This is a genomic window from Francisella sp. 19S2-4 (genome assembly GCF_036281795.1).
In the GTDB taxonomy this organism is placed as follows: Bacteria; Pseudomonadota; Gammaproteobacteria; order Francisellales; family Francisellaceae; genus Francisella.
On sequence record NZ_JAWUZH010000006.1, the window covers coordinates 1 to 57,671 of the forward strand.

Here is a 57,671-nt window from a genome sequence, read left to right on the forward strand (position 1 = left end):
TTTAAGGCTAAGTTTTTACTAAAAATAGCAAAAATATTCCTATTCATAGAAATTGAAAGATTTATTCAACAGTCTTTATAACATTAAAAAGTAGATTAAACTTATCATCCATAGTTTGTTTTATTTGATAGAAATCAAGAGGAAACTTATAGTTAATACCACCAAATTGATATAAAAAACGAATATCTTTACTTTCTAATTGAGATATAAGTTTAGGAATATCATTATCTGTAAACTTTTTTAACTTAATCATAGGGAAATTATTTATTATTAATAGTAGTTTTATTGATATTTCTTAATATCTATTACTTTTAATAATACTATCAACAATGGTGGTATTGCCATCAATATTCCAAAGATAATCTGATTATCTAAATTTACATATGAAACTGCAGATGATACTACTGTTGCAGTAGCGATCTGTAGAAAACCAAACATTGCAGAAGCAACACCAATATCTGTATGAACATTTTTATATGCGCATATATAAGTTGCCGTAAATTGAAAAGTGTTTCCACAAAAAGCTAATGCACATAATGCAGTAATTACAATAGTATTTATTCCAACAAAAAAATATGAAATGGCTAATATTACACCACAAAATACAGAAAATAACGCACTACATAAGCTAACTACATTCATATCCAATTTACCTACTTTATTCTTAAAAAGAATTAAAAACATTGCAGCAGGAACAATAGCTGCCGTAGATAAAAGTGAATACTCAAATGCAGTAAAATTTAAACGGACTTGAAAAAGAAATGGAGAAAGTGTTGCAAATACAAATATTGTTGATAAAGCTAGGCCACTACAGATAGCATTTAAAACGAAACCACAATTTGAAAGTATTTTTTTATATGACTCTAAAAGCTTACTAGTACTTTTTGGTATGCTCTCCAAATGTAAGTATCTTAAAATTAAAATCATTACAATAATAGCCATTAATGAATGTAATGCAAAATTACCACGCCATCCTATACACTCCTGTATAATTCCACCTGTTATCGGTGCTAAAGGAGGTGTCAAAGATACAATACTAGAAATCACGAGACTAGCCTTAGCCAAAGAATGATTATCTTTAAATACATCTTTCATAATAGCCCTAAATGAAATAAAAGAGCTCCCCATACCTATACCTTGTAGGAAACGAAAGAATAATAGCTGATCTTCACTTTGTGCTAACATACTTAGAATACTAGCCAAACAAAAAACAATATAGCCCAACAAAAGAGCTTGTTTACGACCATACTTATCAGAAAGATAACCAAAACCAAATACTGAGCAAGTCATACCTAAGAAATATATTCCAACGGTAAGCTTAACATCCTTAGCTGCTGCACCAAAATAACTCATAATATGAGGTAAAGATGGTGTAAAACTATCTGTAGCAAACTGTGACATAACCCCTAAAAGACAGATAATTAAAATCACTGTCCTTTCTGAAGATATTTTCTTTACTTGACCTTTGGCCATGTTATAAAACCTATAGAGTTATTATCAGATTACAAAGCTTTTATTAACTGATCTTGACTACTGAAATATTGTTTAAATAAATCTTTATACTTAACCAACTCTTCATAAGTTAGTAAGAATACTCCATCTCCACCTTCACTAAAGCTTAACCATGTAAAAGGTATATCTGGACACATTTCCATCAAAGCATATTGACTATTACCGACCTCTACGATTAATACCCCTTTTTCTGTCATATATTGATCTGCTTCTAGAATGATTCTTTTGGCAAGGTCTAAGCCATCATCTCCAGCTTCAAGAGCTAGTTTTGGCTCATAATGATACTCTTTAGGCATACTATCTAAATCTTCTTTATCTACATAAGGAGGATTTGAAACTATAACATCAAATTTTTGCCCTTTTAAATTATCAAATAGATCTGATTTTACAGCTGTTACTCTATCTGTAAGCTGGTGCTTTTTTATATTATGATTTGCTATTGCTAAGGCATCATCAGAAATATCTACTAAAGTTATATCAGCATCTTCAAAAACAGTTGCTGATGCGATACCTATACAACCACTACCCGTACATAGATCTAAAACATTTTTTACATCATAAACATCATTAACCCATGGAGAGAAATCATTACGTATAAGCTCAGCAATTGGAGATCTAGGTATAATTACTCTTTCATCAATATCAAACTCCATACCAGCAAACCATGCTTTTCTTAGGATATATGGTAATGGTTTACGCTCGTATGCTCTTTGATAAACATATTCTATTATTATTTTCTTTTCCTCTAAAAGGAGTCTTGATGCAACCATATTACCATCTATATCATGAGACATATTGATTGCAGAAAGCACTAAATGTACTGCCTCATCCCAGATAGAATCAGAACCATGGCCAAAATATGCTTGATTAACAGACATCTCTGAAATAGACCAACGGATATAGTCTCTTATAGTATGTAAATTATTTATAATATCTTGTTGTTTTTCTTGACTATACATTTATTAACCTTTTTTCCATGTAGTACCAGTTGCACTATCTTCTAGTATTATTCCTTGCGCTTGAAGCTGATTCCTAATATCATCAGCTCTAGCATAATTTTTATCTTTCTTAGCTTGAGCTCTCTCTGCAATTAGTTCTTCAATTTCAGCAGCATCAACACCATCATCTTGCTTAAAGTACTCTTCGACATCTGTAAATAAAACACCTAACACATCACATAATTTACGTAAAAGATATGCGTAACCACTAGCCTTGTACTTATTAGTAGTTTTTAGAGTATTTATTTCTTTTGCTAGACTAAACAATACAGCTAAAGCCTCTGGAGTATTAAAGTCATTATCCATAGCCTTAATAAATTTCTCTTCATACTTGCTAGCATCATCAGGAAGGTTTATCTCTAGAGGTTCAATATCTCTTAGAGCATTGAACAATCTTTCAACTGATGCTCTTGCATTATCAAGATTTTCTTTCGAGTAATTAATCTCACTTCTATAAGAAGTCGAAGCTAAGAAATATCTAACAACTTCAGGATGATATTCTTTTAGTACATCAACTATTGTAAAGAAATTATTCAAAGATTTAGACATTTTCTCAGCATTAACTTTTACCATTCCCGAATGAAGCCAATAATTAGCAAATGTACAACCATTACAAGCTTCTGATTGTGCTATTTCATTCTCATGATGCGGAAATCTCAGATCAGAACCACCAGCATGGATATCAAAGGTATCACCTAACAATTTCTTGGACATCGCAGAACATTCAATATGCCAACCAGGACGACCTGCACCCCATGGTGAGTCCCACGCAGGCTCACCTTCTTTTGCCATTTTCCAAAGTACAAAATCCATAGGATTTTCTTTTTCATCAACCACATCAACTCTTGAGCCTTGCTGTAATGCTTCAAGATTTTGTTTACTTAGCTTACCATAATCGGCGAACTTAGTTACACGATAAAACACATCTCCATTAGCTCCCTGATATGCATACCCTTTTTGCACTAACTCCGCAATCATAGCTATCATCTCAGGAATAGTTTCTGTAGCCCTAGGCTCTTTGCTTGGTCTTAAGATATTTAGTTGATCAAATGCATCATGCATAGATTTAATAGTTCTTTCCACTAATTGACTAATAAATTCTCCATTTTCATTTGCTCTTTTGATGATCTTATCATCAATATCTGTGATGTTTCGAACGAAAGTAACATCAAATCCACGATACTTAAAATATCTATTAATGACATCAAATGCTATATTAGTGCGAGCATGTCCAATATGACAATCATCATACACTGTGATGCCACAAACATACATTCTAATTTTATTTGCCTCAATAGGCTTAAACTCTTCTTTTTTTCCAGATAGAGAATTATAAAAAATCATAAGATAAACAGCCTAATTTTACATATTTGTATATTATAGATTATCAGTATAACTAATATTGGTTTTTTTTTGAACTTTTAATGCTCAAAGCTTTTGTATACTACATTAAGGTGAGGTACAACACTATTCAATTTAGCCATAGCTTCACAACCATTAGGATATGCGGAGCAACCTGTGTCTAAATATATTCTTGAAGCATTATTACAATTATTATCAATATTACACTGTAGACCATTACTCATAGCATAAATTTTTCCATCTCCATCACGACTTATCTGAAATTTTGATCCAGAATAGATAGATACTGAACTTATCAATGACCTTGATGAAATATCTTCAACGTATATTTTCTTATCTGTAACAATAAATAGTGCACCGAATTTCACAATAAGTTTTTGTATAACTTCTCCTGAAAAACTATCTTTTGAAATTAGTGTTGGTGCAGATACTCCTCGACTATAAAGATATATGTAAACTGTATCCGCATTAAAATATATTATATAAAACTGTGTTGTATTCTTCTTCACAAGAATAGGATCATCCGAGACCTCTGCAGTTAGGGTAGCTTTTGTTGAATCAGTACCATCACCCAAAAGATAGTTCCCTTCTAAATTGAAATCTAGAACATTCTTTTGCTCAAAAATCAGAGGGGTTCCTGGACTTAGCGTAAATAAAGCATCAGGTATAGATATATGGATTTTAGATTTATCAACAATTTGATTACCAATAGTATATGTATCTGCTTCACTTGCTGTATAAACATTATTAGAACTAATAGTTTTATAAAGGCTTATCTTATAGTCACCACTATAACTATTGTTAACAACACTAGGAAACTCTTCTAAGATTAAAGGTTTAGGTACATCTTTCGCATTATCATAATACCATCTCACAGATAATATATCTCCATCTCCTACACTCAACCCTCCGACCTCTTGCCAATTAGAAAGTCCTAGTTCAGCTGCTGAAGCATTTTCCCTAAGATTCGATAATGTTGTTGTAGAAGTATACACCCTATCATAATCATATATAGCCAAGTAGAAATTCCACTCCCCTCCTATAAGACCCCAACCAACACTAATTCTATAATCATCTAAAGAAATATTCTTAGGAAAACCAATATTTAAGCTATTTCCATAAGCATTAATAACTAACTTCTCGCTTGGATTATCATGACAAGTCCCTCTATAGTCTCCATCATGTCCAGCATGCCCCGCCCAACCATTTTTTGAAATATCTATAACTTTACTTCCTCCATTGCCATTTCCTTCATTTACATGGCATATCAGAGTTTTATGTTCATGCTTAGATGTTTCACAACTACCATTTATTGAGGTTCCAGCCGCATCACACTCATCTCCCTCACTTGAACCAGAACCACTATTAAATAGAGGTTTTTTTATATAACCAATATAGCCCCCATATATAGCTATTTTATTATCTTGCAAGCCAAGTTTATAATCCTTCAAAGAATCACTCATAGCATCGATATTAATATACGGCAGATTTAGTGGAATTATAGTTTCTTCATATTGGCTCATCGTAATATTTGGTAAAATATTAAAAATAAAGTCGCGAGAATATCTATTTATATTATTATCTAAAAACTGATGTCTTAACCTATAACTAATTAAATATGGCGTTGAATTATATAGTGTTACATTAGCATTCATAAAATCAAAGCCAGGGGTAATACTATCAAGAGTGGTAATAAACTTAAACTGTCCAATCGTTTCTTCTGAATCTTTTGATAGGTCTGCTGAACCTATAACATTACTAAAATACCCTTCATGAACATTTATGTTTTCTGTTTGATCTATTTGAGTTCTTACTGAAAGAGAGTTTATATTAAAATTATATGCTAAAGCAGATATCACTACCATTACGACAAAAGCAAATATTAGTACAGCTAATAACGAAGATCCTTTTATATTTTTAACTCTCATATAAAACCTTACAAGTTAATTATCTTACTAAAACTCTTACCATCAACATTAAATGAAACTCTTAGCGTTGGATATGCTGAAGTATCTATAGCTGTATCTGAGGTAATACTATTCCATGTAGTATTACCTCCATTTACTGTAGCATATTCAACTTGTAAATCACTAACTCCTCTTACTAACTCATATGACATGCCTGTTGAAGCGCTATCTTTTATATATACATATAATGAGTAAATACTCTGACCATTATCATCTTTTTGACCAGTATCTCTTATATATAATATTTCTAAAGAATATTTGCCAATATAATCTCCAGGATAATATTCTGCACTTTGAGGAGCTCTAGATAAACCTACTGTATTTGTACCTTCATTTATACTAGAGACTCTTACTAAATTTATAGCATTTCTATTACATAAAAATAGATAGTCCCCTGTACTGATATTATTTATTGACTTAACACCTAGAGTAGTATCTAAAGCATTTATAGTATTAAACTCTGTATGACTATCTTCTTTTTTTACCATAATATAATCAGTACCCTTCTGATAGCACTCTCCAGAACAGTCTGATTCTAATGCCCCAGGAATATGATTAGATACAGTTAATGGTAAAGATCCCACCCTTAGCATAGAGCTTGTATAAAAAAAGTTATCTAACGAATCTGACGTACTATCATAATAATCTTGGTTAAAATAACCAAACTTGCATGCAAAGCCAACATCTTTGACAAAATCATAGACAATATTTTTAACTAATAATTCTTTTGTCTCAATCTCTGTTTTACTTTTATATAAGTTGTATTTATTTTTTACTGTAATATAAGAAGTTATTAATGCGGCAACAACAATCATTGAAATAGCTGTAGAAATTAAAAGACTAATTAAAGTAAATCCTGAAATTTTATCTTTTCTAAACCGCAACTTCACATCTCTTTGAACCATTATACAACACACCATGAAGGCAAAAGCTCTTTAGTAAAACCATAAGGCGTACAATGCCATATTATTCCAGAGGGTGTAATATCTGCATTAGTCATAGGACTAATAAGTACATACGCCCCATAAAAATCAAAAGGAGGATTATCCAAAGGTTGTGTTGTATTAAGCTGAGTATTACCCAAATTTAACGATACCCCCGTACTACTTGAATGCTTCTCCGTACTTGATGACAAATATGTTTGTCTCGCTATATTTATATCTGCAATTACTGAAGGATCATCAATCACACTAACTCCTGCATTTATATATATTTCATTAGCCCTCTGCATGTAAGCACCTAATTGTTGGTTTATTATATCTGCAACCGAACTCTTAGCATATGCTCTCTTTATTATTTGTAGGTCAAAATTCTCATTTACTGCAGTAAATATTTGAATATTATCCGCACCTATAGCTTTAGAAAAGCTCATATTTGTAGTTGAACTATCATCAAATTTCCCTGTCAACATAAAATCACTAATTCTACTATCTAGCTCATCTGCCAACTCAACTCTCTTCTCTATTAAAATAGCTTTAGAAATTATATTACCTATAGCATAGAAAATAGTGAAAAACAAAAACATAGCTAAAGCAGAAGATATCAATACTTCTAATATTGTAAATCCTTTGTTTTTGCTATTTTTCATATAAATCTATAATTAACCTTACACGTAACTATTTTAACTATTTGCACTTATTAATTCTAACATAAAAATACATATGGGCTTTTCAAATTAAGTTATTTTGGTTTCAAAATTAATAGTCGCTATAAACTACTCCGAATAAGATATATTCTAAATATTAAATTTTGATAAAACTTATTAAATCTTAATAAGCCCTCCTACAAAAAAGATATACATAAAAATGATGAAAATAAATTAAGATTTTTTGTTACATTTAGCATATGTACATCTATCTTTATTATTTAAATCTTTAATAGCTTTAATATCGCTTAACTTATGTTTAACTAGCATATCCTGAACAGACTTAGATTGAGTAAATCCATGCTCTATATATACACTCCCACCCTTATTTAAATATAAGCACGTTTGAGAAATAATAATTTTAATATCTGCCAAGCCATTATCTTCAGCAAATAACGCACTCTGCGGCTCATGTTTTTTTACCTCTTGAGCTATATCCTCATCACAGAAATCTATATATGGCGGATTAGAAACAATAATATCAAATCTCATATTATCTAGATTTTGATACCAATTGCTTTGTATAAACTCAACATTTGATATTTTATTTTCTTTAGCATTTTTCTTAGCTATATCTAATGCTTTATTTGAAAAATCTACCGCTATAACATGACTGTTTGGTAATTCAGATGCTAAAGCTAAAGCTATTGCTCCAGTACCAGTTCCAAGATCGAGTATCTTTAACCTAGTATTCCTATTTGATATATCATTTAATACTGCTTCAACTAAAACTTCAGTATCTGCACGGGGAATAAGTGTATCTTGAGTTACAAAGAGTTTTTGATCCCAAAAATATTTATATCCCAAAATGTAAGCCAGAGGCTCTCCTTCTAAAAGACGATTTACTTTAGTATTTATCTCTTGGATAAAACTATCTTCTATAATTTTGTCAGAATTTAGGTACAGATAAGTTTTATCAACATTTAAAACATCACAAAGAATTGTTTGGATATCATTTTTAAATATAAATAAATCACCAATTTCTAAAGCAGATTTAGAATAGCTTTCTATAGATTGCTGATTTACTTGCTTATGCTTATAATTCTCAACTACTGAAAAAATAAAAGATGAAACTGTATACTTACTCATCAGACATTGTTGCTAAAAGATCGGCTTGATACTCTAATACTAAAGGTTGAATAATACTATCTAAACTTCCCTCCATAACTTCATCAAGTTTATAAAGAGTTAAGTTAATACGATGATCTGTAACTCTTCCCTGAGGATAATTATAAGTTCTAATCCTTTCAGATCTATCTCCACTTCCAACTAAGCTTCTTCGTGTATCTGACTGCTCTTTCTGTTGCTTATCGATTTCCGCTTGAAGCAATTTTGATTTTAGCATTGACATCGCTGCTGCACGGTTCTTATGTTGAGACCTTTGATCTTGGCACTCTACAACAACACCTGTAGGAATATGAGTTATCCTAATTGCTGAATCTGTTTTGTTAACGTGCTGACCACCAGCTCCAGATGCTCTGAAAGTATCAACTTTTAGATCTGCTGGATTTATATCAATTCCTTCTACCTCATCCACTTCAGGCATAACAGCTACTGTACATGCTGATGTATGTACTCTACCTTGAGATTCTGTTGCTGGCACACGTTGTACCCTATGCGCGCCTGATTCAAATTTTAACTGTGAATATGCTCCATCTCCGTTAATCTTTGAAATAATTTCTTTATATCCGCCATGCTCACCTTCACTAGCTGAAATCACCTCTACTTTCCAGCCTCTTTGCTCTGCGTATTTAGAATACATTTTAAATAAGTTACCTGAGAATATAGATGCTTCATCTCCTCCTGTACCAGCTCTTATTTCTAAGAACACATTAGCATCATCATTAGGATCTCTAGGTAAAAGAAGTACTTGTAATTCAGCCTCTAGATTTTCTATAGCCTCATTTGCTGACTTAAGCTCTTCTTTAGCCATTTCAACAAGTTCAGCATCTTTTTCATTAAGCATTTCTTGAGCAGTCTTTTTGTCCTCTAGAGCTTGAGAATAATCTTTAAATGCTTTTACTATAGGCTCAAGATGAGAGTACTCTCTTGATAAGTCTCTAAACTTATTTTGATCTGAAATAACTCCAGCATCACTTAGTAAAGCACCGACCTCTTCATGTCTCTCAATTAGACTTTGTAATTTTGCTTTAATAGAATCTTTCATTTATTTTTCCACATTTAAACCAAACATTCGTTTCATACATACAAGGCAATCATTTCTACCTTGTTTAGAAGCTTCTTTCATACCTATCACAGGATAGTGTAAAACTTTTTTCTTAATTTCATAGGCAAATCTTTTCATAATTTCTTCAGCATCTTTGCCATTTCTAATTTTAGATAAACTTTTCTCTAATGATAAATCAACAAGCCCATCAGCTTTATCAAAAAGCTCTTTAATTGCACTATTTGAGATAATAGCCTTTTCTTTCTCTAAATACTCTTCTAATGACTTAACAATAATTTTCTGAGCTCTAGAGCTTTCATGCTTTCTTTTATCTTTATTATCAGAAATTACTGCATTAATATCATCAACACAATAATAAACATTTTGTCCTATTTCACCTAGCTTTGGATCTAATGCTTGAGGTATTGAGATATCAATAAAAACTCTTGGTTTGGTATCAACATCACCTACAGCTACTATATAATCTTTTGCATTTATAGCTGTAATTATAATATCTGCTTTTTTCACAAGAGCATCTAATTCTGTTAGTCGATGTGAGCTTGCATTTCTAAAACTAGAAGTAATCTTTTCTGCTTTTTCAATAGTCCTATTTGCTAACATAATCTGTTTAGGTGCAAGAGCTGTAACATGTCTAAACAGAAGTTCTCCTGTTTGTCCTGCACCGATTATAAGCACATTTTTTGTTGAAATATTATCTAACTGTTTTTTAGCAAGAGTAATTGCAGAAAAAGCAACTGAAACAGGACAATGCCCTATCCTTGTTTCACTACGAACTTTCTTTGCTGTAGCAAAAACTCTCTGAAAAACTCTATCAAGTTCCTTACCTAAAGCATGACTTTTTTTACTTAGCGTATATGAATCTTTAACCTGACCTAGTATTTGTGGTTCACCTAAAACCATTGACTCTAAACCACAAGCAAGTTTCATTAGATGCATTATCACCTCAGTGCCTTGTCGTAGTTTAAAATAATCTTTTATCTTATACTCAGGATTTCTAACATATCCTTGCCACCATACTAGAACATCATCAACAACCCTTAAATCAGATATTTCTAGATATATTTCTGTACGATTACAGGTTGATAGAATAACTGCATGAACGACATTATCTATAGCAAGTATTGATCTATATAACATAGACACATCTAAACCAGATAGTGCAAATTCGCTACGAACTTCTATTGGAGACTTTTTATAATCAATTGCTAGAGATATTAATGCCATATTAAAATAAAAATGTATTACAATAATTAACTTAGAAAAACAAAAGTGTATTTTAACATAAAAGTATTAGACATTACATTCTAATATGATTAATAAACTTAGAACGTTTATTACTTTTATGTTAAGATGTTGTAAAATTTATTGAAAAAATAAATCACAAATATGACTATTAAAGGCTTAACAAAAAAACAAAACCAAGCGTTATATACGATAGTTGGCATAATTATTGTAGCAATTATATGTACTATAATATTCCAATTCTATAATTCAAATAATCATAAAAAAATTTTAGAAGCATCTGATGCTTATCAAAAAGCTTTAATTGCTAGTGAGAACTCAGATACATCACTAAATACAAAGATATCTAAATTCACCACAGTTGTAGACCAATATCCAAAAACTAGTTTTGGTATATTTGCTAGTTGGCAATTAGCTGATTTATATATAACTCCGACAAAGTTAGATACTAATAATTTCAACATGAATATTACAAATCTACCAAAAGCTATAAAAGTACTACAACAAAGTATCAAAGATAATTCTGATGATAGCTTAACTAACGTTACTAAAACTAGACTTGCTAGACTTTATATTGCATCTAAACAACCTGATCAAGCAATAAAAACACTACAAAGCTTAGGATCATTAGGTAATAAAGCTTACCCTCTAATGCTTTTAGGTCAAGCATATCATCAAAAAAATGATAAAGCTAAAGCCCTAGATGCTTGGCATAAGGCCTTACAAGATCCAGATAGCTCTGCTGAATTTAAAGAAGTAATTACACAACTTATAAATAACTACTAAATTAGAAACAATGAAAAAATCTTATTTTCTTACAATACCTCTATTATTATCATCTCTAATAACTAGTTGTTCTAAAAGTAACGTACCCCCTCCTACGCCCCTTAATGAGAAACCTCCTACAGATGTTCATATAAAGGTAAAATGGAAAAGAAGCACTGGGAATGGTGATAATGGACTAGGTAATTATAATTTAGCTCCTACATATTCAAATGACATGGTATTTGTTCCTAATGAGAATGGTATGGTATATGCCTTATCAATGAAAAATGGTAAAGTAATATGGAAAAAAAATACCCATACGAGCTTATCTGCTCAGCCTAATACTATTGCAAATGCTATAATCTTTGGTTCAATCAAAGGGAAGTTAACTGCATTAGATGATAAAACTGGAAAAACCTTATGGCTTAGCGAAGCTCCTAGTAGCTTATTTGCTCAACCAACCATTTATAGCAATTATATTTATACCCATACTCACGATGGTTCAGTTTCAGCTTTTGATGCTAGAGATGGCTCAAAAGAATGGAGTGCCTCAAACAATATCCCAGAATTGATTCTACCTGGTAACTCTTCCCCTATTGTACTAAATGATACAGTGATGATTGGCTCTTCTTTTGGTACAGTTCTTGGTTTTACTGTTAAAAGTGGAGATAAAACCATTAACATCCCAATTGCCATTGCTCACGGATCATCTCCTGCAGATAAAATGGTTGATATAACTGCAAATCCAATGTTGTACCATCGTTACTTAATATTTGCAGCATTCCAAAGTGCTATAGTTGCTCTAGATAAAGACTCAGGAAAAATGTTATGGGCTAAGAAAGCTTCTATAATTACCAATATGGCTATAGACAACAATGTCATATTCACAACTCAAGCAGATAGTGAACTAAAAGCATATAATATAGAAAACGGTGAAACAGTTTGGACTCAAGATACATTAAAGTGGCGTAAAATAACTGGCCCAGTATATTATAAAGGCTTAATTGTTGTTGCTGACTACCAAGGATATCTACACTTCTTTAGTTCCTTAAATGGAGAATATCTTGGTAGATACAAGCTTACGCCAACACCAACACTATTTCCAAGCACAGGGATCTCAGCCCAACTAGTGCCAACTAAAGATGGTATTCTTGTTGAAGATGAAGATGGCACAACTTACTTAGTTGATGCATATAGTGATAAAGTTATATATGAAAGTATTTTAGGAGACTACGAAGTCGATAAAGGTGCCAATGTGGATCATATTAAAGCATCGATCAAACCAGCAGCCATAGCAGAAGCTATTAAAAAAGCTAAAGAAGAAGACTCAAAAGGCTTAAAAGTCAATGTAATAATAGGAGACTTTAGTAAAGGTAAACCTACTGATGTATAAAGGCATAAGACCATCAATATTTATTTTAATCCTAATGGTCTCGTTAGGACCATTTGGTGATACTATCTACGCACCAGCACTACCTGAGCTAAAGAAAATTCTCAGTACAGACTATCCTCATGTTCAACTTACAATAACTTCATACTTACTAGGATATTCTATCAGTCAAATATTGTATGGTCCTTTTTCTGATAGATTTGGTCGTAAACCAATAATGTTACTTGGATCAAGTTTCTTTATAATTAGTTCGATTATTTGTATTTTTAGTAGTCATATTGATACTCTAATATACGCTCGTCTGTTACAAGGTTTTGGTGCTGCTGCAGGAGGAGTTATTGCAACAGTTGCTGTTAAAGATGCTTTCAAAATTAGTGAACAAGGTGCAGTTTTTGCCATTATGAATATAGCTTTTGCATTAGCACCTGCTTTTGGCGCTATACTTGGAGTATTTTTAAGTCCATCACTAATATTCTGGGTATTATTAATTGCAGCAAGTTTATTATTTATAAAGGTAGCTCTCTTTTTCCCTGAAACTATTAGAGAAAAGAACTTTGAGGCACTAACAATAAAGTCTCTATTTAGAAACTATTTTTCACTATTTAAAGATCATCAGTTCTTCTTTGCTACTTTTGTATTAGGCCTAAATATTAGTATAATATATGCTTGTCTTGTTACGGCACCTGATATATTTGTAAATATCTTAAAGCTTGAGAAATCCAACTTTTTATATTTACTTACTCTAATGGTTATTGCTGTTGTTTCAGGCTCTATAGTATGCTCAAAACTTAGTCGCATAATAGCCTATAAACATCTTATTAACTTTGGTATGACTTGTACTTTAATATCAGGGATATTACTAATTTATGCATTCAAAAAATTTACAGGCTTAGAGTTATCTTTAGCGTTAACAGCTATACTATCTTTAACCTTTGTAGGAGTATCTTTTAGTGTTCCTTTACTAACTCCAATAGCATTAGAAAATTTCTCTACAACAGCAGGCGCAGCTTCCTCAATAATGGGGTTTATGCAAATGGGAATCGCATCAATTACAACAGCCATTATGAGTCAAATTAGCCTAGGAAGTGAATTTACATTATCTCTTGCCTTTATATTATTACCATTAATAGGATTGATAGTATTTTTACCTTATAGTTGTTACTTCTTAAAGAAATAGCTATTAACCTTTGCTAAGCTTACGAATTAAGTAAATTATGTGATAAAATTTCTCTTAATAAATATAAATTTATCGATCTAATCAATATATAAATGCAAAATTATAATGCTAAATCAATTGAAGTGCTAACTGGTCTAGATCCTGTCAAAAAAAGACCTGGGATGTACACTAATACAGAAAATCCAAACCATCTTATACAAGAAATTGTAGATAATAGTGTTGACGAAGTCCTTGCAGGATTTGCTAATAAAATAGATATCACACTTTATCAAGACAATAGTATAGAGATCTCAGATAATGGCCGTGGTATGCCTGTAGATATACACCCAGAACATAAAATGTCAGGAATTGAACTTATCATGACTAAGCTTCACTCTGGTGGCAAATTTAGTAACAAAAACTACACTCATTCCGGTGGTCTTCATGGTGTTGGTGTTTCTGTTGTTAATGCACTATCAAGTAGGCTTGAAGCCGAAATTAAAAGAGATGGACAAATTTATAATATAGTCTTTGAAGATGGTTTTAAAACTAAAGATTTAGAAATTATAGATACAGTTGGTAAAAAAAATACTGGTACGAAAATTAGATTCTGGCCGAATAAAAAGTATTTTGATGATATAAAAGTAAATCTTAAAACTCTAAAGAACTTACTAGAGGCAAAGGCCATACTTTGTAAAGCTCTCACAATCAAATACTCAAACGAAGTTAAAAAAGAAAAGTTAGTATGGCATTTTGAAGATGGGCTTAAAGGTTACTTAGAACATAAGTTAGAATCTGAAATTCTTCCTAATAAGCCATTTATGATAGATAACTTCTCAAATGGAGAATCTTTCTTAGATGCTGTGTTTTGTTGGTGTGAAACACCTGCTGAAGCAATAAAAAACAGTTATGTTAATTTAATTCCAACACCTCAAGATGGTACTCATGTAACGGGTCTTAAAAATGGAATTTACGATGCTATTAAAACATATATAGAAAAAAACTCTCTAAGTGTTAAAAATGTAAAGATTACAGCAAATGACTCTTTTGCTCAGTTAAACTATGTTATCTCAATAAAAATAACAAACCCTCAATTTGCTGGACAAACTAAAGAAAAACTCTCAAACAAAGATGTCACAGCTTTTGTTGCTACAACAATAAAAGACCTATTAACTATATGGCTTAACCAAAATGCTGAAGAAGCTCGACAAATAATAGAAAATATTAATAGAATTGCTCAAAAACGTATCAATGCAGATAAAAAAACTGCTCGTAAACGTATAATGAACACATCTATTCGCTTACCTGGTAAACTCACAGATTGTATTAGCTCAGATATAAATTCAACAGAGCTATTTATTGTAGAGGGAGATTCTGCAGGAGGCTCAGCAAAACAAGCTCGTGACAAAAATTTCCAAGCTGTAATGCCTCTTAAAGGTAAGATCTTAAATAGCTGGGAGCTTGATGCTGATACAATCATGAACTCCCAAGAAGTCCACAACATAGCAACAGCAATAGGCGTTGATCCTGACAGTGATGATATATCCGGACTTAGATATAACAAAATTTGTATTCTTGCTGATGCTGATTCTGATGGTTTACATATTGCTACTTTATTATGTGCAATGTTTCTAAAGCATTTCAGAAAACTTATTGAGAATGGCCATATCTATATAGCTCAACCACCTTTATTTAGGATTGATATTGGCAAAAATACCTTTTATGCATTAGATGAAGCTGAAAAAGAAACCATTCTAGCAGAAAACTCTAAGTTAACTGGTAAAGTTAACATTATGCGCTTTAAAGGTCTTGGCGAGATGAATCCTATACAGCTACGTGAATCAGCAATGGATGTTTCATCTAGAAGACTATTACAATTAACTATATCTGATGTTTATGACGATACTGAAATATTAGATAAACTTCTAGCCAAAAAAAGATCTAAAGACCGCCGTGATTGGTTAGAAAATTATGGTGACAGAGCAGAGATAGATTAAGATATTTTATTTTTCTCTCGTCATTATTTTTAATATATCAATATCTGTCTTTTGCATACCCTCATCTGTTGCTATATAAACTATATTCTCAATAGTTTCCTCAACATCTTTACCAACTATTCCATCATATGCTGTTACACTATTTCCCAACACTGCTGCATTAACAGCATCATAAGCTGTGTATATTGAATTTGCAATCTTCATAGAACAAGATGAATTTGCTCCATCACACATAATTCCAATAATACTTGCTAAAGCATTAATTATAGCATTATTTACTTTTTCTAAAGGTTGATCTAACATCAATGCTATCCCTGCAGCAACTCCTGCTGAAGCACAAGTTGGACCACATAATGCTGATAATCTACCTATACGTGACTTTATATAAACAGTTACTAAAACAGCTAGAAACATTGCTTTATATAGTTGCTCTTGGCTTTTATTATTAAACTCAGCAAACTTTATTAATGCCATAGATATAGTTATACCAATATTCCCACTACCAGCAACAGTCATCACAGGCAATGCTGAGCCTCCCATACGCGCATCACTACCAGCAGATGCTGCAGCTGCAGCATTATTACGCACATCATCACCATAAAGACCCATAGCGATAGCAGACTTAATATTCTTACCTGTTTCAGCCCCATAACTATGATTTAAACCTTCTTGAGAAATTTTTGTATTATCCTTAACAACAAGATCAAATAAGGATTTGATTTTACTAACATCTAGCTTAGAGGATATTTCGTATAACTCTTTAATTGAAAATGTCTTGATAAGCTCATCTACTAGATTTTTTTTATTAGAAGTATCATCAACTTTATATAAGATTTTTTCATTCTTTTGGATTAACGTTATATTATTATGTGCATATTTAATTTCAACAATAGCCTTATTTTTTCCAAGATACCCTTCTATACAAATATAAAGTTTAATATTTTTATCTGATAGATGTATATTTATAGATTTCTTAGATAAGTATTTTTTTACATTTTCTAGATCTGAATTTGTTACATCTGCGATTACCATAAGCTCTTTATCAGCATCCCCAGCAACAAGACCCATTGCTACAGAAGCCTCTATACCAACCATACCTCCACTACCTGGGACTGTAACACTTTTTACATTTTTAATAATATTCCCAGAAGCATATACTTCTACTCTATCAGGTATATCCCCTAAGATTTGAGCTATTTTTGCAGCTGCATAAGCTAGAGCTATTGGTTCAGTACATCCTTGAGCAGGAACAATCTCTCTTTGTAATAAATCTAATAACTGTTCTTCTCTGTTCATAATACTCTCCACACAAATTTATATACTACTCAAAACCAATATGATATTGATTTACATAATAGCAAAAAACATTAATCGATTCAGTATCTGATAACTAACAGCTGATGCTAAAATAAACCCAAGAATAGATGTGGAAAATGCAACTGAAACGTTAAACCCTGTAAATCTAAGCTGACTATCTTCTGAGGCTATAGTCATTAAATTACCAAACTGTCCTCCTGCTGAAACACCTTGAAATATTCTTATTATAACTAAAATTAAAGGTGCAAAGACACCTACTGTTTGATAAGTTGGTATAAAAGCCATGATTATAGTTGGAATAGCCATAAATAATATAGCAATATTCATGGCAAAATGACGTCCTTTTCTATCACCAAGATAACCAAAAAAAATAGATCCTAATGGCCTAGCAATATATCCTGCAGCAAAAGTTCCAAAAGTTAGCAATAAAGATAGCCAACTACTTTGTGACGGGAAAAACTGTTGCGAAATGATTATTGCGAAATAACCATATAATGAATAATCATACCACTCAATCATATTACCAAATGATATTTTAACTGTTCTCATAAAACTTTTTTTAAATGACAATATTTGTCCTCCATATAAAAATATCCCTAAATATCTATTATTAGCAACTCATCTAATATTCTTAGATGAGACAAACAAATATTATCATTAAATTTGAAAAGTCGTTAAATATATGACAGCACTTTTTTACTAGTCTCTTTTAAAGTATTTATTAAGTCCAGCTGGGCTATTTACCTTACTCCAATCAAAACATTTACCCGGATCTGTTTTTCTTCCTGGAGCGATATCTTGATGTCCGGTAATACTATTTAAAGTCATATATGCATCTTTTAGATCTACCAATAAAATATTAAGACTTTCATATTGTTTAGGTACATAAGGAGTTTTATCAGTCCCTTGTAGCTCTATACCAATAGAAAAATCATTACAATTTTCTCTTCCTTGGAAGTTACTTACACCAGCATGCCAAGCTCTTTCATTAACAGATACAAACTGAATAATTTCACCTGTACGTTTTATATAAAAATGAGCAGAAACTTTAACTCCTTTTAGATCACTAAAACTTATATGAGAGTTACAATCTAATTTATTAGTAAATAAATCTTCAACATTATTATTAAGATACTGTCCCTCTGGCAAACTTATACAATGAACTACTACTAAATTTATATCTAAATCATTAGGTCTTTGATTAAAGTTTTCACTTACTATATGCTTAGCTTTTTTGTACCAACCTTGTTTGAACATCTTAGGTTTTCAAAATTAGTTATGATAATATTATACTGTATCAACTAACCTAGCGGTTTTAAATAATTTAATTATGAAGTGTTTAGATTGTAAATTAGCAAAAAATACTATTATATATGGGATTATTACATTAGTTATTGTAGTAATTAGCTACAATTTTTGGGATGTTAAAATAACTGATGCTATCCGCTCAGGTGATTTTTTTGGCACTAAGATAAGTACCTTAGCATCATTAATATCTCAAATAGCTTCACCAAAAGTCTGGGCTGTAATTACTTTAATAGTTACAGTGATTTGCATTATCAGATACTTACGTAACAAAACTCATACTAAATTATATGTAATGTCTCTATCTTTAATATTGACTATTATCGTTGCAAGTATTTTAAAAGTTTTACTTGCTAGATATAGACCTGAGATGCTTTTATTCAAAAATGAATATGGATTCCACTTCCTATCATTTAAAGATGCTTATAATTCTATGCCATCTGGTCACACTACTTTATCATTCGCTGGCTTATTAGCTATAGCAAACTTTTTTGAAAAAAAATATATTACAATAATCGCTATAATATTAGCAATTGTAGTTGCAATAAGCAGAGTTATTGTTTTGGATCATTATGTTTCTGATGTTATATTATCTGCATATATTGGATCATTTTGCTATTTATGGGCAAAAGCTTTTGTAGAAAATAGACAGACAGCTAAATAAAATCTTTAAAATAAGTCAAAGCCTTTCTATATACATCTTGTTTAAAATAAACGACATGATTGATTGGGTACCAATAGCTAACCCAACGCCAATTATCAAATTCTGGTGACTCATTAGCTTCTAAATCAATATTATTTTCTGAACTTTTTAGCCTTAGGAGAAACCACTTTTGTTTTTGCCCAACACAAACAGGTTCTCTATTTCTAAGTAATGAATCTGGGATATCATACTTATACCATTCTCTAGTTGAAGCTATAACTTCAACATCTTGAGGTCTCAAACCAACTTCTTCATGAAGCTCACGATACATAGCTTGTAAAGGAGTCTCTCCTGCCGATATACCTCCTTGGGGAAACTGCCAAGATGCTCTATTTCTTCTTTGCCCCCAAAAAACTCTATTTTGTCTATTAAGTAAAACTATAGCAACATTTGCTCTATACCCACTTTTATCTATCATTATTTAAAGAAATATTTCTTCTACCTAATATTTATTCTAAACTAATTTTTAATAGTTTGTTACTTTTCTAGTTCGAATAATTATAGGTTATTACATAAACATAAATATAACTTTAATAAAACACGTCTTTAAGATGATTTTATACACAGAGATATACATCACCCAACAAATAATCTATCATTATTCAAATCACTAATAATGATTTAGAAGAAATTTTTGTGAACTCTACTTTAAGTGACTTTTTTTTTAATCAAGCAGAAAAAACACCTAATAATATTGCTATTACAGACTCTAATATAGAGTTAACATACCAACAAGCTGCTAACTATGTTATGTTTTTGGCTCAACATCTACAAAATAACGGATATGGACCTCAAAGCATAATTTCTATATATAGTTCAAAACGCTATGAAATAATAATAGCTTTTCTGGCTATATCTAGTATTGGTGCTAGCTGTGTGCAACTAGATAAGTCTTTTCCGTTACCATTACTAAAAGATATTATTGATGATACTGAATCAGATTTAATATTATGTGATGAGATACCTGATATAAAGACTATCGAATGTTTTGACTATATCAATATAATTAATCAGTATAATCCAGAAGATATACAAAATTTCAAGCAGACTTCTGTTGATCCTGAAAAAGGATTCTGGTTAGTATATTCATCCGGAACTACTGGGAAAAACAAAGGTATAGCAATATCTCATAGAGCAATACTATCTTCTTATAAGATAAGAGAAACAGTCAAAACATATGATGAAAATAGCTCTATTGGATGTAATATTTACTACTTATGGGAAGCGTTTAGGCCTCTAATAAAAGGGGGAAGAACAAATATAATTCCTGATGATATTCTCTATGATTTCAAAACACTATCTCAATATATTAAAGATAAAAAAATCAATGAGATATTATTTACGCCATCATATCTAGAAACATTACTTTCAACTTCAAAAGATATTGCTAAAAAAATATTTAAAAATATAGATACCTGCTGGCTTAATGGTGAAGTTGTCTCTAGCTGGTTACAGAACAATCTAGAAGAGTTTATGTCTGAAACAAATATCTATAATTTATATTCGATATCAGAATGTCATGATGTAGCTACTTACAAGCTCCATAAAAATGACAAAAACTTAGAAGCTGATGGAATTGTTCCTGTCGGTCATGTACTACCTAAAGTCGAAGCTATTGTTTTAGATGATAACAAACAAATAGTTAAAAATGGTGATAAAGGTGAAGTTTATATACATGCTATAGGTTTAGCTAATGAATATATAAATAGACCAGATTTAAATAAAGAGCGATTTATAGAAGCTAAAGACAGCCCTATTGGTAAGCGTCTATATAAAACCGGAGACTATGGCAAACTATCTGAAGATGGTCAGCTAATAACAATATACGGGCGCTGTGACTATATTATAAAACTTCGAGGTTACACACTTTCTTTACCTTTTATCGAGTCAGTTATAAAAGATAAACTTGATATTATGCACTGTGTTGTCAACAAAACTGGTAATACCAGAATGTCAGAGTATCTAGTTGCATATTTAGAAATCCCAAGTGATAAACAACTAGCTTTCTGTCAAAAATGGCAACTTAAAGATAATAAACCTTCAAAAGCACTTCTTGACAAAATATCACCTTTCTTAGCACATTATATGCTTCCAAAACATATAATTCTCCTTGATGAAATCCCTCTAAATAGGTACTCAAACAAATTAGATAGAAATAGCCTAAATCTAGAAGATAAAATTATTGATGTCGAACAGGAAATAAAAAATATCAAATCATTAGATGATTATAAATCACTCTGGGCAAATATACTTAATATCTCAAAGGATGATATTAATTCAGATAGCGACTTTTTTGAGCTTGGTGGTTCTTCATTATCAACGATGTTACTAATAAGTAAACTTAAAGAACTTAATTTTGAAGTTAGAATAACTGATTTTATTGCAGCAAGTCAACTTAGTAGTAGCTATAATTTATTATCAAAATCTTCTAAAGATTCTGAGCAAAATCTTTCAAAATTAATTCTAGATGATGTTGATAACTTATTTACAGATTTAAAGCCTAAAATAGCAAATCTTAAACAAGACCGGAGTGGATCACGTAAAAATATACTTTTAACGGGAGTAACAGGATTTCTTGGATCTCATACACTTAAAACATTAGTTACTAATGAAAATATAGAAACTATTTATTGTTTAGTTCGCGCTAAGAACCAACAGCAAGCAGAAACTAGACTAGAAAATATCCTTAAAAAACTCAATATTGAAAAATCTCATAAAATTGTTTGCCTAGTAGGAGATATTTCAGCAAAAGAATTTGGTTGGCAATCAGGAAAATATCTAGAGTATGCTAGCAAAATTGATACTGTAATTCATACAGCTGCATCTGTTAATTTATTACTTCCATATAATGCTTTAAAAGATAGTAATCTTATTGGAACAGCAAATATTATTGATTTTTGCTCTACAGTCAAAGCAAAACATTTAATCCATATATCTACAAATGGTATTTTCCCATTACATCTAAACAAAAAATTTAGTGAAACAAAAGATATCGAATGGCTAGACTCATTACAATCCGGATACTCACAAACTAAGTGGGCTGCTGAGAAACTAATTCACAATTCAGTCAAAGAAGGCTTAAATGCTACAGTACTAAGACTAGGTAATATTTCACCTGTATATAATAATTACATTAATGATTCAGATACAAATTGGATACTAATCAAAGAAGTAAATTTACAACGAAAAATACCAACTGATATAAATCTAGAAATGACTCCAGTTGATCACATTTCTAAGATTATAGAGTATCTTATCTTAGAAAAGCATACTGGTAGATATATCTATAATATAACTAACAAGAACTTCCTTAATGCACAAACGTTAGCAAAAGTTTCTAATTATGAGATTATCCCTTCAGAGACTTGGAGCAAATCAATTACAGATAATTCTGCTAAATACTTAGCTTCTGATCATGCAAATATTGATGCCTCAATAAATCTATATGACAGATCAAATTATGAATCACTAATGTCAGAGATAAATATTGATTATCCAGAAATAACGGAAAACTACATAAATAAAATCCTCTTAAGGAAAGATAATGAATCTACTCAAGGATAAACATATACTAATAGTTGGAGCATCTAGTGGCATGGGTAAAGCTATAGCTGAACTATGCCTAACTAAGCAAATGAAAATATCATTATGCTCTCGTCGCAAGGCAAATATTACAGGCGATAATGTTTTTTATCAATATGTAGATATTCAACAATTAGATTCTGTAGAAAGTTTTGTTACTAAAGCTATAGCAACTTTTGGTGAATTTGATTATATAGTTAACTGTGCTGGTGTGATGTATTATCAGTGTATAGAAAATAGAAATTACGAAGAGTGGATGAAAACCATAAACACAAACGTGATTGGTTTTACAAATCTACTCTACTCGGTTCTACCATCGCTAATCAAAAATAAAGGAATGCTTATTAATATAACTTCTGATGCTGCTAGACAAGCCTTTCCAGGACTCGCAATATACTCAGGTTCAAAAGCATTTATGGAATATACTCTAAGAGCAGTACGTCAAGAGTTAATGGGCAAGGATGTTAGAGTTATAAATATCCAACCTGGCAATGTTGCAACACCTTTACAAAATATGTCCTCTGATAAAGATGCTGTCAGAAAATATGCCAGCAATGACACTCAGTTTTTTATAACACCTCAACAAATAGCTGAAACAATTGTATTTGCTATGAATCAACCTAAAAATGTTGCTTTAAATGAAATCCTTATAGAACCTCAAAAAGAACCTATTAGTGGCTAAGCTATTATTCATAAAACAATTATTAACTTGTAATAATTCTTCGAATTCGCTAAAGTATTGTAAATTTTTACAAATATCGGTTTACAGCTTTTGGATTTTAAAAAACGAGCATTTCTTTTTGGAGCTCTATCAGGTATTTTCTGGGGGCTTGACTATACTTTAGCAGGCCAAGTTCATACTCTACTAACAATGACTTTTCTAGTTTCAATGTGGCTAACTTCAATTCATGATTTAGGTGTTGCCGGAACTATAGGAATCATATCAATATCTTCTGTAAAAAAAGTTAAAGACTTAAAACTATGGCAAATAATAAGTATCTGCTGTATTCCTCTACTAGGAGGTTTAGCAATGACTATGTATATGCTTTCAACCAAAGATATTGCCACAGGAACAGCTATCGTAATATCATCATGCTATCCTGCAGTAGGCATGATTGGAGCTAGGATATTTCTTAGAGAATCTTTAACAAAACTCAAAATAATAGGTTTTATAATAGTTGCGATAGGTATAACTCTAACGGCCACAAATGAGCTGGGAGACAAGACAAATAGCCTAACTGGTCTAATTTTTGCAATTTTAGCTGCAATATTCTGGGGGTTAGAAGGTGTTATTTATAAACTTGTCCTTAATGCGAATGTTGAGGTTAACACTCTGCTTTTCTTACGTAAAATCTCAACTATTTTTATTTTTTTACCATTTACATTTCTGATTATAAATACTGTTAGTATCTATATCTTACTTCTAATACTAGCTATTGGAATTATTGGTTATATTGCTGATTTATCTTATATGCAAGCTTTTAAACACTCAAATGTGACTCTTGCAATGTCTCTAAATATTACTTACATTATTTGGGGACCTCTATTTGCATTCCTGCTATTTAATCAAGATATTAATATAATTATTATGATAGTTTGTGCTATTTTAATTTTCTTAGGCAACTTCTTAATTTTCAAATCTAAATCAGTATATTAAAATACAGAATTTTCACCATACATATAGTTTGGTAGCTGAAAAGTATTCAGTGTATAACCACCCGTCAAATCAGAAGATTGATCACCTATTGATATAAGTACTTTATAGCCTAAAGATTCAATATAAGATCTTCTTTCAGCCTTAAAATTTTTAAAACTCTCAGAAGAGTATAGTGAGATATCTTCAGGAAGGACAAAAACACCCTCAAAACCAATATATCCTGCATTCTGTAATGCTTGTTTTGTAGTATCTAAATAAGTCGCAAATCTAGCACTAATAAAAAATACTTTAATCCCTTTATTAATGCAATATAGATAAAAATCTAAAGTTGGCTTTATTGGTTCAACATCTATCTTTGAAATTAACTCATCCCAAATACTATGATTTTCCTCTTGAGGAAAGCCTACATCCTTAAGTGCTTTATAATGATTTAACGATGTTTCATCAATATCTAAAACTACAGCACAATTTTGCAAAGATGCTTGTAGATCAATTATTCTTTTTGCTTGTTTAAGAATCTCTCTGACTTGATTAGTATGAGCATCACTCTCATAGAAAGAAATAATATTCTGTTTCGTCATTTTAAAATTTATTTTAGACCTAACTCTTTTAATCTTTCATCTAAAAACATTCCAGCTTGTGGGTATTTATCAGATAAATAGACTTCAGATTTTGGATGAATAAAACAAGGAGTTGAAATTCTATCTAAATTTTCAACTTCACCTTCTGGCTTAACAACTCTATGTTTAGTTGCAATATATTCACCATGTGTCATTTCTTGAAGCATATCTCCAATATTTATAACTAGTGATTCACTATCACATGGCACATCAAACCATTTATTACTTACAGGTGATAAAACTTGTAATCCTGGCGAAGAAGCTATAGGTAATAGAGTAATTAGATTAATATCTTCATGTGCTGCAGCTCTAACAGCTCCTGGCTCTTCATCACCCTGCATCGCTGGATAATGTAAAATTCTAAGTAGCGTATTTTCATAAGAAACAGTATCTCTTAATCTTTGAGGAAGCCTATTTGCAACAGCTGGATCCATATGATCATCTATCCACTGTAAAAGTGTTTCGCCTAACTTCATCATTTTTTCAAACATTTCACGAGCAGCATCACTAACTTCTGTTGGATATCTACCATTAGGAAAATATAGATGGTAAAAATGCTTAATATCTTTTACAGTTTCACCTTTTGCAACCTCAGAAACATCTTTTGGGAAATAGCCATCTTGTTTCTCAACATCAAACATATATTTATCAGCATCACCTGATTTTAGAAAGTCTTGCCATTCTTTATAAACAGTCTGAATAAGATTCCAATCAATTGGGTGAGTCTTAAGTACTGCAAAACCTGTTTCTTTTAAAGATTTTGTAAATTCCTCAGCTGCATTATCTGCATAATAGTCAACACTACGAATATTCATTACCACTCCATTTATTTTAAAGAGAAAACACTAAAAATTTCAGTACGTATTATAACAACAATCATATACTGTTGCACCTTTTACATCACCTCTAATTACTACTTTAGAAAAACTATTTTATTTTGTTTTAGAAAACTTATCCTTAATTTTTTTTAGCTTTTTCCAGAAGTAAATTTCTAACCTATCTAAAAATTGAGAAAACTTTTTACTTATTGCAACAAATGGTAATAAAGCCAATATTATAAATAATAATCCTGGCCCAGGAGTAAATAACATAATCAGCCCAGGAATAAAAATCACACACGAAGCTAATAAAAAGAATATTAAAACGAATCTATTAGATAGTTTTTTTCGCAAATATTTATGCAATAAATAAAATCTTTTACCTGATTTCAACTTAACTATTTTCTTAAGCTTTAAATATATCATTTCTATACAAAGATTTTTTCATTTGCTTTTAAATTAGTATAACAGATGCTATTAAGTTAATATTCTAGAAGTTATAAAATCTCTAACCTCGCGGATGATGTTTTTGGTATATTTCTTGTAAACGATTTTGCGATATATGTGTGTATATTGTTGTTGTAGAAACACTACTATGACCAAGAAGTAGCTGTACAGATCTTAAATCAGCCCCATGATTAAGTAAATGTGTTGCAAAAGCATGCCGTAATGTATGGGGAGATATTTCTGTATTTATTCCTGCAGAAAGAGCATAATTTTTTATACGATGCCAAAATGATTGACGAGTTATTCTTTTAGAATGCTGACTAATAAAGATAGCTTTTTCTTTAAAATTTTTAGTTAAGTTAGAGCGAGATTCAGTGAGATATTTTTGCAAGAATTCTAAAGCATACTCGCCTATAGGAACTATTCTTTCTTTTGCTCCTTTACCAAGCACTTGAATAACTCCAATATTAACGTCTATATTATCAATATCTAAACCAACTAACTCACTAACCCGTAAACCTGTCGCATACATTAACTCAAGCATTGCTCTATCTCGAATCCCAATATCTTGGGTTAAATCAGGTGCTTGTAATAATGCTTCAACATCTGCCTCTGTCATATCTTTAGGCAAACTTTTAGCTAACTTTGGCATAGTTAGTTTAGCAGTAGGATCACTTTGAACTTGACCTGTTGTAACTAACCAAGCATAAAATTTACGCAAAGTAGATATCATTCTAGCATTAGAACGACTACTATAACCATTTTTAGAGCGGTAAGAAATAAAAGCATATAACTGCTCAAAATCTAAACGAATCAAATTAGTTTTTGAAAAATAGTTTTGAAGAAATTTAAGATCTGTACGATAAGATGAAATAGTATTTTGACTTAAACCATATTCAAACCAAAGATTATCAAGAAAAGCATCAACAACTGTAGACACTTTTTAACTATCCTAGAATTATACTTTTTCTTTAATTCTAGCAGCTTTACCAGTAAGACCTCTCATGTAGTATAGCTTAGCTCTACGTACATCTGCTCTTTTCTCTACAGTGATGCTATCGATCAATGGAGAATGAGTCTGGAATGTTCTCTCAACACCCATACCTGAAGACATTTTTCTTACTGTGAAAGCAGAGTGAAGACCTCTGTTTCTTTTTCTAAGAACGAAACCTTTAAAAGCCTGGATTCTTTGCTTATCACCTTCTCTAATCCATAGATTAACAGTGATTGAATCACCTGGATTAAACTCTGGAAGATCTGTTCTGATTTGTGACTTTTCTACTAGTTCAACAAATTTATTTTTCATTATTATTCTCCTTTTGTGCTTACCTTATCTATTTTATAATCATTTATAATTTGCTTATCTTCTTCAGATAGGCATAGGCACTCTATTAAATCTTTACGACGCTCATAAGTTCTTATTAACTTTTGTTTACGCCTCCATTTTGCTATTTCCTTATGGTTCCCAGACAACAAAACACTAGGCACCGCATTACCATCTGGTAAAACAGCTGGCTTTGTATAATGTGGGTAGTCCAACAGACCATCATAGAAAGAGTCTTCAATAGCAGAATCTTTATTACCCAACACTTCTGGTAATAGTCTAATCAGACTATCCATAACAAGCATAGCAGGGAGCTCACCACCGCTTAAAACAAAATCACCTACAGAGATTTCCTCATCAACATGGTCCTGTATTAGGCGCTCATCAACTCCCTCATATCTACCACAAAGCAGTATCAGAGAATCATTTTGCAAAAGCTCAAGAGCTTTTTCATGATTAAATAAACCACCTTGAGGTGACAAGTATACTACTTTTGTATCGCAACCTAAAGTACTTTTTGCATCTTTGATAGCTTCTGACAATGGTTCATATTTCATAACCATACCGGCACCACCACCAAAGCTAGTATCATCTACAGTGGCATGCCTATCTGTTGTATAGTCACGAGGATTAAAGCAATTTATAGATACCTTCGTATCATTAACTGCTCTAGCTGTAATTCCAAAATCACTTATCGCTTTAAACATTTCTGGAAATATTGATATTATTCCAAACTTCATAGCTTATTAGTAATCATATTCCCAATCAACAACTATTTTCTTTGAATCAAGATCTTCACTAATAATATACTGCTTAACATACGGAATTAGATACTCATCAGACTCCTTCTTGCAAACTAGAACTTCATTAGAGCCTGTTTCAATAATATCGACAATCTCTCCAAATGAATCATCATTAGAATTTACAACAATACAGCCTATCAAATCTTTAAAATATGTTTCATCATTATCTAATTTAGGAAGAGCCTCTTTAGGCACTCCAATTAGCCCATTAACATATTTCTTAGCGACATTTGCATCATCAACATTTGCTAGTTTAATATATACTTTGTCAGCTCTTCTTAAAACGCTTTCATCTTTAAGTAGCTGCCAAACATTATTACCTGATAATTGGATATACCAATCACCATAACTTAGAAGAGTCTCTATTGAACTTGCCAAAGGATATAAATTAAGCTCGCCACTAAGCTTATAAGTAGAGCCAATTTTAGCTATTTCTATAAAATCTTGTGACATAATTGATTTATGAAAATTTTGATTAAGCAGCTTTTTTAGCTTCTTTAATTAAGCTAGCTACTCTATCTGAAGGTTGTGCACCTTTTGCAAGCCAAGCTTCTGCTTTTGCAACATCAAGCTTTAATCTTTCTTCACCACCTTTTGCTAAAGGATTAAAGAAACCTAATTTCTCAATAAATCTACCATCTCTTGGGCTTCTTTTATCAGCAACTACGATTCTATAGAAAGGACGCTTTTTAGCTCCACCACGAGCCATACGAATTACTACCATTTAATTATTCTCCGGTTTTATATTTTTAATTTTTTTAAATATTTAATTTCATTAGCTAAGCTTAGCAGCCATAAACTTAGCAAAAATTTATGCAAAAATTTAATAGCAATACTTTAAAGTCTCTTAACTAAAAAGTCAATAGTTGACTTAATATAAACATAAATATATAATACCCCAAGTCGCTGTATTTAACAAACAAATTGCTTGCGACATTAAATAATAAGCTAAAGCGTTTCTATTAAATTTTTCAGAAAATTCTCTAGAAACCTTTTAGCTAAACAAACTAAAAGGGAAAGATGTAAAATGTCAAAAAATTATTTATTTACTTCTGAATCAGTATCAGAAGGACATCCAGATAAACTAGCTGATCAAATATCAGATGCAATACTAGATGAAATCTTAAAACAAGATAAGAATGCTCGTGTAGCATGTGAAACTCTCGTAAAAACAGGGATGGCACTAGTTGCTGGTGAAATCTCTACTTCTGCATGGGTAGATATTGAAGAGCTTGTTAGAAATGTTATTACAGAAACAGGTTATGATAATGCTAACAAAGGTATTGATGGTAGAACATGCTCTGTTATTAATGCTATTGGCAAACAATCTGGTGATATTGCTCAAGGCGTAGATCGTGGCTCATTAGAAGATCTTGGAGCTGGTGACCAAGGACTAATGTTTGGTTTTGCAACCAATGAAACTCCTACACTTATGCCATCTGCTATTTATTACTCCCATCTACTAATGAGAAAACAAGCAGAACTTAGAAAATCAGGGAAACTTGCTTGGCTAAGACCTGATGCAAAAGCTCAAGTTACACTTGCTTATGAAAATGATAAACCTAAATTTATTGATACAATTGTTTTATCAACTCAACATGATGAATCAATTTCTCAAAAAGAACTTCATGATGCTGTGATTGAGGAAATTGTCAAAGAAGTTATTCCAGCTAACCTAATTACAAAAAACACTAAATATCATATTAATCCAACAGGAGTATTTCTAATTGGAGGCCCTCAAGGTGACTGTGGTCTAACAGGTAGAAAAATTATTGTAGATACTTATGGTGGTGCTGCTCATCATGGTGGTGGTGCATTTTCTGGTAAAGATCCATCTAAAGTTGATCGCTCTGGTGCATATATGGGTAGATATATAGCTAAAAACATAGTTGCTGCTGGTTTAGCTGACAAATGCGAAGTTCAGGTTGCTTATGCAATTGGCGTAGCAAAACCTGTATCACTTATGGTTGATACTTTTGGAACTGGTAAAATAGATGATAACGCTATTGAAAAACTTATTAGTGAAGTTTTTGATCTTAGAGTTGGTAAGATTATTGAAAATTTAGATCTACTAAACCCAATTTATAGAAAAACTTCTAACTATGGTCACTTTGGACGTGAGCTTCCCGAATTTAGCTGGGAAAAGATTGATAAAGCAGATAAGCTTAGATCTTTAGCTAAAATTTAAACCTATCTTTTCCATTATTTTTCATAAAATTACCATTATCAAATCGATTTCATATAATTATTATCTAACATTTTGCATCACACACCCAAAGCATAAAATAATCATGTAGGAACAAATCTAAAAAAAGTGTACTCTATAGCTAACTATGAATAAAATTAGTATGCATTGCTCTATAGAACAGTTATGTTTTTAAATATATTCCTTTTTCTCAGACCATTTATTCTCTATTGGGTTAAGATCAGGAGAGTATGGAGGTAAAAACTCAATAATATGTCCTGCATTAGTAATCATCTTTAACATATCAGTATTCTTGTGGAAAGTAGCATTATCCATAACTATAACTATTACAGTTTTTAAGTTAGGTAGTAGAAAATATTTTACCCAAATAGTAAATATTACAGTATCAATATTGCAGCTAAACAATCCAACAGCAAACAAAACTCTTCCAATTAAAGCACCTATGACATTAGTCCGATCTTTAGCTCCCCAGTCACAGACACCATAACATCTTTGACCTTGGTTAGAATAATCATGTGTTCTAGGCATATCTAATGCGTGACCAGATTCATCAAGATAACATACAGGGAACCCTTGATCTTTATAAGTTTGAATTCTATTATTGAATAATTCTCGCTTCTCTTCGTCGGCTTTGGGATGAGGCAGTGTTTTTTTATATGTGATGTTTAACTTCTTAAGATTATAGCTTATACAAAACTCACTTACTCCTAATCGAATAGCTCGTTCTTGTAAGTAACCATCAGGATAATCTATAACATCTTGTTTTAACTTATTGATATCAAGCTTTGTATTGGGTTTATTTCTTTTACCTTTAGGAAGATTTCCTTTTAACCATTCTTGGATACTTCTAACACTTATATCGAATTTCTTTGAGAGCTTTATAAAGCTCATACCTTCTGATTTTAACTTCAATACCCTCTTTATAAAATGATGTGAAAAGACATTGCTTAAATAAAAAACAGTATACTACTTTTATATATTGTTAGCTATATTATCAATATAAAACAAGGAGCCGCTCGAGATAACAAAGTTATTTTAGAATATTTAGATTTGAAAGAGTAGACCAAGAGAATATCATCGCTATTACCAATAAAGATAGACAATCTAGAGCTTTGAAATCCAAAAAGAAACATCCAAGAAATACCATTATATACAAATATTAAAATAATAATTGATGTTTCATTTAGAATAGCTTTTGAAATTAAATGAAATAAATTAGAAGGAAAATTATACTTGATTGATTAATTATAATTATGCTAGCGTACTAGCTTTATAGTTTTTCTTAGCTTCAATGAACTCGATTTTTAAATCTTTATATTTTGATTTAATAGCTTTAATATCAGCTTTAGATAATACATTTTCTTTCTTAGCCTTTAGATACTCTTGTTTAGCATTATACATATTTTTAACATTAGCAACTAATCTAGAGTATTTCTCTTCTATACCAAGATGGAAAGTTTTATTCTTTTTAGTTAAAGCTTCATCTAGCTTAACTTTAGCTTTTGCAATTTCTATTAGATGCTTAGGTGTAGTCTTAAGGTCATAACACCAACCAAGCTTAGCAAGACCTGCAATAGCCCATTTAGAAGGATCTAAATCGAACCATCTAATACCATTTCTATAGTCACCAGCAAAAGCATGATGATAGTTATGATAACCTTCACCACCTGTTACGATTGCAGTAATCCAGCTATCTCTAGCTGTATTTTTTCTAGAATAAGGTCTTTTACCAATAGTATGAGCTAAAGAATTAATACAGAAAGTTGCATGATGCACAAGTACCACTCTTAGGAATCCTCCTAATAGTAAGAAACTTAAAGCACTATGCCATGCAGCTGTCAAAGTATGACCACTCAATAACCCGAATATAAATCCAACTAATGCAGGTAAACCAAAACATGCTAGTATTGCTAAAATAGTATAGTGCTTATGTTGAAACACTAAAGCTCTATCTTTCAAAAGATCATTTACACCACGGATTTCTTGCACATCTGGACTACTATGTTTAAGTAACCAACCAAAGTGAGAAAACCAAAAACCTCTTGTGGCTGCATACGGATCTTTAACAGGATCATCAACATCTTTATGATGTTTTCTATGATCTGATGACCACTGAATTACGCTATTCTGTAATGCTGCTGTACCAAAAACTAACAAGAAATAACTTACAAACTTATTAGCTTTATATGTTTTATGTGACCAAAGTCTATGATAGCCCATTGTGATACTAATACCTGTAAGAGCATAAAATATAGCTAGACAAACATAATCAGACGTTACAAAACCATATGTCATACCATACCACGGTATAACTATTATGGCAAATAGTGGTATAACCAATAATCCAAAAACACTTTTCCAGACTATACTACCTTCTTTTTCTATAGTTTGGTCTATTTGATAGACCTCTTTTTTATTACTCATTTAGAACCTTTTTATCCCTTTTTAAATTAAACCCACGTTATGTGGATGTTGAAAACTTTTTAACTACGAGTGAATAATATCATACATCACTTTTTTTTGATAGTCCTTTGTAAATATATTAAATAGACGATCTAGCTTTAACATCTATTTCCAAGCTAGAATCCTTGAAATCATTACAATACCTATAAGCTCCAGCAAGAGCTATCATTGCACCATTATCTGTACAATATCTCATTGGAGGGAAAAATATATGATACTCATTTTTTTTTGATAAATCATATAGCCTCTGGCGCAACAGCTTATTTGCACTCACGCCTCCAGAGACCACTAATCTCTTATTTTTTGTTTGTTTCAAAGCTTTATTACATTTTGAAACTAAAACATCAATAGCAGCATCTTGAAAAGCATAACAAAGATTTGCTTTATTTTCTTGGGACTTATCTTGCTCTGAATACCATGTATTTAATACCGCAGTCTTTAAACCACTAAAACTAAAGTCTAGATTAGGTTTATTTTTCATAGGTCTTGGTAGCAGATATTTTTTCTTATCTGTTGCCTTATCTGCTAAGTTAGCAACTTCAACCCCTCCTGGATAAGCCATATCTAAAAGTTTTGCTGTCTTATCAAATGCTTCACCAGCAGCATCATCTATAGACTCACCAAGTAGGCTATATTGACCATAACCTCTAACTTCAAATAATTGAGTATGGCCTCCTGAGACTAGTAACGCAACAAAAGGATACTCAATCTCACTATCGGTATCTAAAAGAGGTGAAAGTAAATGTCCTTCAAGATGATGAATAGCAATAGTATCAATATTATGAATAAAGCCTAAAGTCTTAGCAAAAGTTGCACCAACCATAAGTGCGCCAACCAATCCTGGTGTAGCGGTATAAGCTATACAGTCTATATCATCAAAACTAAGCCCTGATTCTCGAAATAATTGTTTAGCTAGAACATTTAACTTTGCAATATGCTCACGTGATGCTAGCTCTGGCACAACACCACCGTATTGTTTATGTAAATCTATTTGACTATATAAAGCATCAGAGATTATTTTTTTAGCACATGAGTCATAAATAGCAAGTCCTGTCTCATCACAAGAACTTTCAATACCTAAAACAAGCATTATTTCTTAGAGCCGCCACTTGTCTTTGTTATTTGAATAAACTTTGTTATAAATGAACCCAATATAAGACCTATAACAAAAGCTATAGACATTAAAACAATAAGTGGTAATGTGGTTGTTCCAAAAATATAATCAAAGCTTACTCTATCAGTATTCAATATAGATAGCACTACTATAACGATTATAACTATTCCAAAAAATATCTGCCAGAAGAGTTTTGCTAACATACTAAACATTTACCACAAGTATTAATAAGTACAATATGACTTATATTATAGTTTAAAATGCCAGAATAATAAAATTTTATTTTAGATAGAATAAAGTAGAAAAAACTTAGAAATCTAGTGACTCAAGAGCATTTCTTAAAGACTCTTCGATATCTTCATTGATATCTTTTTCACTTTCTTGAGGTTTAATATTTTCAGAAGAAGCCTCGTCAATATTAAAGGCTGCAGCAGCATCAGTAAATGTTATACCATCTTCAACGCCCAGCTCTTCTCTCATTTTCTCAATCTTTTTAGATTCTTTTCTTACAGCCAAACCAGTACCAGTAGGTATTAGTCTACCAATAAGAACGTTCTCTTTTAGGCCTCTTAATTGATCTACTTGAGAATGTATCGAAGCTTCTGTAAGTACTCTTGTTGTCTCTTGGAAAGATGCCGCTGACAAGAATGACTCAGTAGATAAAGAAGACCTAGTTATACCCATAAGTACAAGTTCAAACTCGACTTCTTTTTTACCTTGCTCACGCAAATTATCGTTTTCTTCTAAGATTCTAACAAGCTCAATATTTTCATTCTTAACAAACTTACTATCTCCCTCATCAGTTACAACAGCTTTTCTTAGCATTTGTCTAACGATTGTTTCAATATGTTTATCGTTAATTACAACACCTTGCATACGATATACAGATTGAGCTTCAATCAATATATAATCAGCAAACGCTTCTAAGCCTTTGTACTGAAGAAGATCATGTGGATCAGTAGGTCCATCTGCCAACACATCGCCTTTAACAACATTTTCACCATCAAAAACAACCAAATGACGTGATTTAGGTAGTAAAATCTCTTCAAGGATATGACCACTCTTATCTAAAATCTCAATTCTTTGTTTTTCTTTAGTATCTCTGTTACCAAGCCTAACCATACCATCACATGGAGAAAGTATAGCAGCTTCTTTAGGACGTCTTGCTTCAAATAGTTCAGCAACACGTGGAAGACCTCCAGTAATATCTCTATTTTTAGAGCCTTCTAAAGGAATCTTAGCAACGATATCACCTACTTCTAGCTTAGTATCATCTGAAACACTTAGCACCGCGCCAACAGCTAATGGTATAGTCTTAAGCTCAGCACCTTTTTCATCAACAATTTTAACAACTGGTTTTAAGTTTTTAGATGTTGTTCTTTGAGATATTGAAGTTATCTCAATAGTTTGTTGTCCTGTCAAATCATCATAAGTATGCTTAGAAGTTATACCATCAATAATATCTTCAAGAACAACTTTACCAGCCACATCTGTAATTAATGGTTGAGCATGCGGATCCCAAGTAGCAATTACATCACCAATCTCTACAGCCTTTCCACTAGCTAAAGGAACATTAGCACCCATAGGGATTTTATGTTGCTCTCTAACACGACCCATAGTATCAGAAACGATAATTTCACCAGCACGAGATATTACAATCTCTTGACCTTCTTTGTTAGTTACTGTTCTAATATTTTTAAACTTAATCTTACCAGCTGTTTTAACTTTAATATCAGAAATTGTAACACCTAAAGATGCTGCACCACCAGTATGGAACGTTCTCATTGTTAACTGAGTACCTGGCTCACCAATTGATTGAGCAGCGATTACACCAACAGATTCACCAACATTAACTTTTCTCTCACGCGCCAGATCTCTACCATAACATTTAGCACATAACCCTCTACGTGTCTTACATGTGATTGGAGATCTAACCTTGATCATATCGATACCATTATCATCAAGTAACTCAACCAGATTTTCATCTAACAAAGTACCTTCTTCTAATAATACAACGCCTTTCTCAGTTACAACGTCAGCAGCTAATGTTCTACCTAAAGCTCTCTCTATTAAAGGAACTTTAACTTCGCCATCTTCAACAATAGCTGAGAACATTAAACCATCATCAGTACCACAATCTTCCTCAATTACAACTAAATCTTGAGCTACATCAACTAATCTACGAGTTAAGTAACCCGCGTTAGCTGTTTTAAGAGCCGTATCTGCTAGACCTTTACGAGCACCGTGTGTAGATGTAAAGTACTGCAATACTGATAGACCTTCTCTAAAGTTTGCTGTAATTGCAGTCTCAATCATCGTACCATCCGGTTTTGCCATTAGACCACGCATACCAGCAAGCTGTCTCATCTGGTTATAAGAACCTCTAGCACCAGATTTAGCCATCATATAAACTGAGTTAAATGATTCTGTTTCTTTTGTTTCACCATTTACAGTGATCGTATCTTTAGATATAGCATCCATCATTGAAGCTCCAACCTCATCAGAAGTTTTACCCCAAATATTGATAATGTTGTTATATCTTTCATTTTCTGTAATTAATGAAGATTGATACTGTTCTGTAATGTGCTTAATTTCTTTTTCAGCTTCTTCTACTTTAGCTTCTTTATCATCAGGAATAGTCATATCATCAACACCTACAGAGATACCTGATAGAGTTGAGTATTTGAAACCTGCATACATTAATTTATCAGCTAAAACTACAGTAGCTTTACCACCTAACACTCTAAATGCTTGGTTGATAATTTTAGAAATTTCTTTCTTCACTAAAACTTTATTTAATAAAGAGAAAGATAAACCTTCAGGTAGTATATTAAGAAGAAGTGCTCTACCAACTGTAGTATTCACAACCCCTTTCTCATTATAAGTATTACCTTTAGTATCAAAAACTTGTCTATCTACTCTTAGCTTAATTTTAGCGTGTATATCAATAGTTCCTGAACTATAAGCTCTGCTTACATCTTCATAACTAGCAAATAATTTACCTTCGCCTCTAGCACCCTCTTTTTCTCTAGTGATATAGTATAAACCTAACACGATATCCTGAGTAGGAGTAATAATTGGTTGACCAGATGCAGGTGATAATATGTTATTTGTAGACATCATTAACACACGTGACTCTAACTGAGACTCAACAGTTAAAGGTACGTGAACAGCCATTTGGTCACCATCAAAGTCAGCGTTGAATGCCGCACATACTAGAGGGTGTAACTGTATTGCTTTACCTTCAATAAGTTTAGGTTCAAATGCTTGAATACCTAGTCTATGTAGTGTAGGAGCACGGTTTAGAAGAACCGGATGTTCATTAATTACGATTTCTAGAATATCCCATACTGCAGATTCTTCAAGCTCAACCATTCTTTTAGCTTGTTTGATTGTAGTAGCATAACCACCTAATCTTAACTTAGAATACACAAATGGCTTGAACAACTCTAGAGCCATTTTCTTAGGAAGACCACATTCATGTAATCTTAATGATGGACCTACAGTAATCACAGAACGCCCAGAATAGTCTACACGCTTACCAAGTAAGTTTTGACGGAAACGACCTTGCTTACCTTTAATCATATCTGCTAATGATTTAAGAGGTCTCTTATTAGAACCTGTAACAGCTCTACCACGTCTACCATTATCTAATAATGCATCAACTGACTCTTGAAGCATTCTTTTTTCATTTCTAACAATAATATCTGGAGCATTAAGATCTAATAGCTTTTTAAGTCTATTGTTTCTATTAATTACTCTACGATATAGATCGTTTAAATCAGAAGTTGCAAATCTACCACCTTCGATTGGAACAAGCGGCCTTAAATCTGGTGGAAGAACTGGTAATACTGTCATCACCATCCACTCAGGCTTGTTACCTGAAGCTTGGAAAGTTTCAAGAAGTCTTAATCTTTTGATTGCTTTTTCTTTCTTAGCTGTAGATTTACTTTGTGCATATTCTTCTTGTAACATTTCTATTTCAGACTCAATATCTGTGTCTGATAATAAATCTCTAATAGCTTCAGCACCCATAGATGCTTCAAACTCATAACCATAATTTTCTAGAGCTTCTGCATACTCTTCATCTGTAAGAAGCTGCTTTTTCTCCAAAGGTGTCATTCCTGGATCAGTAACAATATACGACTCAAAATATAGAACTTTCTCTACATTCTTAAGAGGCATATCCAAGAAAAGACCAATTCTTGAAGGAAGAGACTTTAAGTACCAAATATGTACAACAGGACAAACCAGATCAATATGTCCCATTCTTTCTCTTCTTACTTTAGTTTGCTCAACTTCAACACCACAACGCTCACAAACCACGCCACGATGTTTTAAACGCTTATATTTACCACATAAGCATTCGTAGTCTTTAACAGGACCAAAAATCTTAGCACAAAATAAACCATCTCTTTCTGGCTTAAATGTTCTATAGTTAATAGTTTCTGGTTTTTTAACTTCACCATGAGACCATGAACGAACAACCTCTGGAGATGCTAAAGATATTTTAATAATATCAAACTTTTTACTATTGTAATTTTGATGTAGGATACCGTTATTCACAGGTAACTCTCCTATACTTTTATTTTAATAACAAAAAATAAGTAGCTTTTTAAGATGCTTATTCTTCCTCAGATGAATGGTCAAAATCCATATCTATACCCAATGCTCTAACTTCATTTCTTAAAACATTGAATGATTCTGGAACATCAACACTCATAGTCAACTTACCATCAACTATATTCTTATACATCTTAGATCTACCAGCTATATCATCTGACTTAACTGTTAGCATTTCTCTTAGTGTATAAGCTGCACCATATGCTTGTAATGCCCAAACTTCCATCTCTCCGAATCTTTGACCACCAAACTGTGCTTTACCACCTAGAGGCTGCTGCGTAACTAGACTATAAGATCCAGTTGATCTAGCATGCATCTTATCATCTACTAAGTGATCAAGCTTCAACATATACATATAACCAACTGTTACATGTCTATCAAATGCTTGACCAGTACGGCCATCAAAAAGTTTCATCTGACCATTACTCGCAAAACCACCTATTTTTAGTAGAGATTTAATATCTTCTTCTCTAGCACCATCAAATACTGGCGTTGCAATCGGTACTCCACCCTTTAAGTTTTCACAAAGAGTTAAAATCTCTTCATCGCTTAAAGATTTTAGATCAACCTTTTTATTACCAACACTATTGTAAACTTCTTCTAGAGTTTTTCTTAGCTCAGCTACTTTTTTAGTCTGTTCTAGAGTTTCCTCAATTCTTTTACCTAATCCATAAGATGCTAAACCTAAATGCGCTTCAAGAATCTGACCGATATTCATACGAGATGGAATACCTAGAGGGTTTAGACAAACATCTACAGGAGTACCATCTTCCATATACGGCATATCTTCAACAGGTAATACACGTGATACCACACCTTTGTTACCATGACGACCAGCCATTTTATCACCTGGCTGAATACGCTTTTTAATAGCAACAAAAACTTTAACTGTTTTAAGCACACCTGGAGATAACTCGTTGCTTTGAGTAATAGACTTTTTCTTAACTTCAAATTTAGCATCCACTGCTATTTTTGCTTCATCATAATACTCTTTAGCTTTTTCAACTTTCTCATTAAGTGTCTCATCTTCAAAAGATATTTCTAACCACTTAGCAAATGGCAGCTTTTCTAAAAACTCCTTAGTTAGAATAGCGCCCTTCTTAAGACCTTTTGCTTTTTGAATCTTAGCACCGACAATATCATTTTCTACTGAAGATCTAACTACAGATTCAATAACAGCAAACTCTTCATCAAAGTCTTTACGAGCTTTAGCAATTAACTCTTTTTCAATCTGAAGTGCTCTTAAGCTCTTACCGCCCTTATCATTTTCAAAAACTTGAACATTAATAACTGTACCTGAAGTACTACTTGGCATTCTTAATGAACTATCAGCAACATTCGAAGCTTTCTCATTAAATATTGCTCTAAGAAGCCTTTCTTCTGGAGTTAGTTGTTGCTCAGCTTTTGGTGTGATTTTAGCTACAAGAATATCACCAGCTTCAACATTTGCACCAATATGAACAATACCAGACTCATCAAGCTTTGATAAACCTGATTCACTCACATTAGGAATATCTGCTGTTATTTCTTCTGGGCCAAGTTTTGTATCACGAGCCACACAAGTAAACTCTTCAATATGTATACTTGTATATTTATCATCCTTTACTATTCTTTCTGATAATAGGATTGAATCCTCAAAGTTATAACCATTCCATGGCATGAAAGCAACCATAAGATTATGGCCAAGAGATAACTCACCAAAATCAGTAGCAAAACCGTCTGCTAAAATATCGCCAGCTTCAATCTTATCACCAACATTAACTATCGGACGCTGATTGATACAAGTATTTTTATTTGAACGCTTAAACTTAGTTAGGCTATAAATATCTACCAACTTATTATCACTAGATTTTTTTGTATCTACTTTGATAACAATTCTATTTGAATCTACTTCAGCAACTTCACCAGCATTTCTTGCAACAATACAGTTTCCAGAATCTCTAGCAACAATCTTCTCCATACCAGTACCAACCAATGGCTTCTCTGATTTTAGAGTTGGCACAGCTTGACGTTGCATGTTTGCACCCATCAATACCCTATTAGCATCATCATGCTCTAGGAACGGAATAAGTGCTGCAGCCGCTGAAACCATCTGCTTAGCAGAAACATCCATATACTGAACTCTACTAGATTCTGTAAATATTGCCTCACCACCAGAACGACACTGAATAAGATCTTCAACAAAATGATTATCTTTATCAAGCTCTGTTGACGCTTGTGCAATTACATAATTATCTTCATCAATTGCTGATAGATACTCGATCTCATCCGTAACTCTACCATTAACAACTTTTCTATATGGCGCTTCTAAGAAACCAAAATCATTTACTCTTGAATAACTAGCTAGTGAGTTAATAAGACCAATGTTTGGACCCTCTGGAGTCTCAATTGGACATAATCTACCATAGTGAGTTGCGTGAACGTCACGAACCTCAAAACCAGCTCTATCACGTGATAAACCGCCTGGCCCTAATGCCGAAATTCTACGCTTGTGAGTAACTTCTGATAATGGATTATCTTGATCCATGAATTGTGATAAAGCACCAGATGTAAAGAACTCTTTAATCGCAGCTGTAATTGGCTTAGAGTTTACGATATCTTTAGGCATAAGCTTATCTTTATGTACCAAAGACATACTTTCACGGATACCTTTTTCTACACGGTAAAGACCTATTCTAAATTGGTTTTCAACCATCTCACCAACAGAACGCACACGTCTGTTACCTAAGTGATCGATATCATCAACTTTACCTTTACCATCACGAATATTAATTAGCTCTTCTAATACACCAACAATATCACTATTCTCTAAAGTATAAATATCTTTAGAAACCTTATCTGAGCCTAATCTTGCATTTAACTTCATTCTACCAATATCAGATAAGCTATATCTGCTTTCGATAAAGAATAAACCTTCGAACAATGCCTTAACTGAAGCTGCTGCTGGAGGATCACCAGGTCTTAAAACCTTATATATTTCAACCAAAGCTTCGTCTGTATTTCTCGTAAGATCATACTTTAAAGTATCTGATATATATCTACCTTTTTCAGTAGTTATAAAATCAATAACCTCTAGTTCAAGCATGCCTATCTCGACACACGCTTCTAATAAGCTCTCTGTAACATCATCATTTGCGTAAGCTATAACTTCACCAGTAGCCTCATTAACAATATCTTTTGCTACTCTAAGAGTACTTACTAGATCAAAGTCTATAGCAACAGAATCAATTCCTGCATCTTTGATTTTCTTAACATCTCTAGATGTTAATTTTTTATTTTTCTTAATTATTGTTTTGCCTTGATCATCTTCAATATCAAACTTAAGCAATTCGCCTTTCATGCTAGAAAGGTCATCAAGTTTAAGAGCAAAACCTTTATTATTGAACGTAATAGTTTTACTATCTGAGAAATTCTCTAATATTTCTTCTTGCGTATAGCCAAGAGCTTTTAAAATTACTGTTGCACAGAATTTTCTTTTTCTATCAATCCTCGCCCATACGATGCCTTTTGCATCAAACTCAAAGTCAAGCCAAGATCCTCTATATGGAATGATACGTGCTGAAAATGCACCTTCTTCTGAATCATCTTTACTAAAAAAGACGCCAGGTGATCTATGTAACTGGGACACTACAACTCTCTCAGTACCATTAATAATAAATGTACCGTTTGTTGTCATCAATGGAATGTCACCCATATACACATACTCTTCTCTAATATCTTCTACTATTTTTTCATTTGGAAGAGCTTCTTTATTATATACAACTAACCTTAATTTAACATTCAACGGAGCGTCATAAGTAGCACCACGCACTTGACACTCAGTTTCATCAAAACTAGGCTCACCTATTTGGTAATCAACATAATGAAGTTCATATTGACCATTTTTACTTTCTACTGGAAAAGACTGCTTAAGCACTAATTCTAGGCCTGATTGAAGCCTACCTTTAGCTTCGTCAGCATTTAAAAACTTTTTATAAGACTCTGTTTGAATCGAAAGTAAGTATGGTACATCTAAGATATGAGGAAGAACCCCAAACTCTTTACGAATTCTTTTTTTCTCAGCGTATGAGTAAGACATCAAAAACATCCCTAAGATTTTGTTTACACAAAATAAAAAGCAAATATGAGTATATTCGCACCAATATCTATGTATCTTTCAATACTAGAAAGACTAGGGGCCAAAATTGACCACTAGTCTTAAGTTTCTAAAAATTATTTTTTAGAATTTTATTATTTAAGCTCAACTTTAGCGCCAGCTTCTTCAAGTTGCTTTTTAAGAGCTTCAGCATCATCTTTAGATGCAGCTTCTTTAACTGTAAAAGGAGTACCTTCTACAGCATCTTTAGCTTCTTTAAGACCTAGACCAGTTGCAGCTCTTACTGCTTTAATAGCAGCAATTTTGTTTGAACCAGCATCAACTAGAACAACATCAAATTCAGTTTTCTCTTCAGCAGCTTCAGCAGGCGCAGCAGCAGGGCCAGCAACAGCAGCAGCAGCAGCAGCAGAAACACCAAATTTTTCTTCCATCATTTTAACTAAATCACATACATCCATTACGCTCATATCAGCAACGGCATTTAGGATATCTTCTTTTGAAATAGACATTTTATAACTCCTATTTATTTAACAATTAATTCTTTTTCGCTTTTCTAGTTTGAAACCAAAGCAATTTATTTACTATCTCCAACAGCAGCAAATACTCTAACAGCTTGAGCTGGAATCTCATTAAGAGTACGTACAAACTTAGTAACTGGTGCTTGCATAACATTAAGTAATGTAGCAAGTGCCTCTTCCCTAGTAGGAAGCTTAGCAAAGTCTTCTAATTTTTCAGGACCAAACAGTTCACCAGACATAGCTAAATTTTTAACTTCAAAAGACTTATGGTCTTTTTGGAAGTTTTTAAATAGCTTAGCTGCCGCACCTGGCTCATCCTTAGAAAGAGCAAGAACAAGAGGACCTTTAAGAGCATCACCAAGACACTCAAAATCAGTTCCTTTAATTGCTAAACGTGCTAAGTTGTTACGAACAACTCTTAAATAAACGCCAGTCTCACGCGCTTGCTTTCTTAATGAAGTCATTTCATTAACAGTCAAGCCACGATAATCTGCTACCGCTGCAGACAATGCTGTAGAGACATTTTCAGCAACATCAGCGACAATTGCTTTTTTGTCTTCTATTCTAAGTGCCATAATCGACTCCTCATTATTGTCTACACTTTTATTTAATTAACACGATATTTAGACCAATAAGGTTGTCAACATCGTCTGCGTAGGATAAATATTAAGCTAGGCAAGCCTAGCTCCTACGGTCTTAGGCGTCGCATTTTCACACAACCCAAAGAAATTGCAAAGCAGTATGTTATATGTTTAAATCTGAAAAGTCAACACTTATTCCTGGACCCATAGTACTAGATACAGAAACTTTCTTCAGATAAACACCTTTAGATACTGAAGGTTTAGCTTTTTTAAGATCAGTTAATAACTGCTCCAAGTTTTGCTTTAACGCATCAGTAGTAAAGTTAACTTTGCCAATAGTAGTATGTATAATACCAGCCTTATCAACCCTATATCTAACCTGACCTGCTTTAGCATCAGTAACTGCTTTAGCCACATCCATAGTTACAGTACCAACCTTAGGGTTAGGCATAAGTCCTTTAGGACCAAGTATTTGACCTAATTGACCAACAACTCTCATTGAATCAGGAGATGCGATCACAACATCAAAATCCATATTACCTTTTTTAACTTCGTCAGCCAGATCTTCCATACCTACAATATCTGCACCAGCTTCTTTAGCAGCATCAGCAGCAGGGCCTTTTGCAAAAACTGCTACTCTAACAGTTTTACCAGTACCGTTAGGAAGAACAGAGGCTCCTCTAACAACTTGATCAGACTTACGTGGATCAACGCCAAGAGCAACTGAAACATCAACAGACTCAACAAATTTAACAGAAGAAACTTCTCTTAAAAGCTCGAAAGCTTCTGAAACTGGATATTTCTTTTCAGCATCTATTTTAGACGCAATATTTTTCATTCTTTTTGAAATTTTAGCCATTACTCAACCCCTTCTACTTTTACACCCATACTACGAGCAGAACCAGCTATAATTCTTACAGCAGCATCTAAATCAGCAGCAGTTAAATCAGGATCCTTAACCTTTGCAATTTCTTCTAATTGAGTACGAGTAATAGTACCAACAAACTCTTTAGAAGGCTTTGATGAACCAGACTTAACGTTAATTGCTTTCTTAATTAAGTAAGAAGCAGGTGGCGTCTTCATTTCAAACGTAAAGCTACGATCCGCATATACAGATATTTCCACAGGGATTGGCATACCTGGTTCCATACCTTGCGTTTTAGCATTAAACTCTTTACAGAAACCCATAATATTCACACCGTGTTGACCCAATGCAGGACCAATCGGTGGACTTGGGTTTGCTTTTCCAGCTGCAACTTGCAGCTTAATAATAGCTTCTATTTTTTTCTTAGCCATTTTTTTTCTCCAATTTAGGTTAATAACACTTATATCCAAACATATAAGCTCCCCATTATATTCTTAAGAACAATACTTAAGATTCTTTCTCAACCTGTGAAAATTCAAGCTCAACAGGAGTAGATCTACCAAATATAGATACTGCAACTCTTAATCTTGATTTCTCATAGTTAACTTCTTCTACCACACCAGTAAAGTCATTAAACGGCCCTTCAAGAACTCTAACAACCTCACCAACCAGGTATGATTTTCTTAATCTAGGCTCAACAGCAGCCTCTCCACCTTCCATAAAGCCTAAAATTCTTTCAACTTCCGGCTTACTTAAAGGAATTGGCTTACCTCTTGAGCCAACCACAGTCAACACTCTAGGGACTGCTTTAATAACATCCCAAGCTTCCGTGGTTAAATCTGCCTCAATCAAAACGTATCCAGGGAAGTACTTTCTTTCACTTTTACGCTTTTGACCACCTTTCATTTCAACAACATTTTCCGTAGGAACTAAAATCCTACCAAAACTTTTCTGCAGCCCAGCTATTTCAATATTCTCTTCAAGCTGAGTCTTTACTCTTTTTTCATAACCAGAGTGCACTTGCACAACATACCAAAGCATATTTTCACCTTTTTATTAACCTAGAAAATATTGAATAAAACTCTCAAACATAACACCAAATAGAGATATTATTAATGCAAAAATTATAACAACTGCAATAACCATCGCTGTAATTGTCATCGTTTCCTTACGCGTCGGCCAAACAACCTTTGCCAACTCAAGCTTTGATGCTTGAAAAAATGCCCAAAAACGACGTCCTTGATTAGTAAATCTTGCTACAACTAAAGCAAGCAAAACAACCACTACAGCTAAAGATGTATTAAACGTACTATAAGTTGCCCCCAACATATCTGAATACATTGTCACGCCAACACCAAAAACAATTATCGCAGCAGCAACAACCCATAGAAGCATATTTTTAGATTTAGAAATCTTTTCTACCTCAGTAGTCTTTGTAGACCCACTAATCCAAACCTTATTATTATTAAAATTCTGATTCTTTTTCACAAAAATAATCCTTTAAAGAGAATAACTTAAACATAGAGAATTTATAAACGTAGCCTATAAAATATCATACAGAGAATACAATATCAAGAAATAAAAAAGGCGATGTTGCAAATTAATACAACATCGCCTTAATTATGTGTGGCAGGCCAGGAGGGACTCGAACCCCCAACTTGCGGTTTTGGAGACCGCTGCTCTACCAATTGAACTACTGACCTAAATAAACTACCTATTATTCGATAATTTTAGCAACAACACCCGCACCTACAGTTCTACCACCTTCACGGATAGCGAAACGTAGACCTTCATCCATCGCAATTGGGTTAATCAAAGTAATAGTCATTTTAACATTATCACCAGGCATAACCATTTCTACACCTTCTGGAAGCTCAACAGCACCAGTAATATCTGTAGTACGGAAGTAGAATTGCGGTCTATATCCTTTAAAGAAAGGAGTATGTCTACCACCTTCTTCTTTTGATAATACATAAACCTCAGCTTCAAACTTAGTATGCGGCTTAATTGAACCTGGCTTACATAATACTTGACCACGCTCAACATCATCTCTCTTAAGACCACGAACTAGGATACCAACGTTATCACCAGCTTCTCCTCTATCTAGAAGCTTACGGAACATCTCAACACCAGTAACTGTAGTTTTTTGAGTTGGACGAATACCAACAACTTCAACTTCATCACCAACATTTATAACGCCACGCTCAATACGACCAGTTACAACAGTACCACGACCAGAAATTGAGAATACATCTTCAATTGGAAGAATGAATGGCTTGTCAGTGTCACGCTCAGGAGCTGGAATATAGTCATCCATAGCTGCAACTAACTCAACAATCTTCTCAACATATTTCTCTTCACCTTCTAGCGCTTTAAGAGCAGAGCCCATAACGATAGGTGTATCGTCACCAGGGAACTCATACTGATCTAAAAGCTCACGAACTTCCATTTCAACCAACTCTAACAACTCTTCATCATCAACCATGTCACATTTGTTTAAGAAAACAACGATATATGGTACACCAACCTGACGAGAAAGTAAGATATGCTCACGAGTCTGTGGCATAGGACCATCAGCAGCAGAACACACCAATATAGCACCATCCATCTGAGCAGCACCAGTAATCATGTTTTTAACATAGTCTGCGTGCCCTGGGCAGTCAACGTGAGCATAGTGTCTAGTTGGAGACTCATACTCTACGTGCGAAGTATTAATAGTAATACCACGTGCTTTTTCTTCAGGTGCATTATCAATCTCATCAAATTTACGAGCTGAACCACCATTCTTTTCAGACATAACTTTAGTGATAGCTGCAGTAAGAGTAGTTTTACCATGATCCACGTGACCAATTGTACCTACGTTTACGTGCGGCTTCGAACGTTCAAATTTTTCTTTAGCCATTTTTTACTCCATTTTTTCAACAAAAAACAAAAAACTACAATTATGGTGCTCACAACCAGACTTGAACTGGTGACCTCTCCCTTACCAAGGGAGTGCTCTACCATCTGAGCCATGCGAGCTTTTAATTCACATATTATAAAATTTAGGTTTAGGTGGAGCGGGTGATGGGAATCGAACCCACGCTATCGGCTTGGAAGGCCGAAGTTCTACCATTGAACTACACCCGCATGGTGGAGGGAGCAGGATTCGAACCTGCGAAGGCTGAGCCGTCAGATTTACAGTCTGATCCCTTTGGCCGCTCGGGAATCCCTCCCCTAAAACTTTTAGATAACTATAAAGTTTATTTGAGCAAAAATCAAGTTTTTTTGTACTTAATTCTATATTTGTTTTCTACAGAAAAACTTTTTGTAAAAAACTTAAACGTATCTTACTATGTGCATAATAAAAAGTAAAGTATCAACTAACTTTTTTATAGCATTACACACAATTTCTGTGGTCTTGTCATAGCTACGTACAATATTTGATTTCTTTCTTCTATATTTTTGTTTAAAAGAATATCTTTTAGTAAAACAAAAACTTTTTTATATGTTGAGCCTTGGGATTTATGTACAGTTATAGCAAATCCATAATCCAAATCTTTTCTAATCCACCAACTCTTATCTCTTAAACTCCCATCCTTATAACGCTCTATATCTTTCATTAAAACATTATCTCTACGAAAAGTGTTGTAAGAACTCCATTTCTTATCACCTCTTGCTTGAGATAGTAAAGCATCATGAATCTCAGCATAATTATATAAATTATCAGAGTCTTGAACATCAATAATAAACATAAATTTCTCATCAAAACCTCTAAAAAGCTTCGACTTTTCTAGTATTTTTACATTATAGCCATACAAGCCATTGATGTTTTTCTGCCTCTCAGAAACATCAACTATTTTATAATCAACACCATTATTAATCAAAAAAGCATCTTTTTGCTTTGCTTTAACTGCTCGATAACCTGTTAAAATATCGCCTTTTTCTAATTGTTTTGCTTTATCTCCAAAAACTAACTCTCTAATAATTAAATTAGACTGCATTACAGTTTTATTACGCCAAGCTATAAGTTTTGCGTAATTTGGATCTGCTTTTGCAAAACTTGAGCTAAAAACCTCTCTCAACTCTTCACGAAAACTATCATTAGATGATTTAAAAATTATTCCTTCGTTAGATTTATTTAACTGTGTTTCTCGCCGAACCAAGAACTCAGGAAGACTTTCTCCTGCATCCCTTAGATGTTGACTTAACTCAACAAGTGGATTATTCTCTGACTGTCTCATTAGTATGGTTAAATTATACCTATTTTCCAAAGTAAATACCGGACTAGATCTATCTCCAACAGGAGGTATTTGAGCCTCATCTCCAAGAAATAGAACTTTTGTTGAGTTCCCTAACTCACTAGATATAAGATCAAATAAATCTTGATTGATCATACTGGCTTCATCGATGACAACAAAGTCATAATAACCTATTGATGCTTTTTTTATTTGCCCAAACACTGGATCATTTGGATTAAAATTTTCAAGGTTAATATCTGGTTGTAACCCTAATAAAGAGTGTATTGTATAACCATGGGAAACAGTTGCTTGAGATATAACTGCATTAGCCTTGCGAGTTGGTGCTGAAACTATAGCTTTTTTAGGATATTCATCGAGAATCTTTTTTACAACTGTAGTTTTTCCAGTACCTGCAAATCCTGAAAGTAAAAAATAATTATCTTTACTCTTCAAAAACTTTTTAATCTTAATGATTGCTTTTATTTGCTGATCATTAAGAATTATTTTTTGTCCATTTGATAAATAAAGGATTTGATCTGTAGAAAAAAAATTTTTTTGCATTACTTCTTAGATTCAGTAAATCTTGTAATAACTCTAGATGTTACCATGCTATTTGAAACAACAACCTCATTTCCATCATCATCTTCAAGTTTAGTATATAAGAAACCTACAGATTTGACCCTACCAGCTACTCCACCAAGATCAACCTTCTCACCTACTTCAAAAGGCTTGCTAAAAGCAAGTATAATACCTGATGCTACAATACTATAAGAGGTCTTCAAAGACATAGAAATACCAAAAACAATACCTGTTAAAACTCCTGTTATTGGAGATATTGGAACTCCAAGCTTTGCCAAAGCAATAACAACAACTAGAATCAAAAATATTGCATATATTGCATTTGCTAAAAATTGAGAAACTGTTTTATCATAATCCTCTAATAACTGATATATTAGTGATCTAATATATTTTGAAGCAATAAATCCTACTCCCAAAATTATAACTGCAACAAGAACATTTATTAAAAACGATTCTCCGCTATTAACCATTTGCATTTAACCTCTCCTTATAAACTCGTTTTGAATGGGTAAGAATATAGATTGCTATAAGACTTAAAATAATAGATACTGTTGCACACGTAACTTCCTCTACTAGTTGCTCATGTCCTTGCTTAGCAACCAACGCATGAGCTATAAATAGTACATTCTCAATTAAAAATAATGCCATACCAATAGCAAAAGCTGATATACAAATAGCAAACCTATATAAAAATGCTGAAATTCCAAACAACAATAACAAAGGATACACAACTATTTGTAAGATTGTTATGAATATCTCATGAGGGAAAACTGAGCACTTAGGATTATATCTTATAGTCAGAATATAAATAAAGGCAAAAACAAAAAATGTTGCAAACAATATCGGGGTATTTTTACTAAAAAATTTACTACTAAAATTAACATACCTATGTTTTGAGAACAAAAGACCACATACTGTTATAAAAGCTGCTCCAGATATAAAACCATCATATGAAAATGTATTTTCTGAATAAATATGATGGACTATATAACCGTATCCTCCCATGCTAGATAAAAATAATGCAAAAAATATCCAAAAAGGAATATCCCAAGCTTTCTTTTTGGAAAAAATATATCCCAAAATTACACAACAAATAAATAAAAAGAGAGAAACTAGCAATCTTAAAAGATCATCCATCAATATAGGAACAAAACTTAATTCACACATATCTTTAAAAGACTCCTTTTAGTTTTCAGTTACTTTACTATCAATCTTTTCTTACAAAAACTCTACACTCATTTAAGATATAAATCGACACTAATCCGTAAATAAAGTATACCAGACAAAAAATTACTCTAACCAGTAACGTTTCATAATTAGAAATATTAATTATAGCATCAATAACAAATAAAACATCTTCAACTAGAAACAATACCATAGCTATCATAAAGACTGAAAAACAGATTGAAAAACGATATAAAAATGCAACTATTCCAAATAATAGAATCAAAGGATAAACAACGATCTGCAACAATATTATAAATACCCAGTAAGAAGTGGTGCTACAATTAAAATTAAAGTTTAAAGTCAAAATGTATAAAAGCGCAAAAACAAAAAAAGTTATAAACAAAGCCATTGCTCGTCGATCCGTAAGATTCTTCCTAAAACTTCCACTTCTATTTTTTGAAAAAAGTAAGCCACAAGCTGTAATGAATATAGCTCCATAGATTATTACATCATAAGAAAAAATATCTTGTGAATAAAGATAGCTCATAAGGTAACCATAAACTGATAAACTAAGCAAAAACAATGCAAAAAACACCCAAAATAGTGCATCCCATTTTTTCTCATTAATTACAATTTGACGAAGAATATACCAACATACGAATAAAATAAGTACTCCTGTTAACCTAAAGGGATCATCAAGAGGTATTAAAGCAAAGCCAAGTTTACACATATCTACATACTCCTAAAAAACTCCTTTAGTTTTTAACATCAAATATAAAGCTGTAGCAATTGCACTTCCTATTACTGGACCCAATATTGGAATCCACGCATAGCTCCATTGTGAAGAACCTTTACCCTGTATAGGCATAATCGCATGAAATAACCTAGGGCCAAAATCTCGAGCTGGATTTATTGCATATCCTGTAGTACCACCCAACGACATACCAACCGCAATAACAACAAACGCTACCGGAATTCCACCAAGAGCTCCCATATCAACAGGGTATGCGGTAGTTAAACTAGAACTCCCTGAATGAACCACCACTCCATGCATCGTCAGTATTGCAAAAATCAGTACAAAAGTACCTATGATTTCACTCATCAAATTAGATGGAATACTCTTTATAGCTGGAGATGTACAACACGTTGCCAATTTCAGATCAACATCATCTGTAGCTGAGTAGTGAGGATAATACATTCCCCACACCAATAATTGCCCTAGCATTGCACCAAGTATTTGCGAAACAATAAAAGGAACAACCCAAGCCCAAGAGAACTTTCCGGCTAAGGCTAAAGCCAAAGTTACTGCAGGATTTAGATGAGCCCCACTAATAGGGCCTGCAACTAAAACGCCAATAAAAACAGCTAGACCCCATGCAAAAGTAATTACAATCCAGCCACTATTTTGTGACTTTGTTTTATTTAGAACCACTCCAGCCACAACTCCATTGCCTAAAAGAATAAGTAACATAGTTCCTATAAATTCTGCAACACATGCTTCTAACATACTAAGCTCTACCTATATAGTTCTTTAACATCAAAATTTTTAGCAAACTCTTTAAAAGATTCCACTTGCTGGTTTTGCCATGATCTATCTTTGCCAAGCTCTTTTGCCATTAACTTTGCAACTACAGGAGCTGCAGCAATACTAGCTTTAATATCTAAAAATGCAGCCCTAGTACGACGAGCTAGTACATCCTCAACATTTCTAGCTTTCTCATATCTAACATGATAAACCACCTCAGCTTGATAATACGGAAGATCCTTATGAAGTAATTCAGTATTATCAATTTCGACTTGAATATCTTTAATCTTATTGACATCCTTACCGTAGACCCTTAAAGGATACGACTCGTTAGAATCAATAGCATCTACAAGCAATTCATCAGAAGTTTTTGATATTTTTTGCGCAATCTTTTTAGACTCAATAAAGTCAATCACATCTTGACCCATTCTTCTAAAGATAGTCCATTTACCGCCAACAACTGTAACAAGCCCATCCCTTGACTCAACTATTTCATGTTTACGTGATATCTTTGCTGTATTTTTAGCATTCTTAGGTGACACCAAAGGTCGTTGACCACAATATACTGATTTAATATCCTCAATAGTAGCCTTTTCTTTAGCATATTGATTAAATGTTTCTAAGATAAAATCAATCTCTTTTTTATCGGCTTTTGGTTCAATACTTGGTGCTTCTTTCTTAATATCAGTTGTACCAACTATTAAATGATTATGCCAAGGTAAAATAAATAATACGCGACCATCCTCTGTCTCTGGAATCAAGATAGCATGCTCAGTTGGGAATTTGTTTCTATCGAAAACGATATGTGTACCTTGAGCCACTGAAACATACTTATGAGAATCCTGTTGATTAGCAATATCTATTGTCTTATCTGTAAAAGTACCTGTAGCATTCACTATATGCTTCGCTGTAAACTCTTTTCGCTCACCGCTTAAAGTATCTATCACGTTTACAGTATCCAATTTTGAATCTGTTGAGCTAAATACTTTTTCTACCCTATGGTAATTTAAAGCTACACCACCTTTTGACTCAAAAGTTCTCATTAAAGAAACTAAAAGTCTTGTATCATCAAACTGTCCATCGTAGTAAACTAAGCTTTTTTTAAGCTTTGAAGCTTCGATATTTGGAAGTTCTTCTAGAGTTTGTTTTTTATTTAAATTATAGCTCTTACCAATCTTATACTTACCTGACAGAAATTCATATAGCTTAACACCTATAGTATATTTGATAGTTTCAAAATAACTACGTGTTGGGATAAGATAAGATTGTCTATGTGTCAAATGAGGTGCATTATGTAAAAATGAAAACCTTTCTTCTAATCCTTCTTTAACTAGAGCAAAATCAAAGTTTTCTAAATACCTTAAGCCTCCATGAATAAGCTTAGTAGACTTTGAAGAAGTACCCTTACCAAAGTCATACGCCTCTAAAAGTAACGTTTTATACCCTCTAGAAACTGCCTCCACAGCACAACCAAAACCAGTTGCACCACCACCAATTATTATAATATCGTAATTATTTTGCATTTTTACTCAGCCCAAGCTTTACTTCTTTCTACTGCTTTTTTCCAACCTTTATAGTCATGCGCTACTGTTTTAGGATCTAGTTGTGGTTTAAAAGTTTTCTCTGTTGTTAAGATTGTTTTTAACTCTTCTTTATCTTTCCAGAAACCAACAGCTAAACCAGCCAAGAACACAGCCCCTAAACCAGTAATTTCGTTAATTTTTGGCTTTGAAATTTCAGATTGTAAAATATCAGACTGGAACTGCATTAAGAAATTATTTTGCACTGCCCCTCCATCAACTCTCAAACCTGCAAGATCAAGACCTGTGTCTTCTTTCATACACTCTAAAACATCTTTTGCCTGATAAGCTATTGCTTCAAGTGCCGCTCTAATAATATGCTCACGTTTTGTATCTCTAGTGATACCAACTATTGTCCCACGTGCATACATATCCCAATATGGCGTACCAAGACCCACAAAAGCTGGCACTAAATACACACCATTTGTTGAATCAATCTTTGTCGCATAATATTCACTATCTTCAGCAGAACGCACAAGTCCTAAACCGTCTCTTATCCATTGAATAACAGCTCCAGCGATAAATACACTACCCTCTAAAGCATAAGTTGGCTTACCATCTTCTGCCCACGCTATAGTCGTAAGAAGGCCTGCATCAGAAAACACTGGCTTATCTCCTACATTCATCAATGCGAAACAACCTGTTCCATAAGTGTTTTTAGCCATGCCTTTTTCAAAACAACAATGCCCAAACAATGCTGATTGCTGATCACCTGCAACTCCAGTTATTGGAATTCTAGCTCCTCCTAGAGTACTTTCATGTGTATGACCAAAATCGCCACTCGATGATCTAACGTCTGGTAACATAGACTCTGGAATATTTAAGTATTCTAAGATTCTTTTATCCCATTCTAATGTGTTAATATTAAATAACATTGTTCTAGAAGCATTTGAAAAGTCTGTTGCATGAACTGCTCCTTTTGTCATATTCCAAATCAACCAAGTATCAATCGTTCCAAAGAGTAAATCACCATTTTCTGCTTTTTCTCTAGCACCTTCTACATTATCCAATATCCACTTAACTTTTGTAGCTGAAAAATATGCATCAACTATAAGCCCCGTACTTTTACGAATATAGTTTTTAAGTTCTTCATCTTTGTTAATTTCATCACAAATATGTGATGTTCTACGACATTGCCAAACTATAGCATTATAAACTGGTTGACCTGTATTTTTATCCCAAACAACTGTTGTTTCTCTTTGATTAGTAATACCTATTGCAGCAATATCACGAGGAGAAACTCTAGCATACTCAAGTGCCTCTCTAACAATACTACTTTGCGATGCCCAGATTTCCATAGGATCATGTTCAACCCAACCACTTTTAGGATATATTTGCGTAAACTCTTTCTGTGCGATCTTTTTTATATTTCCCTTTTTATCAAAAATAATAGCACGTGAACTAGTAGTTCCTTGATCTACTGCTAAAATAAATTCTTTTGGCATAATTAGTGTTCCTTTTTATAAAAAACTACAACATATTAAAATATATTTTATGCTTTTTTCTCTTTAATAAAAAGAGACAATATAACTGATAGAAGCATTAAAATAGGAAGTATTAATAAAGCGTATTTAAAAGCTAATAAATCTTCAAAACCTGCTTTATTTAAAAATGATACTGCATACCCCACAAATGGCTGCAATACTGCTCCACTTAGAGGAATAAAAAGATTAACCATAGCTAAACCTGTTGCAATATATAGAGGACTAATATGTGCGCGTAATATTGTAAAATTCAATACATGCACAGCTTGCATGCCACCCCATAGTACACATAGAATACACATCAAAATTGGATTAAGATGCATATATACAATTGCTATAACAATAAAAAAACCAATTATTGAAGCTATTGTTAGTAAGATTTTTTGTTTATTTAAAATAGTTGCGACAATTCCCCATAAAGGACTAAAAACAGCGATCCCAATAAATATCATAGATGATGCTAAACCAGCATATCCATCATCATATCCATCTAGACTTAGGAATCTATAACTCCACAAATCAGCAAAAAGAGCTGTTGTTCCATAGATAGTAAAACAAAAGAAGCCATTTAATAGAATTTGTTTAATCTTAAATACAATAGGAATATCCTCAATTTTTGTATGAGTATTTGCCAACTCATCAACATCCTTTTGATTATGAGGCTCTTTTAATGGTATAAAAAATACTACACTCAAAAAAAGAAGTAATGAGATAATTAAGATAGCCGACATAATCACTTGAATACTAAAATGATTGGATAAAATAACGAGAGGTAAACCTGTAATAGTCCCAGCTCCATACATTAGCATCTGTGTTGCTCCTGTAAATAGAGGGAATGTTCTTTTAGGCAGCCATATAGCTATTGACTTTAATGCGCACAAAAATGCAAAGCCTCCTCCAACACCTGCTAATACTCTATATAAAATCAAATACTCTTGAGATGTTGCTATTGTTGCAATGAAAACACCTATAGAAAAAAGAAATGTACTAACTAACATAATCTTTTTGATCCCAAATTTATCAACCAATATTCCTGCAGGAAGTTGGGATGCTACATAAGCCCAGTAAAATGCTGAACTAAAAATACTAATTTGCTCTGGTTTCAAATTATATGGTGCGATTATAAAGTCATTATATAAGGAATTCCCTGAAGCTCTAATGATAAACTCTAAAGCATAGAAAAATGCACATATAAACCATGTAGTAAAACCTAGTCTTGTTATTTTTTGCATATATAAATAAAAAATATTTGATTGATTAGAAAATTATGCTCCAAAACTAATAGCATGTAAATAAGATAGTAAAGATATAAAATAATGTTCTAAGCTTTTGTTTTAAAAGAAAAACCTCAAAAAATATTCTTACATTCAAATTCCTAATTTTAAATTAATTTCACATATCGTGAGTCTTTTACTTCTATTAATTTTTAATAAATTTTTATAATGAATTGAATAGCTATTTTACAATTTTCTGAACAAAATAATAAATATTCATAATTAATTAAAAAACTTAGTTAGACAAATAAAGCATAAAAGTATAGATTTAAATTAATTGACCACCCTTTCATAATATTATGCAGAAGCTCAGATTATCACTTATTCTTGTCATTGGTATTAGCTTTTATTGTTATGAGTTTTTCTTGAGAATACTAACAGGAGTTTACCAAGAGCAAATCGTTCAATATTTTAATATTTCTACTCATATTGGATTTTCATTTCTAGTATCTAGCTACAATATCACTTACCTTCTAATGCAAATACCAGCAGGAATATTGCTTGATAGATTTGGTAGTAAAAAAATTCTTATTCTTGCAACAATAACCTGTGGTGTTGGTAATGTTATATTTATATCA

At 32.6% G+C, this 57,671-nt stretch carries 53 protein-coding genes and 4 tRNA genes (1 of these 57 running past the window's edge); 10 read left to right on the top strand and 47 right to left on the bottom strand.

The annotated features are described in order from the left end of the window. Window positions 1-61 precede the first annotated feature (61 nt). From R8535_RS02370 to R8535_RS02415, 10 genes are all read right to left on the bottom strand, one after another. Window positions 62-253, bottom strand: a complete 192-nt coding sequence (locus R8535_RS02370) for a hypothetical protein (protein ID WP_329496191.1) — start codon at window positions 251-253, stop codon at window positions 62-64. A gap of 29 nt (window positions 254-282) precedes the next feature. Continuing rightward, window positions 283-1,473: an MFS transporter gene (locus R8535_RS02375; protein WP_329496193.1), complete on the bottom strand. Its 1,191-nt coding sequence runs from the start codon at window positions 1,471-1,473 to the stop codon at window positions 283-285. Window positions 1,474-1,502: 29 nt separating this feature from the next. Beyond that, window positions 1,503-2,471, bottom strand: a complete 969-nt coding sequence (gene prmB / locus R8535_RS02380) for a 50S ribosomal protein L3 N(5)-glutamine methyltransferase (protein ID WP_329496195.1) — start codon at window positions 2,469-2,471, stop codon at window positions 1,503-1,505. A gap of 3 nt (window positions 2,472-2,474) precedes the next feature. Next, window positions 2,475-3,854, bottom strand: coding sequence for a cysteine--tRNA ligase (gene cysS, locus R8535_RS02385; RefSeq protein ID WP_329496197.1), 1,380 nt, complete (start codon window positions 3,852-3,854; stop codon window positions 2,475-2,477). A gap of 77 nt (window positions 3,855-3,931) precedes the next feature. Beyond that, a complete protein-coding gene (locus R8535_RS02390; RefSeq protein ID WP_329496199.1) occupies window positions 3,932-5,800 on the bottom strand; it encodes a hypothetical protein in 1,869 nt (622 codons plus the stop codon). 8 nt (window positions 5,801-5,808) lie between these two features. Beyond that, window positions 5,809-6,729, bottom strand: a complete 921-nt coding sequence (locus tag R8535_RS02395) for a PilW family protein (protein WP_329496318.1) — start codon at window positions 6,727-6,729, stop codon at window positions 5,809-5,811. A 14-nt stretch (window positions 6,730-6,743) separates the two neighbouring features. Then, complete coding sequence (locus R8535_RS02400; RefSeq protein WP_329496201.1) at window positions 6,744-7,427, bottom strand: type II secretion system protein; 684 nt, start codon at window positions 7,425-7,427, stop codon at window positions 6,744-6,746. Between the two features lie 231 nt (window positions 7,428-7,658). Beyond that, on the bottom strand, window positions 7,659-8,573 hold the full coding sequence (gene prmC, locus R8535_RS02405; protein ID WP_329496203.1) for a peptide chain release factor N(5)-glutamine methyltransferase: 915 nt from the start codon (window positions 8,571-8,573) through the stop codon (window positions 7,659-7,661). After that, window positions 8,566-9,651, bottom strand: a complete 1,086-nt coding sequence (prfA, locus tag R8535_RS02410) for a peptide chain release factor 1 (RefSeq protein ID WP_329496205.1) — start codon at window positions 9,649-9,651, stop codon at window positions 8,566-8,568. The genes prmC and prfA overlap by 8 nt, the downstream gene beginning before the upstream one ends. After that, on the bottom strand, window positions 9,652-10,896 hold the full coding sequence (locus R8535_RS02415) for a glutamyl-tRNA reductase (RefSeq protein ID WP_329496207.1): 1,245 nt from the start codon (window positions 10,894-10,896) through the stop codon (window positions 9,652-9,654). Between the two features lie 168 nt (window positions 10,897-11,064). On the opposite strand from R8535_RS02415, the gene R8535_RS02420 reads away from it, so the two are divergent. The 4 genes from R8535_RS02420 to parE all read left to right on the top strand — a co-directional run bounded on the left by R8535_RS02420 (window position 11,065) and on the right by parE (window position 16,222). Next, entirely contained in the window at window positions 11,065-11,700 is a 636-nt protein-coding gene (locus R8535_RS02420; protein WP_329496320.1) for a YfgM family protein, read from the top strand. Between the two features lie 10 nt (window positions 11,701-11,710). Continuing rightward, entirely contained in the window at window positions 11,711-13,072 is a 1,362-nt protein-coding gene (bamB, locus tag R8535_RS02425) for an outer membrane protein assembly factor BamB (RefSeq protein ID WP_329496209.1), read from the top strand. Beyond that, window positions 13,065-14,246 carry a multidrug effflux MFS transporter gene (locus R8535_RS02430; protein ID WP_329496211.1) on the top strand — a complete coding sequence of 394 codons (1,182 nt, stop codon included), beginning with the start codon at window positions 13,065-13,067 and terminating at the stop codon, window positions 14,244-14,246. The genes bamB and R8535_RS02430 overlap by 8 nt, the downstream gene beginning before the upstream one ends. Before the next feature lie 92 nt (window positions 14,247-14,338). Next, a complete protein-coding gene (gene parE, locus R8535_RS02435; protein WP_329496213.1) occupies window positions 14,339-16,222 on the top strand; it encodes a DNA topoisomerase IV subunit B in 1,884 nt (627 codons plus the stop codon). Between the two features lie 6 nt (window positions 16,223-16,228). Here parE and R8535_RS02440 read toward each other — a convergent pair whose 3' ends face one another. From R8535_RS02440 to ampD, 3 genes are all read right to left on the bottom strand, one after another. Next, on the bottom strand, window positions 16,229-17,518 hold the full coding sequence (locus tag R8535_RS02440; RefSeq protein ID WP_329496215.1) for an L-cysteine desulfidase family protein: 1,290 nt from the start codon (window positions 17,516-17,518) through the stop codon (window positions 16,229-16,231). 51 nt (window positions 17,519-17,569) lie between these two features. Next, entirely contained in the window at window positions 17,570-18,109 is a 540-nt protein-coding gene (locus R8535_RS02445) for an MFS transporter (protein ID WP_329496217.1), read from the bottom strand. A gap of 129 nt (window positions 18,110-18,238) precedes the next feature. After that, complete coding sequence (ampD, locus tag R8535_RS02450; protein WP_329496219.1) at window positions 18,239-18,796, bottom strand: 1,6-anhydro-N-acetylmuramyl-L-alanine amidase AmpD; 558 nt, start codon at window positions 18,794-18,796, stop codon at window positions 18,239-18,241. A 73-nt stretch (window positions 18,797-18,869) separates the two neighbouring features. Here ampD and R8535_RS02455 point away from each other — a divergent pair, with 73 nt between their 5' ends. Next, window positions 18,870-19,508, top strand: a complete 639-nt coding sequence (locus tag R8535_RS02455) for a phosphatase PAP2 family protein (protein WP_329496221.1) — start codon at window positions 18,870-18,872, stop codon at window positions 19,506-19,508. Here R8535_RS02455 and R8535_RS02460 read toward each other — a convergent pair. Then, on the bottom strand, window positions 19,501-19,965 hold the full coding sequence (locus R8535_RS02460; protein ID WP_329496223.1) for an RNA pyrophosphohydrolase: 465 nt from the start codon (window positions 19,963-19,965) through the stop codon (window positions 19,501-19,503). The genes R8535_RS02455 and R8535_RS02460 overlap by 8 nt on opposite strands. A 218-nt stretch (window positions 19,966-20,183) precedes the next feature. On the opposite strand from R8535_RS02460, the gene R8535_RS02465 reads away from it, so the two are divergent. From R8535_RS02465 to R8535_RS02475, 3 genes are all read left to right on the top strand, one after another. Next, window positions 20,184-23,111, top strand: coding sequence for a non-ribosomal peptide synthetase (locus R8535_RS02465; protein ID WP_329496226.1), 2,928 nt, complete (start codon window positions 20,184-20,186; stop codon window positions 23,109-23,111). Then, on the top strand, window positions 23,092-23,811 hold the full coding sequence (locus R8535_RS02470; protein ID WP_329496227.1) for an SDR family oxidoreductase: 720 nt from the start codon (window positions 23,092-23,094) through the stop codon (window positions 23,809-23,811). Before R8535_RS02465 ends, R8535_RS02470 begins: the two co-directional genes overlap by 20 nt. Before the next feature lie 90 nt (window positions 23,812-23,901). Next, the gene (locus R8535_RS02475) at window positions 23,902-24,786 is read left to right on the top strand and encodes a DMT family transporter (protein WP_329496230.1); all 885 of its coding nucleotides are present in this window, start codon (window positions 23,902-23,904) and stop codon (window positions 24,784-24,786) included. Here the strand turns inward: R8535_RS02475 and R8535_RS02480 are convergent. From R8535_RS02480 to rpsP, 8 genes are all read right to left on the bottom strand, one after another. Further along, entirely contained in the window at window positions 24,783-25,367 is a 585-nt protein-coding gene (locus tag R8535_RS02480; RefSeq protein ID WP_329496232.1) for an HAD family acid phosphatase, read from the bottom strand. The genes R8535_RS02475 and R8535_RS02480 overlap by 4 nt on opposite strands. A gap of 8 nt (window positions 25,368-25,375) precedes the next feature. After that, window positions 25,376-26,221 (bottom strand): 2OG-Fe(II) oxygenase family protein, encoded by an 846-nt coding sequence (locus tag R8535_RS02485; protein WP_329496234.1) that lies wholly within the window; start codon window positions 26,219-26,221, stop codon window positions 25,376-25,378. Window positions 26,222-26,338: 117 nt separating this feature from the next. Next, entirely contained in the window at window positions 26,339-26,578 is a 240-nt protein-coding gene (locus R8535_RS02490; RefSeq protein WP_329496235.1) for a hypothetical protein, read from the bottom strand. A gap of 154 nt (window positions 26,579-26,732) precedes the next feature. Beyond that, window positions 26,733-27,611: a site-specific tyrosine recombinase XerD gene (gene xerD, locus R8535_RS02495; RefSeq protein WP_329496237.1), complete on the bottom strand. Its 879-nt coding sequence runs from the start codon at window positions 27,609-27,611 to the stop codon at window positions 26,733-26,735. Window positions 27,612-27,629: 18 nt separating this feature from the next. Beyond that, complete coding sequence (gene rplS / locus R8535_RS02500; RefSeq protein ID WP_013922421.1) at window positions 27,630-27,977, bottom strand: 50S ribosomal protein L19; 348 nt, start codon at window positions 27,975-27,977, stop codon at window positions 27,630-27,632. Window positions 27,978-27,979: 2 nt separating this feature from the next. Continuing rightward, on the bottom strand, window positions 27,980-28,735 hold the full coding sequence (gene trmD / locus R8535_RS02505; protein WP_329496250.1) for a tRNA (guanosine(37)-N1)-methyltransferase TrmD: 756 nt from the start codon (window positions 28,733-28,735) through the stop codon (window positions 27,980-27,982). A 6-nt stretch (window positions 28,736-28,741) separates the two neighbouring features. After that, window positions 28,742-29,251, bottom strand: coding sequence for a ribosome maturation factor RimM (gene rimM / locus R8535_RS02510; protein ID WP_329496252.1), 510 nt, complete (start codon window positions 29,249-29,251; stop codon window positions 28,742-28,744). A 22-nt stretch (window positions 29,252-29,273) separates the two neighbouring features. Then, entirely contained in the window at window positions 29,274-29,522 is a 249-nt protein-coding gene (rpsP, locus tag R8535_RS02515) for a 30S ribosomal protein S16 (RefSeq protein ID WP_003023081.1), read from the bottom strand. 303 nt (window positions 29,523-29,825) lie between these two features. Between rpsP and metK the strand changes: the two genes are divergently transcribed. After that, on the top strand, window positions 29,826-30,986 hold the full coding sequence (gene metK, locus R8535_RS02520; protein ID WP_329496276.1) for a methionine adenosyltransferase: 1,161 nt from the start codon (window positions 29,826-29,828) through the stop codon (window positions 30,984-30,986). Between the two features lie 189 nt (window positions 30,987-31,175). Here the strand turns inward: metK and R8535_RS02525 are convergent, their stop codons facing one another. The 25 genes from R8535_RS02525 to R8535_RS02645 form a co-directional block, all read right to left on the bottom strand. After that, window positions 31,176-31,916 carry an IS630 family transposase gene (locus tag R8535_RS02525; protein WP_329496277.1) on the bottom strand — a complete coding sequence of 247 codons (741 nt, stop codon included), beginning with the start codon at window positions 31,914-31,916 and terminating at the stop codon, window positions 31,176-31,178. Between the two features lie 339 nt (window positions 31,917-32,255). Next, window positions 32,256-33,428, bottom strand: coding sequence for an acyl-CoA desaturase (locus R8535_RS02530; RefSeq protein WP_329496279.1), 1,173 nt, complete (start codon window positions 33,426-33,428; stop codon window positions 32,256-32,258). A 118-nt stretch (window positions 33,429-33,546) separates the two neighbouring features. After that, window positions 33,547-34,557: a tRNA (adenosine(37)-N6)-threonylcarbamoyltransferase complex transferase subunit TsaD gene (tsaD, locus tag R8535_RS02535; protein ID WP_329496281.1), complete on the bottom strand. Its 1,011-nt coding sequence runs from the start codon at window positions 34,555-34,557 to the stop codon at window positions 33,547-33,549. Continuing rightward, window positions 34,557-34,793, bottom strand: a complete 237-nt coding sequence (locus R8535_RS02540) for a LapA family protein (RefSeq protein ID WP_329496283.1) — start codon at window positions 34,791-34,793, stop codon at window positions 34,557-34,559. Before R8535_RS02540 ends, tsaD begins: the two co-directional genes overlap by 1 nt. 97 nt (window positions 34,794-34,890) lie before the next feature. After that, complete coding sequence (gene rpoC / locus R8535_RS02545; protein ID WP_329496285.1) at window positions 34,891-39,147, bottom strand: DNA-directed RNA polymerase subunit beta'; 4,257 nt, start codon at window positions 39,145-39,147, stop codon at window positions 34,891-34,893. A gap of 58 nt (window positions 39,148-39,205) precedes the next feature. Then, window positions 39,206-43,282 (bottom strand): DNA-directed RNA polymerase subunit beta, encoded by a 4,077-nt coding sequence (gene rpoB, locus R8535_RS02550; protein ID WP_329496287.1) that lies wholly within the window; start codon window positions 43,280-43,282, stop codon window positions 39,206-39,208. Between the two features lie 152 nt (window positions 43,283-43,434). Beyond that, window positions 43,435-43,809: a 50S ribosomal protein L7/L12 gene (gene rplL / locus R8535_RS02555; protein WP_329496288.1), complete on the bottom strand. Its 375-nt coding sequence runs from the start codon at window positions 43,807-43,809 to the stop codon at window positions 43,435-43,437. Window positions 43,810-43,874: 65 nt separating this feature from the next. Beyond that, the gene (rplJ, locus tag R8535_RS02560; RefSeq protein ID WP_329496290.1) at window positions 43,875-44,393 is read right to left on the bottom strand and encodes a 50S ribosomal protein L10; all 519 of its coding nucleotides are present in this window, start codon (window positions 44,391-44,393) and stop codon (window positions 43,875-43,877) included. 169 nt (window positions 44,394-44,562) lie between these two features. Further along, window positions 44,563-45,258, bottom strand: a complete 696-nt coding sequence (rplA, locus tag R8535_RS02565) for a 50S ribosomal protein L1 (RefSeq protein ID WP_329496292.1) — start codon at window positions 45,256-45,258, stop codon at window positions 44,563-44,565. After that, window positions 45,258-45,695, bottom strand: coding sequence for a 50S ribosomal protein L11 (rplK, locus tag R8535_RS02570; protein WP_329496294.1), 438 nt, complete (start codon window positions 45,693-45,695; stop codon window positions 45,258-45,260). The genes rplA and rplK overlap by 1 nt, the downstream gene beginning before the upstream one ends. A gap of 76 nt (window positions 45,696-45,771) precedes the next feature. Then, window positions 45,772-46,305 (bottom strand): transcription termination/antitermination protein NusG, encoded by a 534-nt coding sequence (nusG, locus tag R8535_RS02575; protein WP_329496295.1) that lies wholly within the window; start codon window positions 46,303-46,305, stop codon window positions 45,772-45,774. Window positions 46,306-46,320: 15 nt separating this feature from the next. Continuing rightward, window positions 46,321-46,752 carry a preprotein translocase subunit SecE gene (gene secE / locus R8535_RS02580; RefSeq protein WP_329496297.1) on the bottom strand — a complete coding sequence of 144 codons (432 nt, stop codon included), beginning with the start codon at window positions 46,750-46,752 and terminating at the stop codon, window positions 46,321-46,323. Window positions 46,753-46,891: 139 nt separating this feature from the next. Then, a tRNA-Trp gene (locus tag R8535_RS02585) sits at window positions 46,892-46,967 on the bottom strand. A 14-nt stretch (window positions 46,968-46,981) separates the two neighbouring features. Further along, a complete protein-coding gene (tuf, locus tag R8535_RS02590; protein ID WP_329496299.1) occupies window positions 46,982-48,166 on the bottom strand; it encodes an elongation factor Tu in 1,185 nt (394 codons plus the stop codon). A 43-nt stretch (window positions 48,167-48,209) separates the two neighbouring features. Further along, window positions 48,210-48,285 (bottom strand) — tRNA-Thr (locus R8535_RS02595). A 34-nt stretch (window positions 48,286-48,319) separates the two neighbouring features. After that, window positions 48,320-48,393 (bottom strand) — tRNA-Gly (locus tag R8535_RS02600). A gap of 1 nt (window position 48,394) precedes the next feature. Beyond that, a tRNA-Tyr gene (locus R8535_RS02605) sits at window positions 48,395-48,479 on the bottom strand. A 156-nt stretch (window positions 48,480-48,635) separates the two neighbouring features. Beyond that, a complete protein-coding gene (locus tag R8535_RS02610) occupies window positions 48,636-50,045 on the bottom strand; it encodes an ATP-dependent DNA helicase (protein ID WP_329496301.1) in 1,410 nt (469 codons plus the stop codon). Beyond that, the gene (locus R8535_RS02615) at window positions 50,045-50,539 is read right to left on the bottom strand and encodes a mechanosensitive ion channel family protein (protein WP_329496303.1); all 495 of its coding nucleotides are present in this window, start codon (window positions 50,537-50,539) and stop codon (window positions 50,045-50,047) included. Before R8535_RS02615 ends, R8535_RS02610 begins: the two co-directional genes overlap by 1 nt. Beyond that, window positions 50,526-51,230, bottom strand: coding sequence for a hypothetical protein (locus tag R8535_RS02620; RefSeq protein ID WP_329496305.1), 705 nt, complete (start codon window positions 51,228-51,230; stop codon window positions 50,526-50,528). Before R8535_RS02620 ends, R8535_RS02615 begins: the two co-directional genes overlap by 14 nt. Window positions 51,231-51,270: 40 nt before the next feature. Further along, complete coding sequence (locus R8535_RS02625) at window positions 51,271-51,960, bottom strand: hypothetical protein (RefSeq protein WP_329496306.1); 690 nt, start codon at window positions 51,958-51,960, stop codon at window positions 51,271-51,273. 12 nt (window positions 51,961-51,972) lie between these two features. Further along, a complete protein-coding gene (locus R8535_RS02630; RefSeq protein ID WP_329496308.1) occupies window positions 51,973-52,737 on the bottom strand; it encodes an MIP/aquaporin family protein in 765 nt (254 codons plus the stop codon). A gap of 8 nt (window positions 52,738-52,745) precedes the next feature. Further along, window positions 52,746-54,278, bottom strand: a complete 1,533-nt coding sequence (locus R8535_RS02635; protein WP_329496309.1) for a glycerol-3-phosphate dehydrogenase/oxidase — start codon at window positions 54,276-54,278, stop codon at window positions 52,746-52,748. Between the two features lie 2 nt (window positions 54,279-54,280). Then, on the bottom strand, window positions 54,281-55,780 hold the full coding sequence (glpK, locus tag R8535_RS02640) for a glycerol kinase GlpK (protein ID WP_329496311.1): 1,500 nt from the start codon (window positions 55,778-55,780) through the stop codon (window positions 54,281-54,283). A 47-nt stretch (window positions 55,781-55,827) separates the two neighbouring features. Then, complete coding sequence (locus R8535_RS02645) at window positions 55,828-57,051, bottom strand: MFS transporter (protein ID WP_329496314.1); 1,224 nt, start codon at window positions 57,049-57,051, stop codon at window positions 55,828-55,830. A 341-nt stretch (window positions 57,052-57,392) separates the two neighbouring features. Here R8535_RS02645 and R8535_RS02650 point away from each other — a divergent pair, with 341 nt between their 5' ends. Further along, window positions 57,393-57,671: the beginning of an MFS transporter gene (locus tag R8535_RS02650; protein WP_329496316.1), read on the top strand. The gene runs 945 nt beyond the window's last position; only the first 279 of its 1,224 coding nucleotides appear in the window; its start codon is at window positions 57,393-57,395; its stop codon lies beyond the right edge, outside the window.

Bases quoted from the DNA above. Each gene is read 5' to 3' on its own strand.
- prfA (WP_329496205.1), bottom strand. From the start codon at position 9,651: ATGAAAGATTCTATTAAAGCAAAATTACAAAGTCTAATTGAGAGACAT.
- R8535_RS02530 (WP_329496279.1), bottom strand. From the start codon at position 33,428: ATGAGTAATAAAAAAGAGGTCTATCAAATAGACCAAACTATAGAAAAA.
- R8535_RS02630 (WP_329496308.1), bottom strand. From the start codon at position 52,737: ATGTTAGAAGCATGTGTTGCAGAATTTATAGGAACTATGTTACTTATT.
- parE (WP_329496213.1), top strand. From the start codon at position 14,339: ATGCAAAATTATAATGCTAAATCAATTGAAGTGCTAACTGGTCTAGAT.
- R8535_RS02625 (WP_329496306.1), bottom strand. From the start codon at position 51,960: ATGTGTAAACTTGGCTTTGCTTTAATACCTCTTGATGATCCCTTTAGG.
- tsaD (WP_329496281.1), bottom strand. From the start codon at position 34,557: ATGCTTGTTTTAGGTATTGAAAGTTCTTGTGATGAGACAGGACTTGCT.
- R8535_RS02610 (WP_329496301.1), bottom strand. From the start codon at position 50,045: ATGCAAAAAAATTTTTTTTCTACAGATCAAATCCTTTATTTATCAAAT.
- rplS (WP_013922421.1), bottom strand. From the start codon at position 27,977: ATGAAAAATAAATTTGTTGAACTAGTAGAAAAGTCACAAATCAGAACA.
- R8535_RS02370 (WP_329496191.1), bottom strand. From the start codon at position 253: ATGATTAAGTTAAAAAAGTTTACAGATAATGATATTCCTAAACTTATA.
- prmB (WP_329496195.1), bottom strand. From the start codon at position 2,471: ATGTATAGTCAAGAAAAACAACAAGATATTATAAATAATTTACATACT.
- glpK (WP_329496311.1), bottom strand. From the start codon at position 55,780: ATGCCAAAAGAATTTATTTTAGCAGTAGATCAAGGAACTACTAGTTCA.
- R8535_RS02460 (WP_329496223.1), bottom strand. From the start codon at position 19,965: ATGATAGATAAAAGTGGGTATAGAGCAAATGTTGCTATAGTTTTACTT.
- trmD (WP_329496250.1), bottom strand. From the start codon at position 28,735: ATGAAGTTTGGAATAATATCAATATTTCCAGAAATGTTTAAAGCGATA.
- R8535_RS02645 (WP_329496314.1), bottom strand. From the start codon at position 57,051: ATGCAAAAAATAACAAGACTAGGTTTTACTACATGGTTTATATGTGCA.
- R8535_RS02480 (WP_329496232.1), bottom strand. From the start codon at position 25,367: ATGACGAAACAGAATATTATTTCTTTCTATGAGAGTGATGCTCATACT.
- R8535_RS02485 (WP_329496234.1), bottom strand. From the start codon at position 26,221: ATGAATATTCGTAGTGTTGACTATTATGCAGATAATGCAGCTGAGGAA.
- tuf (WP_329496299.1), bottom strand. From the start codon at position 48,166: ATGGCTAAAGAAAAATTTGAACGTTCGAAGCCGCACGTAAACGTAGGT.
- rimM (WP_329496252.1), bottom strand. From the start codon at position 29,251: ATGTCACAAGATTTTATAGAAATAGCTAAAATTGGCTCTACTTATAAG.
- ampD (WP_329496219.1), bottom strand. From the start codon at position 18,796: ATGTTCAAACAAGGTTGGTACAAAAAAGCTAAGCATATAGTAAGTGAA.
- R8535_RS02430 (WP_329496211.1), top strand. From the start codon at position 13,065: ATGTATAAAGGCATAAGACCATCAATATTTATTTTAATCCTAATGGTC.
- nusG (WP_329496295.1), bottom strand. From the start codon at position 46,305: ATGCTTTGGTATGTTGTGCAAGTGCACTCTGGTTATGAAAAAAGAGTA.
- R8535_RS02540 (WP_329496283.1), bottom strand. From the start codon at position 34,793: ATGTTTAGTATGTTAGCAAAACTCTTCTGGCAGATATTTTTTGGAATA.
- rpsP (WP_003023081.1), bottom strand. From the start codon at position 29,522: ATGGTAGTAATTCGTATGGCTCGTGGTGGAGCTAAAAAGCGTCCTTTC.
- R8535_RS02455 (WP_329496221.1), top strand. From the start codon at position 18,870: ATGAAGTGTTTAGATTGTAAATTAGCAAAAAATACTATTATATATGGG.
- R8535_RS02415 (WP_329496207.1), bottom strand. From the start codon at position 10,896: ATGGCATTAATATCTCTAGCAATTGATTATAAAAAGTCTCCAATAGAA.
- R8535_RS02400 (WP_329496201.1), bottom strand. From the start codon at position 7,427: ATGAAAAATAGCAAAAACAAAGGATTTACAATATTAGAAGTATTGATA.
- prmC (WP_329496203.1), bottom strand. From the start codon at position 8,573: ATGAGTAAGTATACAGTTTCATCTTTTATTTTTTCAGTAGTTGAGAAT.
- R8535_RS02440 (WP_329496215.1), bottom strand. From the start codon at position 17,518: ATGAACAGAGAAGAACAGTTATTAGATTTATTACAAAGAGAGATTGTT.
- R8535_RS02635 (WP_329496309.1), bottom strand. From the start codon at position 54,278: ATGCAAAATAATTACGATATTATAATAATTGGTGGTGGTGCAACTGGT.
- R8535_RS02390 (WP_329496199.1), bottom strand. From the start codon at position 5,800: ATGAGAGTTAAAAATATAAAAGGATCTTCGTTATTAGCTGTACTAATA.
- R8535_RS02375 (WP_329496193.1), bottom strand. From the start codon at position 1,473: ATGGCCAAAGGTCAAGTAAAGAAAATATCTTCAGAAAGGACAGTGATT.
- rplA (WP_329496292.1), bottom strand. From the start codon at position 45,258: ATGGCTAAAATTTCAAAAAGAATGAAAAATATTGCGTCTAAAATAGAT.
- R8535_RS02470 (WP_329496227.1), top strand. From the start codon at position 23,092: ATGAATCTACTCAAGGATAAACATATACTAATAGTTGGAGCATCTAGT.
- bamB (WP_329496209.1), top strand. From the start codon at position 11,711: ATGAAAAAATCTTATTTTCTTACAATACCTCTATTATTATCATCTCTA.
- rplL (WP_329496288.1), bottom strand. From the start codon at position 43,809: ATGTCTATTTCAAAAGAAGATATCCTAAATGCCGTTGCTGATATGAGC.
- cysS (WP_329496197.1), bottom strand. From the start codon at position 3,854: ATGATTTTTTATAATTCTCTATCTGGAAAAAAAGAAGAGTTTAAGCCT.
- rplJ (WP_329496290.1), bottom strand. From the start codon at position 44,393: ATGGCACTTAGAATAGAAGACAAAAAAGCAATTGTCGCTGATGTTGCT.
- R8535_RS02620 (WP_329496305.1), bottom strand. From the start codon at position 51,230: ATGTGTGAATTAAGTTTTGTTCCTATATTGATGGATGATCTTTTAAGA.
- rplK (WP_329496294.1), bottom strand. From the start codon at position 45,695: ATGGCTAAGAAAAAAATAGAAGCTATTATTAAGCTGCAAGTTGCAGCT.
- metK (WP_329496276.1), top strand. From the start codon at position 29,826: ATGTCAAAAAATTATTTATTTACTTCTGAATCAGTATCAGAAGGACAT.
- rpoB (WP_329496287.1), bottom strand. From the start codon at position 43,282: ATGTCTTACTCATACGCTGAGAAAAAAAGAATTCGTAAAGAGTTTGGG.
- R8535_RS02615 (WP_329496303.1), bottom strand. From the start codon at position 50,539: ATGCAAATGGTTAATAGCGGAGAATCGTTTTTAATAAATGTTCTTGTT.